The sequence below is a fragment of the Paenibacillus sp. JZ16 genome (genome assembly GCF_015326965.1).
In the GTDB taxonomy this organism is placed as follows: domain Bacteria; phylum Bacillota; class Bacilli; order Paenibacillales; family Paenibacillaceae; genus Paenibacillus_AQ.
In genome coordinates this window covers 1,845,487-1,903,157 of record NZ_CP017659.1, presented here as the reverse complement: position 1 = coordinate 1,903,157, position 57,671 = coordinate 1,845,487, and the positions used below count along the sequence as shown (strand labels likewise).

The window sequence follows — 57,671 nt, the reverse complement described above, 5'->3', positions numbered from 1 at the left end:
CAGGGCCAACGGGCTCGATTACAGCCTTTTATACGGTGTTGGTAGATGGTGATGATATGAACGAACCGATCGCGGATGCGGTTAGAGGCATACTTGATGGTCACATCGTTCTAAACCGGAATATCGCAAATAAAGGGCATTTTCCGGCCATTGATGTGCTGGCTAGCATAAGCCGGGTGATGAAAGATATATCTCCAGAAGAACAAATCGATGCTTCCGAGAACGTAAAGCGACTGATGGCGATATATAAGGACTCGGAGGATTTGATCAATATCGGGGCGTATCAACAGGGCTCGAATGCCGATATCGATGAATCGATCGAATATATCGGGCGAATATGGGATTTCACGAAGCAAAAAGTGAATGAAAAGACAACATTGAATGAGGTTCAGGAACGTTTGATTTCCGAGTTTTCAAGGAGATGACTTTGAAGAATGAAATTTCATTATGCATTCCAGAAAATCGTAGACCTGAAAAGCAACGAGAAAACGCAAGCCGAATGGATGCTGTCAAGCGCCATCGGGAAGCTGCAGGCGGAAGAGAAAAGTCTGAATGAGCTGTATGAGATGCGGGATCAAATGTATCACGCTCAGCAGGAGGCTGCATCACGGTGCGTGCCGGTCGCTGAGATCCGAAACATTCAGGTATACGCAGAGCACTTGGAAGAATGCATTGAGCGTAAGCGGGATGACATACGGATCGCTCATGTCAATGTAACCAAGAAACAGAAGGTATTGTCCGACAAAATGCTAGACGAAAAAGTGTGGCTGAAAGCAAGAGATAAATCCCAAGAAAAGTTCCGGCATGAAAGTCTCCTTCGGGAACAAAACGAGCTGGACGAAATGGCGACGGTACGTTTTGCGATCAAAGCCCGATAAGGTTTGCAAACACCGAAGGGTTATGACCGCGAAGGAGGAATGAGAGTGGCACGAAAAGACATGCCGCTTGATAAGGAAGAATCAGGCGGAGGATTTGAACGGATACTGTTGATTTTGGTACCTGCTATATTCACGATTGTACTGCTCGGGGCGCTTGCCGTATTTTTTAGAGCCGATGTGCGGGATGGACTAATCGATGTAGCCAATAAAATTCCGGTCGTCAAGAACTGGGTCCCGGATCCGGTGCTGACCCCGGAAGAACAGAAACTCAAAGAAGCGAAGCAGCAGGAAGAAAGCGCGGAAGCAACGATTGTTGAACTTAAGAAGCAGCTTGCCGAACGCGAAGAAACATTAAATGAAGTAACGGAGCAAAAAACAGCGCAGGAAAACAAGGTGAAAGAGCTGGAAACCCAAATTGATTCGATGCAGAGTACATCGACAAGCGGTGAGACCGAAGAGGAAGACGCGTATACCAAGCAAATTCGCGAACTGTCCAAGCTCTACGCCGACATGAGTCCAAGCAAAGCGGCACCGATCATGCAAAACCTTACGCTGGAAGAAATGGTGCTTATGCTTAGTCAGATGAAGAGCAGCAATCGGGTTGCCATTCTGCAAAAAATGGATCCCAAAACGGCCGCGGATGCAACCATGATGCTTAAAGATGCCGAGACTTCTGAAGATATGGCCATCGCGGCACTGCAATCCAGGCTCAAGAAGAATGATACAGAGGCGGCCCAGAAGAAGACATCCGACAATCTGGATAAAAACCAGTTGAATCAGACCTTTGCCGGAATGACACCCGCCAACGCTGCCGAACTGCTGATGCAAACGTATAAGATCAGCCCTGCTAAGACCATGACCATTCTAAATACTGTGGATGATGCAACGCGTTCACGGATTTTAAATGCGATGTCCTCGAAAGATGCGGAGCTGGCAGCAAAGATATTGAATCGCCTGATGGGCTCTAAATAAGCTCTGAAATGAATCTCCATCCCCAGGAAGGGAGGTGAAATAAGACGATGACAATAACGGTACAAAATATGTCTTCATCCGTAAGCAGTCCCTCGGGAAGCGGAAAGGCAAGCGCGGCGGGTCAGTCGACAGCGGGTGTTTCCTTTGATGCGACACTGGCTTACCAGATGAATAGCAGCGGGAACAGCGCTTCAACAACATCGACGGAAGTCGCTGCCAAGCTGGAATCCTTGCTAACGCAGTATTCTTCGGAAACCGATGCATCGATTGAAGGCTTGATGGAATTGCTTCAAGGTTTGCTGCAGGAGCTGGACACCATGGACCAGGCATTGATGGAGGATCCATCCCTATTGCAAGAGCTGCAGAACTGGCTCACGCAAGCGAATGTTATGCTGAGCGGAGCTGCTTCCCAGGCACAAGAGAACGCGGGTGGGAATGAGATGTCTCCATTGGCTTCCAGACCGGAGACCATTCGATTCGCGGTACAGGATACGATCAGTCAGCTGGCATCGATGCTTTCCAAATCTGGTCAGGTGGATCTAAATACCGAAGCTGCTGTAAAACAGCTTGTCCAATCATTCCATGGTTTGCTTGGTCAAGGAACTGGGACTGGCGAGACTAAAGCAAGCGGCAGCTTTGATCATATCCTTGCTCAAAAACAGCCGGATGCCGCTCAGCCTACTGTATCCACGAATACTTCAGGACAGTCGGCTTCATCTCAAACAACGGGACAGGCGAATGCCAAGTGGTCATCGCTGACGACGAGCACTCAAGTAGAGGGTACAGCATCTGAGTTCATGATGAATGAAGGAGTTTCGCTGTTGGAGCAAGGAACGGTCACGGCCGGACAACTAGCCCTGCGTTCAGGAACGCAAGTTGCAGTAAAACCTGCAGCTCCGCCGGTACCTGTTGAGAATTTCTCAAGCGAAATGACTTCTTTCATTATTAATAAGCTTGAAATCGTGAAACAAACCGGTTTTACGGAAGCGAGAATCTCCTTGAATCCGGAACATCTGGGTCAAGTAGATATCAAACTTACGATGCAGAATGGCCAATTAATCGCCCAGTTCATGACGCGGTCGACAGATGCTAAAGAGCTGATTGACCAGCAAATGGCACAGCTTCGCAGCGCATTGATTGCACAAGGACTGCAGATCGAGAAAATTGAAGTTACACAGAGCAGCCAGCCTTCCAATGCGAATCTTTATCAAGACGGCCGTCAGCCTGGATCAGGCCAGCAGCAGTCACAGCATCGCTCGAAGGAGAAGGACAGACCATCCGATGATGCCGTGCTGGCAGCAAATCTGACAGAAGAACTAAACGATTGGATTGCCGAGCACCAAGCCGACGATGAACGGGTACAAGCAGGAACATTTACCGCTAAAGCCTAACAGTGAGGAGGTGAGCTTGGATGGCAACAAATCCGGTGTCTACGAATAATATGTGGCCCAATTATGCTAAAGGGAATGTCAGCAGTAAAAGCGGGAATGGCCAGGAGCTTGGAAAGGATCAGTTCTTGAGCATCCTGATTACGCAATTAAGGCATCAGGATCCGCTTCAGCCAATGCAGGACCGGGAATTTATTGCCCAAATGGCCCAGTTTACTTCCCTGGAGCAGTTAATGAATATCAATACTCAATTAACGGCAATGAGTCAGTCTTTGGGTGCTGCTTCAAGTTTGATCGGTAAACAGATCAGCTGGATGTTCAAGCCCGAGGATGGTTCGGATTCCGTCATGAAGAGCGGTATCGTAGATTCCATCATTGTTCGTGAAGGCGTACATTATGCCAAAGTCGGCGACAGTGAAGTATCGCTTGACCAGATCGTGAAAATCGAGAACGCCGTAACCGAGAATGATCCAGAAGCGTTGATTTCTGGTCCTGCAGTACCTGATACAAATAATCGAGGTCCGATTGATCCTGACACAACGAATCCGGGTCCTTCCGTACCTGACGCGAGCAGTCCAGGTCCGACAGAACCTGAAATAACAAATCCCGATCCTTCCGTACCCGAAACAGGCAATCCCGAGCCGTCAGCTCCTGAGGCCGTAGATCCTGGACAAGGGGGAGAAGAGCCTGGGGGAGTAGCGCCATGAGTGACCGCATGATCATAGGGCATTTATACCCTGGAAAAATACATCCCGCGGCACTTCATAATGAGCGTAAAACGCAAGCTCAAGCTAACCCGCCAGCCGGGACGTTTCAGGAACTTTTAAATGAGAATCTGCTTAAAATTAGCAATCATGCGGCAAAGAGACTTCAGCAGCGCGGCATTGAATTAAAGGGTGATCAGCTTGCGCAGATCCAGAGCGCGGTGGATAAAGCTGCGGCGAAGGGGAGCAAGGAGTCACTCATTCTGATGAAGGATATGGCTCTCATCGTGAATATTCCGAATCGGACCGTAGTCACTGCAATGGATGGCAACGCGATGAAGGATAACGTATTTACGCAAATAGATAGTGCAGTAATTATTTCATAAATCTGGCTGGCCCGCGAGGAAGCCAGGCGGCCGCTGATCGACAGAAGCGGTCCATAACTGAAGGAGGAAAATCGATGTTAAGATCCATGTATTCCGGTATTTCCGGAATGAGAGGTTTCCAAACCAAGCTTGATGTCATTGGTAATAACATTGCCAACGTAAACACAGTTGGGTTTAAAGCGGGACGTGTGATGTTTAAAGACGTACTAAGTCAAACGATGTCCGGTGTTACCCCGGGAACCGACGATCCATCCGGTGGTGTAAACGCGAAGCAGGTCGGTCTTGGTGTATCGATCGGTTCCATCGATACGCTGCATACGCCAGGCAGTGCAATGATAACTAACTATCCGACGGATCTGAGAATAGATGGGGACGGATTCTTTATGGTGAAGCTTAGCGAGGATCAAGATGTGCCTTTCTTGACCCGAGCTGGAGACTTCCATATAGACGTAGCGCGTAACCTGGTAACTTCAGATGGGATGCTCGTTCTTGATGCAACTGGTGAACCTATCCAGCTGGAGGAAGATGTAACGGCATTTACGATTGCACAGAATGGCGCCATCATTCAGAAGATGAGTGACGGATCAACGGAAGAGGGAGCCATCATCGGCGTTGCGAAAATTCCGAATCCGGAAGGTCTGGAGAAAATCGGCGGCAATATGTATCGTGTGACTCTTAATGCGGTTCCTGATGGCGATCTGGATGCTGTCATGTTCGAAGCTAATAACGCCGAAGAAGGAACTGGCGCTATCATTTCAGGACAGCTCGAAATGTCCAACGTTGACTTGACAGGTGAATTTTCGGAAATGATCGTTGCTCAGCGCGGCTTCCAAGCCAACTCCCGGATCATCACGACTTCGGACGAAGTGCTTCAAGAAGTTGTCAATCTGAAACGATAAGGATGGATAGGGAGGGGCAATCCCCTCCCTGATTAAACAAGGAGGCTGTCCATGATATCGGTAACGAGGTTAAATGGTTCGCAGTTGTGGCTTAACGCGCTGTTGATAGAAATGGTTGAGGAGACTCCTGACACCTACATTACTTTGATCAATGGAAAACGCATGATTGTGCTTGAAAGTGCAAATGAAATCATCGCTTCCGTTAAGGCGTATCATCACGAGGTAGGCATTCATCAAGCTACCATTAAAGTGCAGCAATTGGAGGAACCTTCATGAAAAAGATGCTCCCCTGGTTAATTACGATCCTGTTATCCATTACGCTGATTGTTCTGGCGATCTTCCTATTGTCGGATAAATTGCTTGGCGATAACGGTAAAAGTCAGGCTTCAGCCAATGCAGCGGCTTTACCTAAGTTTTCTGCCGATGAGATCGTGGCGATGACATCGGAAATCGCCGGGATCAAGACGAATTTAGCCGAACCAAACTATATCGCCCAGATGTCCTTTGCTTTTCAGCTGAATGACAAAAAAGCAAAGGAAGAATTCGAAAAAATCAAGAATATCAAGATTAAACCGATTATTATCAAGACGTTGGCCGATACGAAGCCCGAATTACTGAATGATTCGAAGGGGCGCGAACAATTTAACGCTAAGCTGGTGAATCTGGTTAATAAGTCGTTAACGTCTGGACGTTTAATTCAAATTGAAATGACAGATGTTATCGTCACTGAAATCTAGACTGTTCGTCGGACGACCTGTAAGGGGGTGAGTAGATGGTTGATGTTTTATCGCAGAATGAGATCGACGCCTTATTGGCCGCTCTCTCTTCAGGGGAAATGGATGCTGAAGAACTGAAAAAAGAGGAAACGCAAAAGAAAATTCGTTCTTATGATTTTAAGAGGGCACTCCGGTTTTCCAAGGATCATATTCGGAGCTTAACCCGCATTCACGAGAACTTTGCACGATATTTGACCACATATTTCTCAGCGCAATTACGCACTTTTGTGCAAATTAACGTGGTGCAGGTTGAACAGCTTCCATATGATGAATTTATTCGCTCCATACCCAAAATGACAGTTCTCAATATATTCGAGGCGGAACCGCTTGTCGGGCGCATGGTGCTCGAGGTCCATCCAAACATTGCTTACGCGATGCTGGACCGTTTGCTGGGAGGAACAGGCATTGCTCCTACTTCCATCAGCTCGATGACCGAAATCGAGACGATCATCATGGAACGCATTTTCAGCCGGGCATTCGACAGTCTGCAGGAAGCATGGAAAACGGTGCTGGACATCTCACCGCGGCTTGAAGCATTGGAAACGAATCCGCAATTTATGCAGATTGTTTCTCCAAACGAAACCATTGCGCTAATTTCCCTTAGCACCAAAATCGGCGATACCACGGGGATGATTAATCTGTGTATCCCGCACGTGGTGCTGGAACCGATCATGTCCAAGCTATCGGCGCATCAATGGTTTATCTCGGAGAAAAAAGCGAGTGTTCCAGAGGAAGTAGATGCTCTTAAGCAGCGTGTAAGTAAGGCCAAGCTTCCGATTGTTGCCGAGCTGGGCGTTTCACAGCTCACCGTGTCCGAATTTTTAGGACTGAGCGTCGGCGACGTCATCTCATTAAACAAGCCGATGCATGATGGACTTTCCATTAAGGTTGGGGACAGATTAAAGTTTATTGGCAGTCCCGGAACGATAAAAGACCGGGTTGCTGTACAAATCGATGAAATTGTCATCGAAGGAGCTGAAGAATTTGACGAGTAAAGACTATTTATCCCAGGAAGAAATCGACGCTTTGTTAAAACAGTCGGAAATGGCATCACCAGCATCAATTCCTTCGGCGGCGACTGTCGATGATGTATTAACACCTTTAGAGCAGGACGCGCTCGGCGAGATTGGTAACATTACCTTTGGCAGTGCTGCAACCGCCCTGTCTACCTTGCTGGGCAAAAAAGTGGATATCACAACACCCAAAGTGTCGATCATTAAGCGAAGCGAGTTTGAGGAAGAATTTCCGAAGCCGCATGTAGCGGTACATGTTACTTATGTAGATGGTTTTGAAGGAATTAACTCTCTAGTCATTAAAACACGCGATGCTCAGGTCATTGCTGATCTGATGTTAGGCGGGGAAGGCAACCCCGTGGAAGAGGAACTGAACGAGATTCATATCAGTGCCGTTCAGGAAGCGATGAACCAGATGATGGGCTCTTCCGCAACGAGCATGTCGACGATTTTTAACCGGTTTGTCAATATATCGCCGCCAGGCATTGACATTCTGAACATGGCAAAAGGTGAAGGGGTTAACAACCTTCCGCCGGATGAAACACTGATTAAGATTTCATTCCGATTAATTATCGGTGACCTTATTGATTCAACCATTATGCAGCTGCTTCCCGTTCATTTTTCCAAGGATATGGTTCACATGCTTATCAACGGAACGGAAGAGCCTCAGCCTGCGAAGCAGGAAGCCGCGCCGGCGGTGGAAGCACCTGTCAGTACCCAGGAACCTGCTCAAGCACCGGCTAACCCTGTGAATGGCAATGATATGGGCCAAGGATACGACTACGGACAAGGCTACGGCCAGCCAATGCAGGGACAGGGAGGGCCGATCCCGCAATCCATGCCATATGGACAGCCGCAGATGCCTTACCAAGCGCAGCCGCAGCAATATGGCGGCATGCCGAATCGCAATGTGAATGTACAGCCCGTACAGTTTGCTAATCTGCAATCTGCGCCGTACACCCAGGTGGATGAAAACAATCTGAACTTACTGATGGACATTCCCCTTAAAGTCACCGTAGAATTAGGGAGGACTCAAAAGCAAATTAAGGATATCCTGGAAATGTCGCAAGGTTCGATCATCGAGCTGGACAAGCTTGCCGGTGAGCCTGTAGACATCCTTGTCAATCATAAGCTGATTGCCAAGGGCGAGGTCGTTGTCATCGATGAGAACTTTGGTGTACGCGTGACGGATATCGTGAGCCAATGGGACCGGATTCAAAAATTACAATAGCACAAACATTTTAGGGAGGATTTTTATCAATGGCTAACCGAATTCTGATTGTGGACGATGCTGCATTTATGAGAATGATGATCCGTGACATATTGGTCAAAAACGGATTCGAGGTTGTGGGAGAAGCACAGGACGGTGCGCAAGCAATCGAGAAATTTAAAGAACTTCGTCCAGATCTGATTACGATGGATATTACGATGCCGGAAATGGATGGTATCGCAGCGCTGAAAGAGATTAAAAAAGTCGATGCGAATGCAAAAGTGATTATGTGCTCTGCCATGGGCCAACAGGCGATGGTTATTGATGCGATCCAAGCTGGAGCCAAGGACTTTATCGTTAAACCGTTCCAATCGGACAGAGTCATTGAAGCCATCAATAAGACGCTTGGCGTATAAGGGTTCTTCTTATGATGATGGCAGCTTCTGATGGATTAGGCTCAAGTAGTACTACCGGGTATTATTTACAGTTATTTTATGTCTTTATCGTACTTGCCATCATCGTTGCGTTGATCGTGTTCCTGATTCGCTTTCTCAGCAGAAAGAATCAGAGCTGGATGCAGGGCCGCTCCATTCGTACTTTGGGTGCGGTTGGGATGGGCCCTAACAAATCCCTTCAGCTCGTCGAAATTGGGGGCAGCATCTATGTGATCGGAGTTGGCGAAGACGTCCGGTTGGTGGACAAAATTTCTGATCCAGCTGAAGTTGCGCTTATCCAAGCTGCATTTGAACAGGATTCTGGAATACATAATGGGGCACTGCCGCCTTTTATAACGAAACTGGCGGCAAAACTCCGTAAAGACAAACCACCGGAAGAAATGGAATTGGACGATACATCTTCTTTCCATGAAGTGTTCGAGTCCAAGCTGCGCAGCGTACCGAACCGGAAAGAAAAGGTCGAAGAATTGCTGCGGGAGGATCATAAAGATTCATGAATAAAAAGATCTCGTACGCTATCGCGATTTTCATATTGTTTGGATTTCTGTTTTCCCATACGGCATTTGCGGATCCGATTCCAAACATCGATATTCAAATCGGCAACGAGGGAGATACACCGGGGACAAGCTCCTTGTCCTTGATACTCCTGATCACCATTCTTAGCATTGCACCGGCGATACTGGTGCTGATGACTAGTTTTACAAGGATTGTTATCGTGCTTGGCTTTGTCCGTACTTCGCTCGGCACACAGCAAACACCGCCAAACCAAGTGTTGATCGGCCTGGCTCTGTTTCTTACCTTATTCGTAATGGCTCCGACGTTGTCTTCAATGAATGATGTAGCGCTGCAGCCCTATCTGAAAGGTGAGATCACCCAAGCAGAAGCGCTGGATAAGGCTCAAGATCCTATGAAAAAGTTCATGTTCGCGCACACACGGGAAAAGGATCTATTGTTGTTCATGAATTACACAGGCGCAGAGAAACCCGAATCTTATGAGGATATTCCATTAACGGTTTTGGTACCGGCATTTGCCATTAGTGAGCTGAAGACGGGCTTTCAAATGGGCTTTATGATTTTCATTCCGTTTCTGGTCATCGATATCGTGGTTGCCAGTGTGCTGATGGCGATGGGTATGATGATGCTGCCGCCGGTCATGATCTCGCTGCCATTCAAGATTTTGCTCTTTGTTCTGGTAGACGGCTGGTATTTGGTAGTGAAATCCATGCTGATGAGCTTTAACACGTAGCAATAAGCGGCAAGTAATTCGAATACAGGGGGACTTAGCCGTGAGCGCTGAATTTATTATCGGTCTGGCAGGACAAGCGGTTTATATTGTGCTCCAGGTGAGCGCACCGATGCTGGTTCTCGCACTGGTTGTCGGACTTATCATCAGTATTTTTCAAGCGACAACACAAATCCAGGAACAGACGCTGGCTTTCGTACCAAAAATTATTATCGTACTTATATCATTATTGCTGTTTGGTCCTTGGATATTAACGACGTTAGTGGATTTTACCCACGGAATTTTGGACAATCTCTACAAATATATCGGATAGGCTGAGTGTCCATGGAATGGTTGCAGCAAAGTTTACCTGTTTTTATGCTTATATTTTGTCGAATAACAGCTTTTTTTGTAATATCGCCAGTGTTTACTTCACGCGGTATACCCCCTTCTTACAAAATAGGCCTTTCGGCCATCATCGCCCTGATCGTATATTTTTCGTTCGGGCTCGGAGAAGTGGTTCCGCAAGATCTGTCTTACGTCATATTAATTGTCCAGGAAGTATTGGTTGGACTGCTGCTTGGTTTCACTGCTTATCTTATTATGACCGTCGTTCAAACGGCAGGCGCATTAATTGACATTCAGATCGGGTTCAGCATGGCAAATGTCATCGATCCTTTTACAGGGACTTCCAGCCCATTAATCGGTAACTTCAAGTATTATCTTGCCCTACTGGTATTTCTGAGCATGAATGGCCATCACTACCTGTTTGATGCGATTATGTACAGCTATGATTGGATTCCGATTACGGGGGATGTGTTTGGGAAGATTCATGACGGTAATGTGACGGATTTTCTCGTACGGACATTCTCGCACTCTTTTGTATTGGCACTTCAAATGGCCGCTCCGCTGGTAGCCGCTTTGTTCCTGACCGATGTCGGGCTTGGCTTTCTAGCAAGGACGGCGCCGCAGTTCAATGTATTTGTTATCGGTATAATCGTCAAAATCATCGTTGGACTCGTGCTGCTGATGCTGCTCATGCCAATGCTGGTGTCACTATTTGATCATCTGTTTGCCAAAATGTTTGAAGCACTCCGGCAGCTACTCGGCGTTCTTGGCGACGGGCCGACTTAAGGAGGATGGAGGTGAAGCGGATGTCATACCGGTATCCGGTCGACTTACAGCTGTTCGCTGGCGAAAAGACGGAGAAAGCCACACCGAAGAAACGCCAGGATACACGTAAGAAAGGCCAAGTTGCCAAAAGTATGGAGGTATCGGGTGCATCGGTTTTGCTGGCCGCATTCTTTTGCTTGTTAATTTTCGGCGGGTATATGAGAGACCGCACCGTTCGACTGTTTACTGACATTTATATTAATCGGCTCTCCATGGACGTAACGAAAGACAATGTGATGCAGTTATTCGGGGAGTACGGTGTTCAAATATTGCTTCTGCTGGCTCCGTTGTTTATCTCGGTGTTCGTTGTTGCGCTGATCGCCAATTACTTGCAGGTCGGGTTTATGCTGACGGGCGAGACTTTGAAAATGAAGTTCAGTAAAATCGATCCCATCAAAGGGTTCAAGAACATATTCTCGATGCGTTCCTTGGTCGAGTTTTTGAAATCGGTCATCAAACTGACCATCATCGGCTACCTCGTGTACACCACCTTGTGGGCTGCCAGGGAAGGATTATCGTCCTTGTCGACAATGGGACCCGACACCATTTTTCATTTCGTGGCGGATATCACCATGTCACTTGGTTTTAAGATTGCCATCGGGCTGATCATTCTGGCCGTTTTGGATTACATGTATCAGAAATATGATTATGAAAAAAACATTCGAATGTCCAAACAGGACATCAAAGACGAGTACAAGAAGATGGAGGGCGATCCGCTGATCAAAGGGAAGATCAGGGAACGCCAGCGTCGGATGGCACTGCAGAGGATGATGCAGGAAGTCCCGAATGCCGACGTTATCATCACGAACCCGACCCACTTTGCAGTGGCGATCAAGTATGACGGGTCCATGATGGAAGCTCCGCAGATCATTGCGAAGGGTCAGGATTTCATGGCCTTGCGGATTAAAGAAATAGCGAAGGAACACGGAATTATAACGATGGAAAATAAGCCGCTGGCACGCGCTTTGTACCAACGGTCGGAAATCGGGGATTCGATTCCGGGAGACCTGTTCCAGGCCGTAGCGGAAGTGCTGGCCTATGTATATAAACTAAAAGGTAAAGTGAAATAATTAGGGACCGGAGGCGTCATTGCAGTGAAAATAAAAGATCTATCTGTCCTTGCGGGTGTCATTGGCATCGTACTCATGATGATTCTTCCGATCCCGGCATGGCTGCTCGATGTACTCCTGATTATCAATGTCTCGCTGGCGCTTATTATTTTGCTGGTGGCCATGAATACGAAGGAAGCCTTGGACTTCTCCATCTTCCCTTCCTTATTGCTCATCACGACACTGTTTCGTGTAGCGCTTAACATTTCGACAACGAAGTTGATCCTGTCGGAAGCTAGTGCGGGCGAGGTTGTAGCCACGTTTGGTAAGTGGATAGCGAATGGCGAAATTGCGGTTGGATTCATCGTCTTTTTGATCCTCGTTGTCGTACAGTTCATCGTCATTACCAAAGGCTCGGAGCGGGTAGCAGAGGTTGCGGCAAGATTTACGCTCGATGCGATGCCTGGTAAACAGATGAGTATTGATGCGGATCTGAACGCAGGTTTGATCAATGAGCAGCAAGCCAGGGAGCGGAGAAGAAAAATCGAGCGAGAAGCCGACTTTTACGGGGCTATGGATGGTGCAAGTAAATTCGTTAAGGGTGACGCCATCGCTACGATTGTCATCATGCTGATCAACCTGATCGGCGGATTTATCATCGGGATCTCGATTCACGGAATGTCATTCGGAGACGCGATGAGCACATACTCCATCCTGACGATCGGGGACGGATTGGTCAGTCAGATTCCGGCGCTTTTGATTTCCACTGCAGCGGGGCTGATTGTTACAAGAGCTTCTTCGGAAGGGAACCTGGCGGAGGATCTGACAGGGCAGCTCTTCTCATACCCTCATCTATTGTACATTGTTTCAGGTACCGTTCTGTTGCTAGGGATTTTCACACCCATTCACCTGATTACGACCGCACCGATTGCACTCATCTTACTTATTGCGGCACGGAGGATGCAGAACAATCTGGATCGCAAGCAGGTCGAGGTGGAGCAGATGGAGGAGGAACAGCAAATCGAAGAGGTTCGAAGTCCGGAAAGTGTGATCAACCTGCTTCAGGTTGACCCGATCGAATTCGAATTCGGGTATGGGTTGATTCCGCTCGCAGATGCGCAGCAGGGCGGAGATTTATTGGACCGGATCATTATGATTCGGAGACAATGCGCACTTGAGCTGGGACTTGTCGTACCGGTTATCCGAATTCGCGACAATATTCAACTAAAACCGAATGAATATGTCATAAAAATAAAAGGGAATGCTGTCGGCGGCGGTGAATTATTATTAAATCACTACCTCGCCATGAGCCCTGGGTACGAGGATGATTCCGTAACGGGCATCGAAACGACCGAACCGGCCTTCGGGCTCCCTGCGCTTTGGATAGATGAAGCCATGAAAGAGCGGGCGGATCTTGCCGGATATACCGTAGTCGATCCACCGTCCGTTGTGGCTACCCATTTGACCGAGTTGATTAAGAGACATGCCCATGAGCTGATTGGACGCCAGGAGACCAAGGCATTGGTTGATAACATCAGAGAAAGCTATCCGGTCCTTGTGGACGAGCTCATTCCTTCCGTGTTGACCATTGGAGAGGTGCAGAAGGTATTAGCTAAGCTTCTCCGCGAAAAAATCTCGATCCGGGACATGGTCACGATTCTCGAGACCCTTGCGGACTATGGACATTACTCGAAAGATCCCGATGTCCTTACCGAATATGTAAGACAAGCTCTCTCGCGGCAGATTACCCAGCAATATGCTCAAGAGGGAGAGGCTATGCGGGTCATCACGGTTGGACCGCAGCTTGAGAAGAAGATCGCCGAAAGCGTCCAGCAGAGCGACCAAGGAAGTTATCTTGCCATGGACCCGGCATCGACACAGAGCGTGTTTCAGAAGCTCAGTGAACAGGTTAACCGGATCATTCAGATGGGGCAGCAGCCTGTTCTGCTTACCTCACCGGCCATAAGAATGTATTTAAGGCAGGTCATTGAACGAAGCATGCAGGATATTCCGGTGTTGTCTTATAGTGAGCTGGAGCCGAACGTCGAAATTCAAAGTGTCGGAGTGGTGAACTTATGAGAGTGAAGAGGTATATCGTCGACACGATGCCTGAGGCGATGCAGCACATTCGTACGGATTTAGGTGCGGATGCCGTCATACTGAGTACGAAGGAAACCAAGGTGGGCGGATTCCTGGGTATGTTTACCCGCAAGAAGATCGAGGTAATCGCGGCAGTAGAGCAAGCGGAGAAATCCAAAGGCTCTGCTCCGATGAAGTCCAAAGTTACGCCTGCAGTACCTTCTGGTGCTGTACCCAAGGCCTATCAACGAACGGCTGAAATTTCGAAGCCCGGTTCACAAGCCTCCATGAATTCCGTGAATAACACGGATTCAGCCTCCGGCGTACAGCAGGAGGATGACTATAGTCGTTTTGCAGAGATTCTTAGCCAGGTTGCTGCTTCCGAGGAGGCCGTTAACAGGGACAAGGATGAAGTGGGTCATGGGCAACAGCCTGCAGCACCTGAACAAGCCGCGATGCGAAGCGATCAAGCGGAAACGGCTGCATCCGTTGGATCTGTGAAGTCTGATAAGTCATCTCGTGGAGGACAGGAGGAGCCATTAAGTTCCCGTTTGGGAATTAGTGAATCCGAACAAAGAGTCCTTGAAGAGCTTAAGGAAATGAAGGAATGGATCGCGCGATTGTCCAGGCAAAATCTCGAAGCGCAGCAGCTACCCGAGCCGCTGCATTTCATTCGGGATCAGCTGCTTAAGCAGGATCTTTCGGCCAAGCTGACGGAAGAGTGGCTCACTGCCGCAGAAGAAGCCTGGCAAGCCAGTCAAATGCAGATGAGCGAGGCCGAACTGCAGAACGTGATTTACAAGCAAGCCGAGGCGTTCCTTGAGGGGCGTATTGGCGGCGGTGTTCAGCCCGAGACCCGGATTGTATATATTGCCGGACCGACAGGGGTCGGCAAGACAACCACGATTGCGAAGATCGCAGCGGAGCAGCTGTTCCGTAACCAACGCAAGGTAGGTTTTATCACTTCCGATACGTATCGGATATCTGCCGTTGAACAGCTGCGCACCTATGCCTCCATTCTCAATGTGCCGATGGAAGTCGTGCAATCGCCCGGTGATATGCAGCGAGCCCTTCAGAAGCTGCAGGATTGTGATTTGGTGTTGATGGATACTGCAGGTCGGAACTATCGGAATGAGCTGCTCGTTTCCGAGCTTCAAAGCCTGTTCTCCCATTCCGATCAAAGCGAAACCTATCTTGTGCTCAGCCTGACCTCCAAGAGCAGCGATATGATCGAAATCGCGGATCATTTCAGCAAATACGAACTCGATAAGGTCATCTTCACGAAGATGGATGAGACCGGCAGCTACGGCTCCTTGTTTAATCTGATTGATGCCCATAACCTTCGCTTGTCCTATATGACCAATGGTCAAAATGTGCCGGATGATCTGCTGATGGCCGATAGCGAGCGGTTATGCCATCTGCTGCTGGGAGAGATTCGCACATGACGGATCAAGCTCAATCGCTCCGCCAGCTGGTTTCTTCTCAGCAATCAGGGAACAGCGTTAAACCAACATCCCCAAGAATCGCCAAGATTATTACGGTCAGCAGCGGTAAAGGCGGGGTTGGGAAATCCAATTTCACACTGAATTTTGCGCTGACTTTACAGTCGATGGGCAAAAAGGTATTGGTGTTTGATGCCGACATCGGGATGGCAAACATTGACGTTCTTATGGGCGTGAGCTCCCGGTACAGCTTGTATCATCTCATTCGCCGGGAGAAGAGCATCGAAGAAGTAATTCAATACGGACCAGACAAGCTTCCTTACATTGCCGGAGGTTCCGGTTTGGCTGACATGATGTCCCTGTCTGAAGAGGAAATGAATTATTTTATTTCACAGATCGAAATTATTTCCTCGGAAATGGACTATATCATTTTTGACACGGGAGCTGGCTTGTCCAAGGAAAACATGAGGTTTATTACTTCCGCTGATGAATGCCTAGTCGTCACGACGCCGGAACCGACGTCCATCACAGATGCCTATGCGTTAATCAAGGTGGTGCACGGCACGGAATGTCAGGTTCCGTTCAGCCTGATTGTCAATCGTGCGGGAGATGAAGAGGAGGCACGTGAAGCAGCGGGCAAAATTATTTTGACGGCCCAGCGTTTCCTGGATATCGAAATCAAGCTGCTGGGTTCGATTGCCGATGATACGCATGTTGTCCAGGCGGTTAAGCGGCAGGTCCCATTTACAGCAGCTTATCCGCGATGTAACGCCTCTAGTGATATCAGACGGATCGCGCTTCGCTACATGACCGTCCCTGCTGCCACAGAGCCTGAAGCTCCGAAGGGAATCAAAGGATTTATGCATCGGTGGCTCAAACGTACGAAATGATTCTTTGTTTGGATTAATGGAAACTGAGGTGGACATCTATGAAGCCTTTTCGTGTGCTTGTCGTTGACGATTCAGCATTTATGAGGAAAATCTTTTCCGATTTCATCGAGCGTGACCCATCTTTTCAAGTTGTCGGAACAGCTGATAACGGTCTTGATGCCGTTCGGAAAGTAAAGGAATTGAATCCGGATGTCATTACATTGGATGTAGAAATGCCGGAAATGAACGGCCTTGATGCTCTGAAGCTGATTATGGAATCGGGTCCCCGTCCGGTCATTATGTTGTCCGGCATTAATGAGCAAGGCATGAAAGAGACCATTCTTGCCCTTGAGGCAGGAGCATTTGATTTTATACGAAAGCCTTCCATTTCGAATGCGCTTGATATTGAGCAGGTGCGTTCAGAACTAATGAAGCAACTGAATGCGGCGATGCAGGCTAAACAGCGGAGGGCATTGTGGGAAGAAGAAGAGCAGAGACGACGGAGTGCGGACATAACGGTTCCTCTTTCGCCAAAGCCTTCTGACAAAACGCTGATCAAGAAGCCGCAGGTGATTGAGAAAAGAACAACGGTCCGCCAGACAGACCAACGGAGCAATCTAAAGGAATCGCCCCGTATCCCGCCATCTCGAACTGTGGAAAAGAAGGTGTCTACTGCTGCGGAAGGAGCAGAGCACGCTGGACCAAAGCGAAAACAAGCAGATCGTAAGCCGGTTACAGACTTTGTTCCAGTCGCGCTTCCAGAGAACGAGAGTCGTCAGCTCCGTGAAGCAAAAATACGGCAATCAACGGAATTGACGGATTTGGTTGCGGTGGGCTGTTCGACCGGCGGGCCAAGAGCATTGAAAGCTCTTCTCGAGCCCATCCCCGGTGACTTCTGTGCCCCGATTGTCATCGTTCAACATATGCCGCCGAGTTTTACCAAATCGCTTGCACAGCGCCTGAATTCATTCAGTCAGCTGGAGGTCATGGAAGCTGAACAAGGGATGGTATTGGAACCGGGCAAAGCCTACATTGCTCCGGGAGGCAGCCATATGAGGGTTTGCCGATCGGACAGCGGTGCTTACCAAATCAGGATCAGTGAGGATGAGGCCCGCAACGGTCACCGTCCATCTGTAGATGTGCTGTTCGAATCCTTACTGCCATTGACCATGATTAAGCGCCATGCGGTACTGATGACCGGCATGGGAAGCGATGGAGCGAGAATGATGAAGAAGCTTTATGATACAGGAGTGACATCCACCTACGCGGAGAGCGAGCAAACCTGCGTCGTATACGGGATGCCGAGATCAGCTGTTGAGCTCGGATGTGTAAGCCACGTTCTGCCACTACATGATATCGCACCTAGAATGGTTCAAGCTGTAAATAACGGAAAGTGAACTTGAAGAGGAGGTGTCTCTCAATGGACATGAATCAATATTTGACAATGTTTATTGATGAGTCAAATGATCATCTGCAATCATTAAATGAAAACATGCTTCAATTAGAAAGCAACCCGGACGATATCGGGATCGTACAGATTATTTTCCGATCGGCTCATACATTGAAGGGTATGGCAGCAACGATGGGATACGAAGATCTGGCTTCGCTTACCCACCAGATGGAAAACGTGCTGGATCTTGTCCGGAACGAAAAGTTAAAGATGCAGGATTTTATCTTTGACACGCTCTTCAAAAGCTTGGACGCTCTTGAATCGATGGTGCAGGATATCACCAACGGCGGAGACGGGAAAGCGGATGTTTCCTCCATCGTGGCATCCTTGCAGGCGATTGTGCGTGGAGAAGGGGCAACACCTGCTGGGGAAGCTGCCGAAGGGGATAGCTCCGTTGCGGCCGTTCAGGGAATTGAATTGGATGAGTTTCAATTCTCCGTGCTTGATCAATCGATTTCGGAAGGACATAAGGTTTTATATATACAAGTGACATTGCGAGAGGATTGCCAACTCAAGGCGGTTCGTGCCTACATGGTATTCGAAACGCTGGAAAGATCCGGGGAAATCGTCAAGACATATCCGGACGTTCAAGAGATTGAACAAGGTGAATTCGATCGCGTATTTTCGTTGTATTACATAACGCAAAGAGAAACGCAAGATATTGAAAGCCAGATTCTGGGCGTTTCGGAGATCGAGACAACCACGGTTGTGGCGCTTGATCATGAAACTTTGCAGCAAATGGTACAGGAGAGCGCGGCTACAGCAGAAGCTGTCAAACCGCAAGTTTCAGAAGCATCCCAAGCAGCTGCAGCTTCACCGGAAGCCAAAGGAACTTCAGCGCCTGTCAAAGAATCCAAGGCACCCGCCCGAAATGCTGGGGGAGGTAATCCTTCAAGAACGATCCGGGTTGATATTGAACGGCTCGATGTTCTAATGAATCTGTTCAGCGAGCTTCTGATTGACCGGGTACGCCTTGAGCAGCTGGCCAGCGAGTCCAAGAACCAGGAGCTGACAGACACGGTTGAGCACATGAGCCGCGTAAGCAGCGATTTGCAGAATATCGTCTTGAAACTGCGCATGGTGCCTGTGGACACAGTGTTCAACCGTTTTCCTAGGATGGTGCGGGACCTTGCCAAAACCTTGGACAAAAAAATTGATTTGATTATTACCGGAGCTGAAACGGAGCTGGATCGTACGGTTATTGATGAGATCGGTGACCCGCTTGTCCATTTGCTGCGAAACTCGGCAGACCATGGCGTCGAACCTGTTGCCGACCGTATCGCTGCCGGTAAACCGGAGACCGGTACCGTTCATCTGCGTGCGTTCCACAGCGGCAACAATGTCTTCATTGAGATTGAGGATGATGGACGCGGTATCTACCGTGACAAAATTCTGAAGAACGCGCTGGCAAAAGGCGTTGTGACGGAGACCGAAGCAGCGACTATGACCGATGACGAGGTCAATCAACTGCTATTCGCACCGGGATTCAGCACCGCTGAGAAAATTTCAGACGTATCCGGCCGAGGCGTTGGGCTCGACGTTGTTAAATCCAAAATCGTTGCGCTGGGCGGTAACGTCACCATCTACTCGACGCCGGGAAAAGGCACGAACTTCTCCGTTCAGCTTCCATTAACGCTGTCTATCATAGCAGCTATGCTGATTCGGATGGGATCCGAAAAATACGCGATTCCGCTTTCCTCCATTGTTGAAACGGGCATCATCAAGCGCGGGCAAATCAAACATGTTCACGGCAGCCGCATGATCCAGTTCCGTGAATCGCTGATACCGGTCATCTCGCTTAGCCGTTTGTTTGAAGTTCCAGATTTTGATGAAGAGCTGGAAGAAGAAACGGAGATCGTTGTGATCCGCAAGGGGGATCGTTTGGCGGCACTCACCATCGATGATTTTATCGGTCAGAGTGAAATCGTCATTAAAAATCTCGGTAAATATCTGCCTGCCATTCAGGGAGTATCCGGAGCAACCATCCTGGGGGATGGACAAGTCGCTCTTATCATCGACGCAAATGCATTTATCAAATAAATCGTTGCTATGAAGCACGGCAGGCCACACATTTTGAAGGAGGACTTATTCATGGGAGAAGAAATCAAGGTTATTGTCTTTAAACTTGGCGAGGAAGAATACGGCATCGAGGTAGACAAGGTTCAAACCATTGAGCGAATGATGCCCATTACGCGTGTTCCGAAGACTTATGCTTTCGTAAAAGGTGTTATTAATCTTCGAGGCGTCGTCATTCCTGTAATCAATCTGCGCGGCCGTTTTGGATTGGACGAGGTGGAAGCAACCGATCAAACACGGGTTATCATCGTAGCTGTCAATGACATGCAGGTAGGCTTTATCGTGGATTCCGCAAGTGATGTCATCGATCTGAATACGGACAGCATTGACTCTCCGCCTGAGGTGGTCGGCGGAATTAAAGCGAAATATCTTCGTGGGGTCGCGAAGATAGGAGAGGAGCGCCTTCTCGTCATGCTGAATCTGTCCGAAGTGCTGAACAAGAGTGAGATTATTCAGCTGGAAGGCCTTGAGGAGTAGACAGTGGAGCTGTTTAAGCATGGCAAGGAAATCAAAATGGATGTTTTGAAGGAAGTAGGAAACATCGGAGCGGGCAATGCGGCAACCGCCCTCTCCCGCTTGCTTAACAAACCTATTGATATGGCTGTACCCAAAGTTCAACTCCTGCCTTTTGAGCAGATTGCCGAAAGTGTAGGAGGAAGCGAACAGCTCGTTCTTGCCGTATTTTTACGGGTGGAAGGCAGTGCGCCGGGCAATCTCTTCTTTATTATGAGTCCGGAAGCCGGGAAGAATTTGCTGCATAATTTAGCGGGCTTTGAAGTGTCGGATGAGGAGCAATTCTCCGAGATGGAGCAGTCCGCATTATGCGAGATCGGAAACATATTGTCAGGCTCGTACCTATCGTCGCTTGCTGATCTGACCAATCTGTCCATGACACCTACGGTACCGGCACTCGCGATGGATATGGCAGGTGCCATCTTAAGTTATGGATTGCTCCAGTTCGGAGAAATGGGAGACGATGCCCTCTTAATCAACACGACGTTCCTAGAAGGGCAAAACGAGGTGGAAGGCCAGTTCTTCCTGATACCTGATCCACAATCATTTGCTCAGATTTTTGAAGCTTTAGGAGTGCCTTTAGAGCATGATTGAAGAACAAAGCATAGTGAAAGTAGCCATGGCGGATCTGAACGTCGCAGGTCCAAACGGTATTTTGCGTACAACGGGGCTCGGCTCGTGCGTCGGACTGACGTTGTATGATCCGGTGACGAAGATTGGTGGAATGGCGCATGTAATGCTTCCATCTTCAGCGATTGCCAGAGAAGGGCAGCTAAACCTGGCCAAATACGCCGATACGGCTCTTCCGATCCTGTTGAATCAGATGAGGAATTTGGGTGCGGCTCCGGCACGTATGGTAGCCAAAATGGCCGGGGGAGCTCAAATGTTTGCTTTTGCCGGCTCGGGTGACACCATGCGCATTGGTCCTCGTAATGTAGAGTCTTGCAAGGCTGGGCTCGAGCAGATGGGGATAACGCTAATTGCCGAGGATACCGGGGGAAATTATGGAAGAACCGTTGAGTTGGACTGTGCAACGGGTAAGTTTACAATACGAAGCGTACAAAAGGGCATAAAGGAATTGTAGCTAATGGGAAAACTCCGTTTTTATCTGATGACTGGAATTGCCGGTTTTGTGTTCACGTTTATATTCTCCATACGTAACAATCTGTGGATGACTAGCATGTATCGGGCTCTCCTTGCATGTGCGATTTGGTTTCTTCTGGCGTTCCTGCTGAATTGGATGTTTGCTGCCATTACGGGTCCGCGAGCCGCTGTTCAAGGGGACGTCGACACGCAGCGGGAGCAAGACCGAGGGACTGTTCTTGATTTATCCACGCCTGATGAGGATCGGGAATTGATGGATTTAATCCATTCCGAATCCAGCAGCAAAGAGAATGGAGACTTTGTACCGCTAAATCCTCCTAAGCTGGTTTCAACGAAAGAACCCGAAGAACTGGCCAAGGCCGTTCGTCACCTTACGGAAAAATAAGGAGGGTGAAGGCAATTGGACGAACGTAAAGCTTCTGTGCTAAACCATGCGGATTTGTGGAGCGCATGGAAGGAAGATGGAGACCATGAAGCGAAGAAGAAACTAATCGAATATCATTTGCACATCGTTGACTATGTTTCAAGCCGCTTGGCTATCGGTCTTCCGAAGAACGTTTCTAAGGGAGATTTGGCCAGCAATGGGGTAATGGGTCTGATTGATGCCATCGAAAAGTTTGATTACAAACGAGGGCTGCAGTTCGAAACCTATGCTTCTTGGCGCGTGCGTGGGGCTATTCTGGACTCGCTGCGCCAAGGAGACTGGGTGCCGCGTTCCGTCCGCGAGAAAGCGAAGAAGATTGAAACTGCATATCAGCAGTTGGAACAGAAGTATTTACGCAGCGTCAGTGATTCCGAGATGAGTGATTACCTTGACGTGACTGAGAAGGAGTTCCGGCACATGCTGCAGGAAGTAGCGGTCATGACATTGACATCTCTGGAGGATCCGATCCGCGAGGAGGAGTCTGAGACCCGAATGTCGCTCCTGGTTGATGAGAAAGCGAAAAATCCGGATCACAAGGTCCATGAATTTTATCTGCGAGAAGCCCTGATGAAGGGTATCGGTAAATTAACCCCGAAAGAGCGGACCGTAGTTTCCTTATTATATTATGAGGATTTATCACTCAGCGAAATTGCTGAGGTGATGTCGCTATCACCTTCACGAATATCTCAGCTTCATTCCAAAGCGATATTGAGACTTCGGGGCGCGCTCGATAAAGATCGGGATTTGCTGATGCAAAACGATTGACGCTTGCCATTTATGAAGGGGGTTCCTGGATTGTCTGTAGATTATGCATTGGATCAGTACTTTAGCGTTACGCTATCGGATGACAAGGTCGTCGCCTATATACAGTTCACCAAGTGGGAGAAGGATTTCTCTTGCTCTGTAGAAGCTCTTGAACAATTTCTGAGAAGTCACCAGGTACGATATGGACTTCAACATGATACGTTGCGGCGAATCGCAGATCATGCGGAGGAATATCAATATAGTAGAACGCCGATTGCCATGGGAACGGAACCTATGCACGGACAGAACGGCAGAATCGAATTTACCGTTAATTTTGGGAATGAGACGAACCTGAAGCCGCTGGAGATCGAAGATGGCAAAGTGGATTATAAAGAAGTGATTCGTTTAAATAATGTAAAGAAAGGCCAGCTGCTGGCAACCCGAATCCCGCCAACAACAGGAGTCCCCGGAACTGCGGTGACCGGAGAGGAGATTCCGAGCAAACCGGGTAAGGAAGCTCATTTCAAGGTGGGGAAGAACGTCGTTGTTAACGCCGAGAAAACTGCAATGTACGCTGCCCTTGACGGACTCCTCACCAAAACCGAAAAAGGAAAAATCAATGTGTTTCCGGTATATGAGATTAACGGGGATGTTGATTACAGCATTGGCAATATCGATTTTGTCGGTACGGTGGTCATTCGCGGCAATGTGCTAACCGGATTCAGAATCAAGGCAGCAGGGGATATTCGAGTTACCGGCTTTGTGGAAGGAGCCGAGCTGGAGGCTGAAGGTTCGATCGATATATCCGGCGGAATCATCGGTTACAACAAGGGCTATGTAAAGGCGGGCCAGGATGTCAAAAGCTCGTTCATCCAGGATGGAAACGTCATTGCCGGCGCTAGCGTATTCGTCTCGCAGAGCATCATGCATTCCAATATCCGCGCGGTTCAGAATATCGAATGCAACGGGATGAAAGGGCTCGTGGTGGGCGGTATTCTGCAGGCCGGGGAAAAGGTTGTTGCGCGAACGATCGGAAACAGCATGTCGACGGCTACCGTAGTTGAAGTAGGCGTGCTGCCTGAGCTGCGGAATGAACTGGCGGATCTCAGAGCCCAATTGAAGCAATCTATAGAAAGTATGGATAAAACCGATAAAGCGCTTTATCTTCTGAATCAGTTAGCTTCCTCGGGTCAATTGTCGCCAGACAAGCTAGCGCTGCGGATTAAGCTGAATGCGACCAAGAAATCCAACATGGCAGAACAATCCGATATCAAGGACCGTATGCTGGAAATCGAGAAGATGCTGGAGGATACCGGCAAAGCAAGAGTGAATGTGGTAAAGACGATCTACGGCGGAGCCAAAATTGTCATAGGGCGGTATACCCGCTTTGTTAAGGATCCCACGCAGCGGGTTTCTTTTTACTATCATGAAGGGGATATCACCATGGTGCCGCTCTTGTAGGTCAAAACATACGTTTTAAATGCTTGTGGACATGATCCTATACCATGAGGTGATTCCATTGAGTTTGAAATCGGTTGAGATGCAAATTGCGGTCCCCAGAACCAATGAAGCGGGCAAGATGCATAATGAAACCCAGCAGCGCCCGATGAATGATCAGACGCTGCTTGCGGGTGAATTAACGAAGAACAGCCGTGCGGAAGCCCAGCGAAGCACGGAAGTGAGTGAGACGGCGGAGACAGCCGTGCGCGATGACGGTAGCCGTCAATCCTCTGGGCAGCAACAAGGCCGGGGAGCGGCAGAATCAAGCGAGACGGTGGAGCTGCCGGCAGAGCATCCTTATAAAGGCAAAAATTTCGATGTTTCGCTCTAGATAATTTATAGGCATAAAGGAGTTAATGGATTTGAAACCATGGATATATATCGTGCTGCTTGGCATTGCCGCCGTGCTGTACGCTTTTATGCTGCCGAAACGCCGTGAAGAGACCGTGTCCAGCGAGCGGGTTGTAAAAGAAGTGGAGAACACGCTTGAAGGATACATGGCGGAAATCCAAAATGAGAACGAACAGCTGGTGGAACTGGTTCGTCAGATGAAAAAAGAACTGGATGCCAAGCAGCAAGCGCATCAAGAGCAGGTCAGTGATTTGCGGCACCGCATGCTGGCCATGGAGGAGAAGATGACCGATTCGCAAACGCGTCTTCGACTGGCGGAAGAAAAGCTGGCGCAAGCCGCTGCGGCCGTTTCTTTGTCTGCAGGAGCAGCTGCAGCGACGTCCGAAGCTGAACCTGCACCTGCTGTCCATTCCATCAAATCCAGATACGCGGAGCTGTTTGATCTATATGAACAAGGAAAGTCCATCGATATGATTGCCAAGACCACGGGTCTTCAGCGAGGCGAAGTTCAACTTATTATTCAGTTGGCCAAACAGGAGGAATCCGTGTGATCAAGAACCGTACATTTATGATGGGCCTGGGGAGCGGTCTCGTAATCGGTGCAGTGCTGCTTCAGCTGATGTGGATTGGTCAAGGCACAACTGCATCACAGACGCAGGAATTAACGAAGGAGCAGCTTGTGGCTGCAGCGGAAGCTTTGGATATGCAGGTCGTCGAAGGTTCAGACGAGCTGTTGACGGCGGAGCAGTGGGAAGAGAAGAAGCTTGGCGAGGGCGGCGAGTCCGAAGGAGCCGATCCTGCACAGAAGACGGGAACGGAAAAGCCGGAAGCACCGGAGCAGCCGAAGAAGCCTAAGCCGGGCGAGGAGAAGAAACAGGAATCCCCTCGGGTAACGAATCCGGCGAAGCCGAAAACACCGGCCAAAGCGGAAGCGCAGATTAAAGTAAACATTCCATCCGGAAACAATCTCAGCGATGTAGCAAACAGCCTTATGAATGCCGGCGTCATTGACAATAAACAGGCATTCATCACTCAAGCTACCGAGAATAAAATCAACACCAAGATCCTGAGCGGTACATACTCGTTTACGGCAGGCGAGAGCTACAATTCGATCTTCACGAAAATCACGACAAAACCCTCCAACTAGCACTCCGGTTGAGAGAGGTTTTTTTCTTTATAGGAGCTCTTCAAGCTCCTGATTGGCCGGACCTGATGAAGTACACAAAAGACATTGCAACCTGCCCATGGTTATGTTATAGTAATTGACGGTGTTAAAACACACGCCAGAGTGATTTCGTTGAGGGTGCTTCCAGGATTGGGAGTCTTAATGAAAAATGATCTCGGCGGAGGGACACACAAAAACCAAACTTAGGAGGTGCGTGAAGATGGCAGTAATTTCCATGAAACAGCTTTTGGAAGCTGGCGTTCACTTCGGTCACCAGACTCGTCGCTGGAACCCGAAAATGGATAAATTTATCTTCACTGAAAGAAACGGTATCTACATTATCGACCTGCAAAAAACGGTCAAGAAAGTTGAAGAAGCATTCAACTTCGTAAAAAGCGTAGCTGGAGAGAACGGTACAATCCTGTTCGTCGGCACGAAAAAACAAGCTCAAGATTCCGTGAAGGAAGAAGCAGAGCGTTGCGGTATGTACTACATCAACCAACGTTGGCTCGGCGGAACTTTGACTAACTTCGAAACGATCCAAAAGCGTATCAACCGCTTGAAGCAGCTCGAAACTTGGGAAGAGGACGGCACGTTCCAAGTATTGCCTAAGAAAGAGGTTATCCTTCTCCGCAAAGAGAAAGATCGTCTTGAAAAATTCTTGGGCGGTATCAAGAACATGAAGGGTCTTCCAAGCGCATTGTTCGTTATCGATCCTCGCAAAGAGCGCATCGCAGTAGCGGAAGCTCGCAAATTGGGTATCCCAATCGTTGGTATCGTTGATACGAACTGTGATCCGGATGAAATCGACTATGTAATTCCAGGTAACGATGACGCGATCCGCGCTGTCAAATTGTTGACTGGTAAAATGGCCGATGCCGTTGTTGAAGCTCACCAAGGTGAAGAAACAACTGCTTAATCGGGATTAAACGTATAAACTATGAATTAAATGAAAAGGGTGGTTGGTAGGTGTATAACCTCTCACTGCCCTTTTTTTAAGATGTTAGAACGGATGACGTGCGAATAACGTGTGAAATCCGGAGCCTGGCATCCCAGGGGAAGAACAACTACTTAATGCGATCTGGAATCTTGGAGAGAACAAAAGAATGATCGTTTTCTCGAGGTCCAAACGCAAAACTTCATCATACCAATTTGGAGGGAATTCTAATGGCAGTAACAGCTAGTGCGGTAAAAGAACTTCGCGAAAGAACAGGCGCGGGCATGCTGGATTGCAAAAAAGCGCTGGATGAAACAAATGGTGATATCGACAAAGCGATCGCAGTGCTTCGCGAAAAAGGTTTGTCTGCAGCAGCTAACAAAGCTGGGCGTATTGCAACTGAAGGCGTTGTAGAGTCTTATATTCACGGTGGCGGACGGATCGGCGTTCTCGTTGAAATCAACTGTGAAACCGACTTCGTAGGTAAAACAGATCAATTTAAAGAGTTTGCTCGCGATATCGCTATGCATATTGCGGCTGCTAACCCTAAATATGTTCGTCGTGAAGAAGTGCCGACTGAAGATCTTGAGAAAGAAAAAGAGATTTTGAAAAACCAAGCCCTGAACGAAGGCAAGCCTGAAAAAATCGTTGAGAAAATGGTTGAAGGCCGCATCAACAAATACTATGAAGAATATTGCTTGCTTGAGCAATCCTTCATCAAAGATCCTGACAAAACGATCAACACGCTGCTTAACGAAAAAATCAGCACGATCGGTGAGAACATCTCCATCCGTCGTTTTGCCCGTTTTGAACTTGGCGAAGGCTTGGAGAAAAAACAAGACAACTTCGTTGAGGAAGTTATGTCCCAGGTGAATAAATAAGCCGAATGGGCTAATATAAGTTATAGAAAAGAGTGGAACACACCTGTGTTCCTTCTTTTTTAAGAGATATAAAGGCATAAGAGAGATAAGATTGTTATAAATTCGGAGTAAGGCACCCTTATCTCACAAGAAAGAATGGACTTTAGTCTGGATTAGACGACCAGAAGTTTCTACTTGAGACGGATGTTTTTACCCGATTTTTATAAACCGTCAAGCAGTGCCGGTGTGTCTGTCTGTCGTTTTTCAAACGGGCGTCGTATACTTAGGCGCCGTCTTAAAGTGGAGGGTTATCATTTGGAACAGCCAGTATATAAACGAGTGATATTGAAAGTCAGTGGGGAATCCCTTTCAGGGCAGAATGGATATGGTATTGATGCTGAGACGATCTCATCGATCGCTGAGCAGGTTCGCGAGGTGGTTGAGCTTGGTGTGGAGGTTGCCATCGTGTGCGGCGGCGGAAACATCTGGCGCGGTATCGCCGGCAGCGCGAACGGAATCGACCGTGCGACAGCAGATTATATGGGAATGCTGGCTACGGTGATGAACTCTTTGGCTCTTCAGGATGCTTTGGAGCAGATCGATGTGCCGACTCGGGTGCAAACCTCTATCTCAATGCAGCAAATTGCGGAGCCGTATATTCGCCGCAGAGCCATTCGGCATTTGGAAAAAGGTCGTGTCGTTATTTTTGCGGCAGGTACGGGTAACCCATACTTCTCCACCGATACGACTGCAGCGCTTCGCGCAGCGGAAATCGAAGCAGAAGTGATTCTCATGGCGAAGAACAAGGTGGACGGAGTGTACTCCGCTGATCCATTTAAGGATGAAACTGCCGAGAAGTACGAGCAGCTTACGTATCTAGACGTATTGAACAAAAACCTTGGGTAATGGACTCTACAGCTTCATCGTTATGTATGGACAACAACATCCCGCTCATCGTCTTCGCTATTACGGAGCAAGGTAATATCAAGCGCGTCGTTCTGGGCGAGAAAATCGGAACGATCGTCAAAGGGAGTGTAGATTAATGCCGCAATCGGTGAAAAAGAATGCAGAAGAACGCATGGAAAAAGCGATCTTGTCTTTGAAGCGTGACCTGGCAACGCTGCGCGCAGGACGGGCAGCGCCAGCGCTGCTCGACCGGATCACGGTTGAATACTACGGAGCACCAACCCCGCTGAATCAGCTGGCTAACATCAGCACGCCGGATTCAAGAACGCTCATGATCCAGCCTTGGGACAAGTCGTCCTTGGCCGATATCGAGAAAGCGATCATGAAATCGGATATCGGATTGACGCCGGCGAATGATGGTAATCAAATTCGTCTCGTCGTACCTGCACTGACGGAAGAACGCAGAACCGAACTGGTGAAAATGACGAAGAAATTCGGCGAGGAAGCGAAAGTGGCCATCCGCAACATTCGCCGTGATGCCAACGACGACATCAAAAAATTGGAGAAAACAGATATTTCCGAGGACGAGTCCCGGAGACATCAGGAAGATATCCAAAAAGCGACGGATAAATTTATCGCAGAAGTCGACAAAGTCCTCGTTGCTAAAGAAAAAGAGATCATGGAAGTATAAGAGACTTGTGGCCCCTCCTGTCAATGGTGGGGTTTGTCTCTTTTTTTGCAGAAAGATGCCTGGAGGAAATGGAATGATCAAACGGGTTCGATCGTGGTTGAATCAGGAGGACAGTCAGCAGACGCATCAGCTCTCTCCGGACAACATCCCACATCATGTCGCCATCATCATGGATGGTAATGGACGCTGGGCAAAACGGCGCGGTATGCCGCGAATCGTTGGACATCAGAATGGCATGAAGGCTGTCAAAAGAGCGGCCATTGCCGCCGATGATTTGGGAATCAAAATATTGACGATGTACGCTTTTTCGACAGAAAATTGGACGCGTCCGAAGGATGAGGTCGATTTTCTGATGAAGCTTCCGCAAGAGTTCCTGGCTATTGAGCTGGAAGAGCTGATCGAAAAAAATGTCCAGGTCCGCATGATGGGACATCCGGAAGACCTTCCGTCCCATACCGTGTCTGCGATGGAAGAAGCAGTTGCGAAGACAGCCGGCAATGACGGACTTGTGCTTAACTTTGCGCTCAATTACGGTAGCCGGAAAGAGATCACCGAAAGTGTCAAGGCGCTCGGACGAGAAGTGCGCGACGGGATTCTTCGTCCTGAGGATATTACAGAGGAACTGATTGGCCAACGGCTCCTCACAGGCGAATTGCCGGATCCGGATTTACTGATCCGCACAAGCGGCGAGCTGCGGCTAAGTAATTTTATGCTGTGGCAGCTCGCGTATAGTGAGCTATGGTTTACGGATGCCTATTGGCCGGAATTTACCAAAGACCATTTGGTGGAGGCCGTAGCCGATTATCAACAAAGAACAAGGCGCTACGGTGGACTTTCGTAGCCGATGGAGGATGGAACGTTTTGAAACAGCGATTGATTACCGGAATTATAGCGGGAGCGGTCTTTTTAGGATTATGTTTCATAGGCGGTCTGTGGTACCATCTTCTGATTCTGGCGATGGCGCTAATCGGTTATTATGAGTTTGTGCGCATGACCAATACGGCACCGTTCGGGGAACGGCGTGGATTGGATATGCGGGGGTGCTGTTGCTTGTATTTCCATGGGGTCCGCTTGATTTGAATATTCAGATCCCGTGGGAACATGTACTTTGGCTCCTGCTGCTTTTATTTTTACTGGCGACCGTGACGACGAAGAATGTAATTGATATCAAACGGGTTTCCTTATTGTTTATGGCATCAGCGTATATCGGAATCGGATTTTCCTTTATCGCCGAATCACGACATGCTCCTGACGGCCATGGCGTATTCTGGACTTTTCTGCTTCTGGCCTCGATCTGGGCAAGTGATGCGGGAGCGTATTTTGTCGGACGCGCCATGGGGCGCCATAAACTGTGGCCTTCCATAAGTCCGAACAAAACGGTTGAGGGTGCGCTCGGCGGTGTGGTCATCGCCGTGTTCACATCTCTGCTCTTTTCATTCTTCTCAGATGGATTCCTGACGGCTGGACAAGCGATTCTGATCGGACTTTCATGCGCTGTTATCGGTCAACTCGGGGATTTGGTGCAATCCGCCTATAAACGGGTGTATGACATCAAGGATTCGGGCAAACTGCTGCCGGGTCATGGAGGGATACTGGATCGATGTGACAGTTGGATCGTCGTATTTCCGTTTGTACATATATTGAGTCTCCTGCCTTACTGATGAAAGGAAAGATGTTGCATGAAGAAGATCAGCGTACTCGGCTCCACTGGCTCCATAGGTACCCAGACTTTGGATGTTGTAAGGAAACACCGGGAACATTTTCAGATTGAGGGCCTCGCTGCAGGGAGTAATAAGGACCTGCTGCTTCAGCAGGTCAAGGAGTTTTCTCCTCGCAAAGTGTCCGTTGCTACAAGAGAGCTTGCTGACAGCATAAGGCATGATCTTCCTGCCGGAACCGAAGTGTTCCATGGTCATGAAGGCTTGATCGAGATTGCGGCAGCGACAGATGCGGAAATGGTGGTTACAGCGGTCGTTGGAAGTTTGGGTCTGTCCTCTACACTTGCAGCGATTGATGGGGGGAAGACCATTGGGCTCGCCAATAAGGAGACGTTGGTAACGGCAGGTCATCTGGTTACGGCCCGGGCGGCTACCAAAGGGGTAAAACTCTTGCCGATCGATAGCGAGCATTCCGCCATATTCCAATGCCTGAATGGAGAGCGGCATGAAGATATTGAACGGATCACGCTGACGGCTTCCGGAGGCTCATTCCGGGATTACACCCGGGAACAGCTGGTCAACGTTACGGTGGAGGATGCGCTTAAACATCCGAACTGGTCCATGGGTGCCAAGATCACGATTGATTCGGCCACCATGGTCAATAAAGGGCTTGAGGTGATCGAGGCCCATTGGTTGTATGGTATTCCTTACGACAACATTTCTGTACTGCTTCACCCGGAAAGCATCATTCACTCTTTTGTGGAATTCCGTGATTCGAGTATCATTGCCCAGCTCGGCAACCCGGATATGCGCGTTCCGATTCAATATGCGCTGACCTATCCGGAACGGTGGACTTCCCCTGCACCAAGGCTATCTTTGGCGGAAGCGGGCAAGCTGCATTTCCGGGAGATGGACCTTGAACGTTTTCCTTGTTTAAGGCTTGCTTATGAATGTGGTAAAATGGGTGGGACAGCGCCAACGGTATTCAATGCAGCTAATGAAATTGCGGTCGCCCGGTTTCTCCGCGGCGAAATCTCTTTTCTGCGAATTGAAGAGATCATTGAGGAAGTGCTGCAAAGCCATCATGTTGCGCCGGAACCGGCACTGGAAACGATTGAAGAGAGCGATCGGATCTCACGTGAATTAGCTTCCCGACTATAGGATTTGAAGTGTTTTTGAAATCTCCCTTGAAAAAAAGCGGACAGCTTGTGATTCTCTTGTGGACGACAGGAGAATAATGATAATCTATAGGGACATACTGCGTTCTCAGAGGAAAAGGGGGATGTAAAGAATTGGAAATGGTTCGGGTCGTTTTTTTAACGGTGCTCATGTTTTTTGTGATCGTTACCGTGCACGAATGGGGTCACTATTATTTTGCCCGGCGTGCCGGAATCTTGGTACGCGAGTTCGCGATTGGATTTGGTCCAAAGCTGTTCTCATATAAACGCCATGAAACGCAGTTTACGCTACGTCTTCTTCCATTCGGCGGATATGCCCGCATGGCCGGGGAAGATCCGGAACTTGTCGAGATTCAGCCCGGTCAGACGATTGCGGTTCGATTGAATGCAGAGAATCAAGTGAAAAAGATTTATCTGGATCAACTCGACAACCGTAAAAATGTCATTCGCGGCGAAGTCCAGTTTATGGATATGGTGGATCGTTTGTCGGTTAGGCTTGATGTGGATGGTGAGTTCCAGCAATTTGAAATCCATCCGCAAGCCTTGACGGTAGCCAAAGGTGTCGAGACGCAGATCGCACCGAGAGACCGTCAATTCGGCAGCAAAACCGTTGGCCAAAGAGCGCTTGCGATTTTTGCCGGTCCTGTCATGAACTTCATACTGGCCTTCGTGCTGTTTGCCCTTCACATTCAAATGGCCGGCATACCGGTTGAGAATCCAACCTATGTGCAGATTGGCGAGATTACCAAAGGCATGCCTGCAGATGAAGCCGATCTGAAAGAGGGAGACATCATCGAGAGCATTAACGGAACCGCCATTGGTGCCGATTATCAGAAGATGATCGAATTGATTGCGGCGTCCAAGGACAAGCCGATGGAATGGACTGTGCGCCGGGGTGAGGAATCATTTGATCTGACCTTAACTCCGCGGACGATGGAGGGACAGGAAGGCGGCAAGGTCGGGATTGTTCCTGAGCTTCCTACCCGATCCGCAGGGATTGGGGAGACAATTACCGGGTCCGGAACCGCAATGGTAGATACAACGAATATTATCTTCCAGGGCTTCAGACAGTTGATTCAGAAGTTCTCCATGGATGATCTTGGCGGTCCTGTACGGACGTTCGAAGTGACGGGGCAAATCGCCAAGCAGGGTATCGAACAGCTGACCTATTGGGCGGCCATTCTAAGCTTGTATCTGGGCATATTCAATCTGCTGCCGATTCCGGCACTCGATGGAAGCCGGCTTGTATTCTTAGGGATCGAAGCTTTAAGGGGCAAGCCAGTTGACCCGAACAGAGAAGGCATGGTTCATTTTGTCGGGTTTGCGATGCTGTTCCTGTTAATGATAGCCGTAACCTATAACGATATTTTGCGTTTGATCAACGGATAAAAACCTAGGGTACGGCTCGGTGCGCCAGCCGCAACGAAAAAGCCGTACCTTTTCTATTGTTAGCAGATGTTCATGTCTAACGATATCTAGCAAATGGAGTTGCTATAAATACAGGGCGGGCTATACAGCCGCAGCTCGTTCACACATATCGCCAATAGCGCCAGTCAAGCCGTTAAACAGGGTTTAGACCATGCGTTTTATTAATGGGAGGCACACGATTTATATGTCTAAGGAATCGAAGGATAAACAATTCGTGACGGAGATTACGCCGCAAGCGGAAGATTTCTCGCGCTGGTATATCGATGTCATCAAAAAAGCGGACCTGATGGATTACTCTCCAGTCAGAGGCTGCATCGTCTTCAAACCGGACGGTTATGAAATTTGGGAGCATATCCAGGAAGAGTTGGATCGACGCTTTAAGGCTACGGGCCATCGGAATGCGTATTTCCCGCTGTTCATTCCCGAGAGCTTTTTCCAAAAGGAGAAGGAGCATGTCGAAGGATTTAATCCCGAGCTGCCATGGGTCACGGAAGCAGCTGGAGAGAAGCTGGAGGAACGTCTGGCGATCCGTCCGACTTCCGAAACGATGTTCGGGCACATGTATTCCAAATGGATTCAATCCTATCGTGATCTCCCTGTGCTGATTAACCAGTGGGCTAACGTGGTCCGCTGGGAAAAACGCACGCTGCCGTTCCTTCGCACGAGTGAGTTTCTATGGCAAGAAGGCCATACCGCGCACGAAACGGAAGTTGAGGCTAGAGGGGAAACCATGCAAATGCTGGATATCTATCAGCAATTCGTAGAGGACTACCTCGCGATTCCGGTAATCAAAGGGCAGAAGACACCTTCGGAGAAATTCGCTGGCGCCGTGGATACGTTCTCGATCGAAGCGATGATGAAAGACGGACGAGCTGTACAGGCTGGTACTTCGCATTATATGGGGACCAACTTCTCGCAAGCTTTTGACATCCAATATTTGAATCGTGAAAATACGCTGGAATATGCTCACACGACATCCTGGGGCGTCAGCACACGTCTCATTGGTTCGTTGATTATGGTCCATGGGGATGACCGCGGATTGGTGCTTCCTCCTAAAGTCGCGCCAACGCAAGTGATCATGATTCCAATTGGTCCGCCGAAGACGAGAGACGCGGTTGTGGGCCGTACGGACGAACTGTTCCGTGAACTGAAATCCGCAGGCATCCGCGTACGCGTTGACGACAATCCGGATGTGCGTCCAGGCTGGAAATTCAATGAGTATGAAATGCGCGGAGTACCGGTGCGTCTGGAGATCGGACCGCGTGACATGGAGAATGGTGTGTGCGTGCTTGTCTCCCGTATTACAGGCGAGAAGAAAATCGTAGAGCAAGCGAATCTGACCCAGGAAGTACAGAATATGCTGGAGCAGGTGCACCAGGAAATGTTCGAGCGCGCGAAGCAGTTCCGTGAGGATCATTTCTATTCGGTGGAGACACTGGATGAAATGAAGGACAGCATGGAGGAAAAACGCGGGTTTACCTTGGCTGGATGGTGCGGTTCGGAAGCTTGCGAAGATACCGTCAAGCAAGAAACCGGTGCTACGAGCAGAAACATTCCGTTCGAACCGGCCGAGAAGAAAACCAAGTGTCTCGTATGTGGTGAAGATGCGAAACATACCGTGCTGTTCGCGAGAGCGTACTAGTAAATCGATAATATGAATGTCCGGCAAGTTTGGGTGAGGGAGGAATCCTTCGTCAAGAACCGGGATTCATCATCTGGAGTAAGCTTCCGGATGGCAGTATGGCGGACGCTCTTACTTATTGGGGCAGGACGAATGGGTGCTGCCGGCGGAAGCTTTATTCTATTTCTCACATCCGCTTTAACGCGGTTTGATTTCTGTGGACGTACGTCGATAGAAGTTTTTCTTATAGCTTTATGTAATGCAGGGGAGGGAACCATGGGCACAACAGAAGATAAAAGGAAGCGATTTGAACTGCTGATCAAGCAGGGAGAAGTTCCGGCCAATCTGGTGGAACCCTATTTTTTGGATGGTGTGATCGAGCAGGTAGAGACAAGCAAGGCCAGCAAGGACTGGAGAATAACCGTCCTGAAGGAGACCTTGGTTCCAGCTGAGGTCTATCGCACATTTTGTCTGAGAATTCAGGAGAAGATGGGGCATATCGCGAAGATCAAATTTGTGTTCCGATATGGAAGCAGCGTTCCCGAAGCAGATATCGTGCAAGAATACTGGGGTTTGTTTCTAGAATGGGCACATCGTGAGATCCCTTCGGTTAATGGATGGATGACAAGGGCTAAATACGAGGTGGAAGATGGGCAAGTCCTTCTCTCCATGTCGGATGGCATGTCGCTGGAGCTTGCCCGCAAGAAACAGATCGATTCCGCCATTACCCGCTTTTTCGGGCAATATTTCGATCTGACGCTGCGCGTGAAAATGCAGGTCGGCGATAATGGTCAGGCGGCTTACGAGGAGTTCGAGCAGAGGAAGCGGGAAGAAGAACGCGAGGTCATCGAGCAGATCATGAGCAGCATGGAAGCTGAGCTGGATGCCGAGGATGAGGAAGAGGGCGCGGTTCGGCTGCAGGTTGGGTATGATATCAAGGAACCGCCGGTTCCGCTTCAGGAGATCCAAGACGAAGAGAAGAAAATTACGATTCAGGGAACCATCTTCGGATTGGATCGTAAGGAACTTCGTAACGGAAGTACGTTATTCACATTCTATCTGACGGATTTCAGCGATTCTTTGCAAATGAAAATGTTTGGTAAGACCAAGGAGGACTTGAAGGTCCTGAGCCTGCTTGAGAACGGCAAATGGGTGAAGGCACGCGGGCGCGTGGAATATGACCGGTTTATGCAGGTGCCGGAGCTGGTGATGATTCCGTCCGATCTTAATGAAGTGCCGGCGCCGCCATCTCGTAAGGATAATGCAGCCGAGAAACGGGTAGAATTCCATCTGCATACAACGATGAGCACGATGGACGCAGTCACGCCGATCGACCGATACATCAAGACCGCGGCTGCCTGGGGCCATAAAGCGATTGCCGTTAGTGATCATGGCGGGGTGCAATGTTACCCTGAAGCAGCCAAGAACGCAAAGAAACACGGGATTAAAATGTTGTACGGCGTCGAGGCCAACGTTGTGAATGATGCCGTCAATATCGTGGAACAGGCACAGCCGATTGAACTGAGCAGCGCGACTTACGTGGTGTTCGATATTGAAACCACAGGTTTGTCCATCACCGCGAACAAGATTATCGAGCTGGCCGCAGTTAAGATGAACGAGGGCAAGGAAATTGGCCGATACGCCACTTTTGTCAACCCGCATGAGCGTATTCCATACCATATTCAGCAATTGACCAATATCAATGATGACATGGTTAAGGATGCTCCTGAACTGGAGCCGGTATTGAAAGAGTTTGTTGAATTCGTCGGGGATGCCGTGCTTGTGGCTCACAACGCTCGATTTGACATGGGATTCATTCAGGCAGCGCTCAAAAATGCCGGGATGGATACGCTCGACAATCCCTACCTGGATACGCTGGAGCTGGCACGTCTGGTACATCCGGGACTTAAGAATCATCGTCTTAACACGTTGGCTGACAAGTATAAGGTACTGCTCGAAAGCCATCACCGAGCGATTGACGATACGATTGCGCTGGCAGGAATCCTGAACGGGCTCCTTAGCGATGTGGACAAAACCAAAGGCGTTAAGATGCTGGACCGCCTCAATGATTATGTCGGTACGGATCTGTCCAATACCCGTCCTTTCCACTGCGGTATTTATGCTTTGAATATGACGGGCAAGAAAAACCTGTACAAGCTGATCTCCATGTCGCATACCGAATATTTCAAGCGAGTGCCGTGTATTCCTAAATCCAAGCTTCAAGAGATGCGAGATGGGTTACTGGTGCTTTCCGGCTGCGAAAAAGGGGAGTTCTTCGAAACGGTGCTGAACAAAACGGAGGAGGAAGCCGAAGAGATTGCGGACTTCTACGATGTTTTGGAGATTCAGCCGTTGACGATGTATATGCATTTGGTGGACAAAGGCTTGGTAGGCAGTCCCGAAGAGATCAAAACCGCAATTTCCAAAGTCGTGCGTATCGGCGAAAAACTGAACAAGCCGGTCATCGCCACAGGAAACGTGCACTATCTTGAACCGCGGGATAAGCTGTTCCGGGATATTACCATCCATGGGATTACCGGTTTCAGCCCGCTCAAGGATATGCGCAAGCCTGACGCGCATTTTCGGACTACGGATGAGATGCTCGAAGAATTCGAGTTTTTGGGACAGAGCAAATGTTATGAAGTTGTTGTAACGAACACTAGCGAGCTGGCCGACCGCTTTGAAGAATTGGAATTGTTCCCGGACAAGCTGTTTACGCCGATTCTGGATGGCGCGGATGAAGAAATCCGCAACACCTGCTACGACACGGCCAAGTCCATTTATGGCGAGAACTTGCCGGAAGTCGTAGTGGCCCGGTTGGAGAAAGAGCTTGAGCCGATCATTAAATACGGTTTCTCAGCGAACTATTTGATTTCCGAGAAACTGGTTAAGAAATCGAACCGGGACGGCTATTTGGTTGGTTCACGGGGTTCCGTAGGTTCATCCGTCGTTGCCACATTCCTCGGCATATCCGAGGTTAACCCGCTTCCCGCCCATTACATTTGCTTGAACAGCGACTGCAAACACAGCGAATGGTTCCTGGACGGCAGCGTGCCGAGTGGATTTGACTTGCCGGACAAAGCTTGTCCGGAATGCGGAAACATGATGAAAGGCGAGGGACAGGATATACCATTCGAAACCTTCCTGGGTTTTAAAGGGGATAAGGTTCCCGATATTGACTTGAACTTCTCCGGTGAATATCAGCCGCATGCCCATAATTTCACCAAAGAGATGTTTGGCGAGGAGAACGTATTCCGTGCCGGTACCATCGGCACCGTGGCAGAGAAGACGGCGTTTGGCTTTGCCAAAAAATATGAGGAACACAACAACAAGCGCTGGCGGGGCGCGGAATTGAACCGGCTGGCATCAGGCTGTACCGGCGTCAAGCGGAGCACAGGCCAGCATCCCGGCGGTATTGTCGTTGTGCCGGATTACATCGAAGTGGAAGAGATTACGCCGGTGCAATTCCCCGCGGACGATGTCAATGCAGAGTGGAAAACGACGCATTTTGATTATCACGCCTTTGAAGCGAATCTGCTCAAGCTGGATATTCTCGGACATGATGATCCGACGATGATGAGGATGCTCCAGGATTTGACCGGCGTGGATCCAACGACCATACCGATGAACGATCCGAAAGTAATGAGCATGTTTAACTCGACGGAAGCGCTTGGCGTCAGGCCGGAGCAAATACGCTCGCCGGTGGCCACCTTCGGCGTGCCGGAGATGGGTACCAAATTCGTACGTCAGATGCTGGTGGAATCGCAGCCGTCGAGTTTTGCCGACTTGTTGCAAATCTCGGGTCTGTCACACGGAACCGGCGTTTGGCTCGGCAACGCGCAAGAGCTTATCAAGAATGGTACATGCAACATCAAAACCGTTATTGGTTGCCGCGATGATATCATGTTGTTCCTGATTTATAAGGCTGGAATGGACGCGAGCCTCGCGTTTAAAATTACGGAAAGCGTACGTAAAGGCCGGGGATTGTCACAGGAATGGATTGACGAGATGAAGAAATGCAAAGTGCCGCAGTGGTACATTGATTCCTGTCTCAAAATCCAGTACATGTTCCCGAAAGCCCACGCCGCCGCGTATGTTATCTCAGCGGTGCGGACGGCTTACTTCAAGCTTTATTATCCGATCGAATATTATGCAACGTATTTCTCGGTGCGTGCCGAGGATTTCGATATCGAACTATGCTGTCAGGGTTATGAGGCGATTTATCGCCGGATTGAAGAGATTGAGCAGCTCGGCTTCGGAGCAAGCCCGAAAGAAAAGGGTATGCTGCCGATTTTGGAGATGGCGCTGGAAATGACAGCGAGGGGCTTCACGTTCAAGAACATCGATCTGTATGAATCGGATGCGCTCCGATTTAAGGTGGATGGAAACTCGCTCATACCGCCGTTCTCTGCGCTTGCGGGAATCGGCGATAACGCCGCCCGCAACATTGCTGCCGCGCGTGAATTTGGAGAATTCCTCTCCATCGAGGATTTCCAGCAAAAATCGAAGGCAAGCAAAACCGCCGTGGAGCTGTTAACCCAAATGGGATGCTTCCGCGGTCTGCCGGAGAGCAACCAGTTGTCATTGTTCTGATTCTTGTCATTCTTTCATGGCCGTGACGCCTTGACAGTCAAGGAGTCATACTTGTCACTATTACCAGACTATGTTATAATTTTTTTGGTAATCATGGAGATAAAACCGTTGTGTAAAGAGTGGGGCAACCCACTCTTTACTCTTTGGTATATAGGAAATCAACTTGGAGGTTATGTTCTTTGAGCACATCAAAGATTAAAACGACTGTGGAAGAAATGGTGCAGCCGTATTTGGACGAACACGGCTTTGAACTGGTAGATGTGGAATACGTGAAGGAAGGAAGCAACTGGTTCTTGCGCGTGTTTGTTGATAAAGACGGCGGCATTGACATTGACGATTGCGGTTTAATCAGTGAATACCTGAGCCAGAAGCTGGACGAGAACGATCCGATCCCGACAGCTTATTTTCTTGAAGTCTCTTCTCCTGGCGCGGAACGTCCCCTGAAGAAAAAAGAGGATGTTGCGAAGTCAGTCGGCAAGGACGTGTTTGTAACGGTATACGAGCCGATTAACGGGTTGAAAGAGTTTGAAGGCAAGCTGGAATCCTTTGATAACGAGGAGCTAGTCATTCAAACCGTCAAGAAACAGTACGTGATTCCATATGCAAAAGTAGCCAGTGCCAGATTGGCCATCATTTTTTAAACGGAAGTTTTGAAAGGGGGAACCGATTTTCAATGAGTATGGATTTTATTGAAGCGATGAATGAGTTGGAAAGAGAAAAGGGCATCAGTAAGGATGTGCTGTTTGAAGCCATTGAAGCGGCACTGATCTCGAGTTACAAGCGCAATTTCAACACGGCGCAAAATGTACGGGTAGACATGAATCGCAATACGGGTGTTATCAAGGTGTTCGCGCGGAAGCTGATTGTGGAAGAGGTGCTGGATCCGCGGACTGAAATTTCGCTGCATGCAGCCCGGGAAATCAATCCGCATTTTCAGATTGAAGATATAGCGGAAATCGAGGTTACGCCACGTGATTTTGGACGGATTGCAGCTCAAACGGCAAAGCAAGTTGTTACCCAGCGCATTAGAGAAGCCGAACGCGGCCTGATCTACAGCGCTTTTATTGACAAGGAAGATGATATCGTAACGGGTACGCTGCAGCGTCAAGATTTACGTAACATCTATATCGACCTTGGCAAGATCGAAGCGGCTCTGCCGCTTACCGAGCTTATGCCTAACGAGAAGTTCAAGCATGGCGACCGGATCAAAGCGTACATTACCAAGGTTGAGAATACCACCAAAGGGCCGCAGATTATGCTGTCCCGTACGCATCCGGGCCTCTTGAAGCGCCTGTTCGAGCTTGAAGTGCCGGAAATCTTTGACGGCGTTGTTGAAATTCGCTCGGTTGCGCGCGAAGCTGGATTCCGCTCCAAAATTGCGGTATTTTCCCGTAACGATGAAGTCGATCCGGTTGGCTCTTGCGTAGGACCTAAAGGTATGCGCGTACAGACGATTGTCAATGAGCTTCGCGGCGAAAAGATTGACATCGTGCGTTATTCCGAACAGGTTGAAGAATACGTGGCCAATGCGCTGAGCCCATCCAAAGTACTTGAAGTTCAAGTGTTTGAAGATGAGAAGATGGCGCGTGTAATTGTTCCGGATTATCAACTCTCGCTTGCGATTGGGATCAAAGGCCAGAATGCTCGTCTCGCGGCGAAGCTGACAGGCTGGAAGATTGATATTAAGAGCGAAAGTCAGGCGGAGCAGGAATTTGGCAGACCGAAGTCCCAATCAGGTGAAATGCACCAGGATTCTGTCTCTGTCGATTAATTCCAAATGACAGGGGGTTGTCGTCTTGAAACAGAGAAAGATACCGCTGCGTAAATGTGTAGCGTGTCAGGAAATGATGCCGAAGAAAGAGCTTATCCGGATTGTTAGGACTCCCGAGGATGCTGTCCTGATCGATCTCACCGGCAAAAAGTCGGGACGGGGAGCGTATTTATGCGGCAAAGTTTCCTGCTTCAAGCTGGCGCACAAAAATAAAGCACTGGATCGCGCGTTGAAACAACATGTGAAGCCAGAGATCTATGAACAGTTGGCACAGGATTTCATCAAGGTGGAAGATGAATTCCTGGCTGCAAAAGAGAGTGCTGCCGATGATGAATAGGGCGCTTTCTCAGCTCGGCCTGGCCATGAGGGCAGGTAAGGTGGTTACCGGGGATGAGATCGTGCTCAAAGCCATCCGGTCTTCTGAAGCAAAATTGGTTATTCTGGCGGGTGACGCCTCAGTGAATACAACAAAGAAGATCCGCGATAAATGCGGTTCTTACAATATCCCTCTGGTAATCGGATTTGACCGGGAAAGTCTGGGCACAAGTGTAGGTAAACCCGAGCGGGTTGTGCTGGCAGTTACGGATCAAGGATTCGCAGAAATGATCTCCAAGAAACTGGAGACAATGTCGGAGGTGGAGTATATTGAGTAAACAGGAAAACAAAGACAATAAACTTCGAGTATACGAATATGCTAAATCGTTGAACATGAGCAGTAAAGAAATCATCACGATCCTTAAACGTTTGAACGTTCCGGTCAATAACCATATGAGCGTAATGGAAAACGATACGGTGTCCAAGGTCGAGCAGTTCTTTAAAGATATCAAATCGAATGCAGCAGCCAAGCGGGATAGTGGCGACGCTTCCCGAACCGAGAATCGTAAACCGGCGGTTTCCGGAGCCAATGCGGCTGCAACTGTATCCAATGCAAGAACAGAAGGCACTTCCGCTAGCGGAAGTGCAGAAGGCAACCGTAATGGGCAGGACGGTATGCGTAATTCAGGACAGAGAGCAACAGGACAACAAGGTCAAAGCCAGCCCAAAAAACAACAGGAAAAGCAGGTAGGTATGAATAGTAGAACGAATCAAAACACTCAGAATGCTTCAGGTTCCCAGCGTCCCCAAGGAGGACAGGATACCCGAAGAAATCAGTCTGGCTCCGCACAAGGAAGTCAGCAGAACAATCGTAGCCAAGCATCCAGACCAGGCGGCAGCACGCAGACCGGATCACGTCCTCAGGGCGGAGGTCAAGGCGGCGCACGTCCGCAAGGCAGTAATCAAGGTGGATCGCGTCCGCAGGGCAGCAACAACCAAGGCGGAGCACGTCCACAGAGCAAGCCGGGTGGAACCGGAGGCGGATTCACAAGCTCTAACAACAACAACAGTAACAGCCAGAACCGCGGTTCCAGAAACAACAATAACAATCGTTCAGACTCCAAGCGTTTTGATGACAACAACCGTCAAGGTGGATTCCGTGGCAACAATCGCGGTGGAAAGAACAACCGTGGCCGGAATCAACATAATCAGCAGCCGCCTCGTGAGAAAATCGACAACACGCCGAAGAAAATTATCGTCCGTGGCAACATGACCGTCGGTGAAACGGCGAAGCTGCTTCACAAGGACGCTTCCGAAGTCATCAAGAAGCTGATTTTCCTCGGCGTGATGGCCACCATCAACCAGGAGCTGGATATCGATACGATTCTATTGCTCGCTGGCGAATTCGGTGTAGAAGTCGAAGTGAAAATTCCGGTTGAGGAAGATCGTTTTGAGACCGTTGAAGAAAACGATGCTCCGGAAGAACTGAAAGAGCGTCCACCGGTCGTTACCATCATGGGTCACGTCGACCACGGTAAAACGACGCTGCTTGATGCGATCCGTTCCACGAATGTATCGAGTGGAGAGGCTGGCGGTATTACGCAGCATATCGGTGCTTATCAAGTCGAGATCAATAACAAGAAGATTACGTTCCTGGATACACCAGGCCACGAAGCGTTTACGGCTATGCGTGCCCGTGGTGCGCAAGTAACGGATATGACGATCATCGTGGTTGCGGCTGACGACGGCGTGATGCCACAGACGGTCGAAGCGATTAACCATGCGAAAGCTGCAGGCTTGCCGATCATCGTTGCCGTGAACAAAATCGATAAACCTGATGCTAACCCGGATAAAGTCAAACAAGAATTGACGGAATACGAGTTAGTGCCTGAAGAGTGGGGCGGAGACACCATCTTCGTTAACGTTTCGGCGAAACAGCGGATGGGTCTGGAAGACTTGCTTGAAATGATTCTTCTGGTAGCAGAAGTGAATGAATATAAAGCAAACCCTGACAAACGCGCACGCGGTACTGTTATTGAGGCTGAGCTCGATAAAGGCAGAGGTCCGGTAGCACGCATTCTCGTTCAGCATGGTACATTGAAAGTGGGCGACGCCTTCGTAGCGGGCAACTGCTTTGGTCGTATTCGTGCAATGGTGAACGATAAAGGACGTCGATTAAAAGAAGCGGGTCCTTCAACGCCGGTTGAAATTACCGGTTTGACTGAAGTTCCAGGCGCCGGCGATCCGTTTATGGTGTTTGAAGATGAGCGTAAAGCGCGTAATATCGCTGATAAGCGTGCGATTACCCATCGTCAATCCGAGTTGAACACGAATACCCGCGTGACGCTGGATGATCTGTTCCAACACATTAAAGACGGTGAGATCAAAGATCTTAACGTGATTATCAAAGGTGACGTACAAGGTTCTGTTGAGGCACTGAAAGGTTCCTTGAACAAAATCGAGGTGGAAGGCGTTCGCGTCAAAATTATCCACAGCGGTGCCGGGGCAATCACGGAATCCGATATTATTTTGGCCGCTGCTTCCAACGCGATTGTTATCGGCTTTAACGTTCGTCCGGACGTTCAAGCGAAGCAAACCGCCGAGCAGGAAAAGGTTGATATTCGTCTGCACCGTGTAATATATAATGTAATCGAGGAAATTGAGCAAGCTATGAAGGGGATGCTCGATCCGGAGTACAAAGAAACCGTGATCGGTCATGCGGAAGTCCGCAACACCTTTAAAGTGAGCAAAGTGGGTACGATTGCAGGATGTATGGTGACATCCGGTAAAATTGCGCGTAACGCAGAAGTTCGCTTGATCCGTGACGGCATTGTCGTTCATGAAGGCAAGATCGATTCCCTCAAGCGCTTTAAAGATGACGCTAAAGAAGTGGCACAGGGTTATGAGTGCGGTATTACCTTGGCAAGCTATAGCGACGTCAAAGAAGGAGACGTAATCGAAGCCTTCATCATGGAGACAGTAGAGCGCTAACGAATGAGGTGATCAGACCATGGCAAAAATCAGAACTGGGCGCGTAGGCGAGCAGATTAAAAAAGAGCTCAGCCAACTGATCCAAACGGAGATGAAAGACCCAAGAATCGGTTTCATTACAGTGACCGGTGTTGATGTTACAAACGACCTGTCTCAAGCGAAGGTATACCTGAGCGTGCTCGGCGACGACGAGCAGAAGGCAGCTTCCTTAAAAGGGTTGGAGAAGGCAAGCGGCTTTCTCCGCTCCGAGCTGGGCAAGCGGATTCGACTCCGGCATGTGCCGGAGCTGATCTTCAAATTCGATGATTCCATTGCGTACGGCAGCCATATTGAGAAGCTGTTGACCGAAATCGTGGATCGCGAAGAGAAATAGAGTAGTTCGTTTTTATAAAGGAGAGGGCGAATGCAGACCTATGAACAAGAGCTGCAGCAGGTGAAGTCATTCCTGCTGGAGCACGATGATTATTTGGTTGTGTCGCATGTTCAGCCCGATGGAGATGCAGTCAGTTCCACCCTAGCGGTGGGCTGGCTTCTCTCATGTCTGGGCAAGAAATTCACGATGATCAATGAGGGGCCCATTCCAAAACGCATGAAAATGTTGTGGCATGCAGAAGACATTCTCAATCTGTCAGAACAGCATCCTGGAAGAACGTTCTCACACGTCATTTGTGTGGATTGTGCGGATTTTGCTAGAGTAGGCTATACGAAACAAGTATTTGCCGATCATGCAAGCATCGTTAATATTGACCATCATCCAACAAACGATCGTTATGGAGCCGTCAACCTGGTCGTGCCGGACGCGGCAGCAACCGCTGAAATCCTTTATGATTTGCTGAATTTGTTTGAAGTGAACTGGGATGCCGATATTGCAACAGCGATATATACGGGATTGTTAACCGATACCGGCGGTTTTCGCTATTCGAATACATCGCCCAAGGTGATGAGTATTGCTTCGGATCTGTTGTCCTATGGCGTCAACGGTCCCGAGATTGCGGAAACGTTACTGGAGGAAATGACGCTTCCACAGATGAAGGTGCTGGTTCAGGCGTTAAACACGTTAAGTCTGTCGGATGACGGCAAAATAGCCTGGGTATACGTAACGCCTGAGTTTATGGAATTATGCGGCGCCGTTAGCGAGGATCTGGAGGGAATTGTCAATTACCCCCGCAACATTCAGGGAGTTGAAGTCGGCATTCTGTTCAAATCGCTGAAGTCCGGAATGGTCAAGGCGAGTTTACGTTCAGCCGGAAAAGTGGATGTGGCGGCATTAGCTCAAATATTTGGCGGAGGCGGCCATGTGCGGGCAGCCGGTTGCAGCATTGAAGGCTCGCTTCATGACATTATTCCTAGAGTAATAGAGCAGGTGAGATTAAAGCTATGACACAATTAGAAGGCATCTTGGCCGTTCACAAGCCGGCAGGCTGGACATCCCACGATGTGGTCGCGAAAGTTCGGGGAATGGTTCGTTTGAAGCGAATCGGACATACGGGCACGCTGGACCCCGAAGTAACGGGTGTGCTTCCGTTATGCTTGGGGAGAGCCACACGAGTTGTGGAATACCTGCAGGAACTGCCTAAAGAATATCATGCGGTTCTCCGCCTCGGATATTCGACGGATACCGAAGATATTACCGGGAATGTAGTGGAGACGGCAGATGGTGTCCATGTGACAAGGGAGGAAGCGCTTGAAGCGCTGCAATCTTTTACAGGCCAGATCTCGCAGATTCCGCCCATGTTTTCCGCTGTCAAAATCAATGGTAAACGATTATACGAGCTTGCCAGAGAAGGGAAGACGGTGGAACGCAAGAGCCGGACGGTAACGATTCATGAAATCGAAATGACGGATTTTGATGCTGAAGGGGATTATACGGAAATTTCTTTCCGCGTATTATGCTCCAAAGGTACATACATCCGCACGCTTTGCGTGGATATCGGGAAGAAGCTCGGCGTGCCATCTGTCATGGTTAAGCTGGTACGCACAGTATCAGCGGGAATCACGGAGGAGCAGTGCTTAACCCTGGAGCAAATTGAGCAGTTCATGAAGGATGATACGCTGCACACCCGGCTTATTCCCGTGGATCAAGCGATTGATTTTCTGCCGAAGCATACGGTTTCTGAAGAGAAAACCGATGCTGCCCTGCAAGGACAGCGCTTGTCCTCAAGAGCGGTGGAGCCGCCGGTTGACAGCTCGGAGCCTATTCGTTTGTATGATATAAAGGAAAACTTTCTGGGAATCTATAAGCGGCAAGAGGAGACAGGGGCTATCGTTCCTGTGAAAGTATTTTCCTAAGCACGACTGGATTTAGTGAGTGGAGGTGAGTAAGCATGAGGGTTGTTTCTTTATCCTATCCTGTATCTTCTGATATTGTACGAGAAGCTGCTGAGCCGAAGGTAGCTGCAATCGGCCAGTTCGACGGTCTTCACCTGGGACATGCCAGCGTGCTTTCGACGGCTGTTAATATTGCGCGGGAGAATGGAGTGCCGGCTGCACTCATTACCTTTTATCCTCATCCGAAAGACGTCATTGGTAAAGGGAGCTATGAGGGATATCTGACACCTCAGCCTGACAAGCAGCAGCTGCTTGAGGCAATGGGGATCGATATTTTGTACGTTGTCGAGTTCAATAAGGAGTTCTCCCAGGTGAGTCCGGAAACGTTTGTTGAAGAAATGCTGTTTCCCTTGAATCTGCAAACGGCGGTTGTCGGATTTGATTTCCGATTCGGCCATAAGGGCGCCGGTGACGCGGTCAAGCTTCAGGAACTCGGCGAAGGCAGGATGTCTGTCGTTACGGTTCCGCCGTTCCTGGTCGATGGCGAGAAGGTGGGAAGTTCATCCATACGGATTGCCTTGAAAACAGGACAGCTGTCGGATGCAAACCGCTGGCTCGGACGGAATTACCATATCCGCGGCACGGTTATTCATGGGGAGAAGCGGGGAAGAAAGATCGGTTTTCCTACTGCCAACTTGGAATTAACCGATCCGTTCGTGGCACCTGCATTAGGCGTCTATGCCGTCCGTGCTCGCACGGATAAGCATCACGACTGGATTCCGGGCGTCATGAACATCGGCGTGAAGCCGACGTTCCACGAAGGGATTACAGAACCGATCTTCGAGGTCCATCTGTTCGATTTTGAAGGGGATCTGTATGACCAGATCATGACGGTGGATATTGTTCAATATATCCGCAAGGAGCATAAATTCGAATCGGTTCAGGAGCTTGTGGAATGGATTCAGCGAGATGCCGTCGAGGCCCGCAAAATATTGAAAGTCAGTGAATAAACGGTTTGGGACAAATTGTTCGCAAACGGATTTTCTTTTTCAGGTAAAGTATGCTATACTCTTAGAGGTCGCCTGAAGATAGGGCGATTTAACCTTGGCTTGGATGTTCGATCTCACCGTCGGTACCTGGGCCAATGGCGATTATAATGAGGGAGGTGAACAGGATGGCATTAACTCAAGAACGTAAACAACAACTGATTGACGAGCACAAAACTCATGAGTCCGATACAGGATCTCCAGAGGTGCAAATCGCTATCCTAACGGAAAACATTACGAACTTGACTGACCACTTGCGTACTCACAAGAAGGATCATCATTCCCGTCGTGGATTGTTGAAAATGGTCGGCCAACGCCGTAAGTTGCTTGCATACTTGAAAAACAAGGATGTTAAACGTTACAGTGCTTTGATCGAGAAGCTTGGATTGCGTCGCTAATCATCCATAAGATGTGCCGAAAACAGCCTGGTTGTCCACTGTCCTTCTTGGAACGACAGCGGCACAGCCGGGCTCTTTTCTAAGTATTGTACAATTTACCGTTTTCGAGCTTCCCCACAAAGTACTGCGTACGCTTCATAGCCTAAACTCCACTTTGTGGGGTTATCTTAATATAGATTCTTTATAGATTGTAGGCGTGGTCTGTTCGCTAAATTTCGCTTAATGGTATAACCAGGGGCAATCTATACGGAGAATGTTCTATACGGTTCGGGTTGTTCCTGTACATAGGTTTGCGATTTCGACCGTTTGGATGGCTCTGGTTAGGAAATGTGGACAGTGTTTTGCAAAAGACATGCTGATGGTAGAAGAAGATTTCAAAAAAAATTTATCCCCATGAGGAGGGATTACATGGAAACACGTGTTGAAATGCAGCTTGGCGGAAGACCCCTCGTGTTCGAAACAGGGCGCCTTGCGAAGCAGGCAAATGCGGCTGTGATGGTTCGTTACGGCGAAACGGCAGTCCTGTGTACAGTGACAGCTTCCAGTGAACCGAAGGATTTGGATTTCTTTCCATTGACGGTCAACTATGAGGAGCGTTTGTACGCCGTCGGTAAAATTCCGGGTGGATTCATCAAACGGGAAGGCAGACCAAGCGAGAAAGCGATTCTTGCCAGCCGTCTGACAGACCGTCCGATTCGTCCGTTGTTCCCTGAAGGCTTCCGTAATGATGTACAGGTTCTGAACCTCGTGATGAGCGTAGATCAGGATTGCGAGCCGGAAATCGCGGCAATGATCGGTACTTCCGCTGCCTTGAGCATCTCGGATGTGCCTTTTAACGGCCCGATCGGCGGCGTAGCGGTCGGTCGCGTTGACGGGAAATTCGTGGTGAACCCGAATATTGCCGAGCAGGAAGTAAGTGATATCTATCTGGTCGTCGCTGGCACCAAAGATGCGATCATGATGGTTGAAGCCGAAGCAAACGAGGTTCCTGAGGAAGTCATGCTGGAAGCAATCATGTTCGGGCATGAGGAAATCAAGAAAATCGTAGCCAAGATCGAAGAACTCGTAGCCGCTTGCGGTAAAGAGAAAATGGCGGTTAAACTTCATGCGGTCAATGAAACGGTGAATCGTGAAGTGCGCGATTTCGCCGAAGCTCGTCTTGTTGAAGCGGTTCGCATTGAGGAGAAACATGCTCGCCAGGATGCGATTGACGCTATCAATGATGAAGCGTACACCGTATTTGAAGAGAAGTATATCGAGACGCCTGAGTTGTTGAAGGATGTTAAAGAAGTGCTTCACGATATCGTGAAGGAAGAAGTTCGACGTTTGATCACGCATGACAAGGTTCGTCCGGATGGTCGTGGTCTGTCCGAGATCCGTCCTATCGATTGCGATACCAGCCTGCTGCCTAGAACGCATGGTTCCGGTCTGTTTACACGTGGACAAACCCAGGCTCTTAGCGTATGTACACTAGGTGCACTAGGTGATGTACAGATTCTCGATGGAATCGATCTGGAAGAGACCAAGCGTTTCATGCACCATTACAACTTCCCGCCGTTCAGCGTAGGGGAAGCTCGTCCGCTTCGCGCTCCAGGCCGTCGTGAAATTGGTCACGGCGCACTTGGTGAACGTGCATTGTCTAAGGTCATTCCGAATGAAGTGGAATTCCCGTACACGATTCGCCTCGTGTCTGAAGTTATTGAATCGAATGGTTCGACTTCCCAAGCGAGTATTTGTGCGAGCACGCTTGCTATGATGGATGCAGGGGTACCGATCAAAGCACCTGTAGCCGGCGTGGCGATGGGCTTGATTAAAGACGGAGATCATGTTTCCATCTTGACCGATATTCAAGGGATGGAAGACCATCTCGGCGACATGGACTTCAAGGTTGCAGGGACACCTGACGGGGTTACCGCCATTCAGATGGATATCAAGATCGACGGTATCGACCGCGCGATTTTGCAGGAAGCACTGCAGCAGGCCAAAGAAGGACGGATGCATATCCTTGGAAAAATGGCAGAAGCCATTCAAAAGCCAAGAGAAACGTTATCCCAATATGCGCCTAAGATTATTACGATGCAGATCAATCCGGACAAAATCCGTGATGTAATCGGTGCCGGCGGCAAGATCATCAACAAAATCATCGAAGAAACCGGCGTGAAAATCGATATCGAGCAAGACGGCCGCGTGTTTATTGCATCCTCCAACGATGAGATGAACAAAAAAGCTCTTTCGATTATCGAAGGCATAGTGCGTGAGGTAGCTGTTGGCGAAATCTATACAGGTACTGTAAAACGGATTGAGAAATTCGGTGCATTCGTTGAAATCCTGCCTAACAAAGACGGGCTTGTTCATATCTCCCAGCTCTCGACCGAGCGCGTAGCGAAGGTAGAGGACGTGGTTGCAATCGGTGACGTCATTACCGTGAAGGTTACCGAAATCGACCAGCAGGGACGGATTAACCTGTCTCGCAAAGCGGTTTTGACTGCGGAAACAAACAAGAGCGGATCGTAATCCGCGCTTTGTTTGTTTAACAGCATATAGATAGAAGGAAAAGAGGCAGAACCTATTATTCTGGCTCTTTTTTTTAATCATTCGGGCATCACTTTGCGGCACATATTTCCTCCTGAACCTACATAAAATGGGACAAAGCTTCTCAAGGGGAGGGTGGATATGCCCATGAATGGAAAAAAGATGGTCGTGCTGCTAACCGGTGCCGCAATGGTGTCGGCTGTTGCTGTGTTCAGCGGGGCCTGGGGATATGTTTCGGGACTGCAGAATAATAAACCGGAGGCACAGTTCGCAAGCGGTTCAGAGAGGGCGGTAGACCTGGATTTATTGAGTCAAATCGAAGCCGCTGCGGCGAAGTCACGAATTGAGCCGGTGGATGCCAGGGTGGACTCCGTGTGGAAAGCGATCCCCGGTTATAATGGACTCGAAATCGATATAGAGGCTACATACCAAGCTGCATCGTCAAAAAAGCGAAAAGCCGGAGAAGCCATCCCTTACGTGTACCGGCAAATTCCGGCCAAAGTAACGCTGAATGATCTTGGAGATCAACCAATCTATCGGGGCAACCCCAACAAGCCGATGGTATCGCTGATGATTAACGTGGCCTGGGGGAATGAATTTCTGGTGCCAATGCTGGACACGCTGGATGCGGAGAAGGTGAAGACAACCTTTTTCCTGGATGGGAGCTGGTTGAAGAAGAACCCTGAGCTTGCCGGCGAAATTCTGAAAAGAGGTCATGAGGTGGAGAATCATGCCTATACGCATCCGAACATGAGCCGTCTCAGCAGGGATCGGGCGGAGCTGGAAATTGCGAAGACGCAGGATCTGCTCAAAGAAAGTTTGGGCGTAGAGAACAAATGGTTTGCTCCGCCTTCCGGCGATTTTAATCAACAGACCGTATCCATTGCTAAAGCAAGGGGATTGAAGACGGTCCTATGGACGCTCGATACGGTTGATTGGAAGCATCCTGCGCCGGATGCAGTCGTTCAGAAGATATCCACGAAGGTGGAGCCGGGTTTCCTGATTTTGATGCACCCCACCGATTCCTCGTCCCAGGCGTTAAAGGGAATGATTGACGGAATACGTGCCAAAGGGCTGGAAATAGGAACCGTTAGCCAGACGCTTTCTCCTGAGCGAATCATGCCGAAAGGAAGTTGAGCCGCATGGTAAAGTTTGATAGAATGAATGGATGGCATGAGGCTGGTAATCAGCTTATGTAAGCCTGGATGGAACAGTTAGGGGGGCCCTCGTGAAAAAAATACAATTGTCTAACGGCCTAAGAGTGGTTATGGAGCAAATCCCGACAAGTCGTTCGGTTTCATTCGGTATTTGGGTGAAGACCGGATCCCGCAATGAATCGGAGGACATCAACGGGATTACGCATTTTATAGAGCACATGATGTTCAAAGGGACGGAGCGTTTTGACGCCCGTGCCATTGCTGAGGAATTTGATGCCATCGGCGGCAACGTCAATGCTTTTACGTCTAAGGAATATACGTGTTATTACGCCAAGGTGCTGGATGAGCATTTTCCGATTGCGGTTGACGTGCTGTCCGACATGTTTTTCAACTCGAAGCTGGATGCGGGCGAGTTAGCCAAGGAGAAGAACGTCATTCTGGAAGAGATCGCGATGTATGAGGATACGCCGGATGATCTGGTGCATGACCTGATGTCGTTATCGGCGTACGGCGATCACCCGCTGGCTTATCCGATTCTGGGTACGAAGGAACGGCTTGAATCAATGGATTCACAAGCGCTTAGAGCGTACATGGATAAACACTATACCATTGAGAATACGGTAATCGCTCTGGCAGGCAACATCAATGATGATGTGATTGAAATATTGGAACGTCATTTTGGCGGCTTTACCAATCACGGCAGCTCCGAGCCGCTGGCCGTGCCCGCCTTTTTGGACGGCGTTCAGTTCCGCAAGAAGAAAACAGAGCAGAATCATATCTGCATGTCGTTTCCCGGCTGCTCCATCGGAGACGAGCTACAGTATGCAATGGTCCTGTTGAATAACGCCATTGGCGGCGGCATGAGTTCACGCTTGTTTCAGGAAATCCGGGAGAAGCGCGGACTGGCATACTCGGTATATTCATATCATAGTTCACACGCAGATAACGGGATGTTCACCATTTATGCTGGTACAGCGCCCAAGCAGACAAAGGAAGTCCTTCAGCTGACGACGGAAATGCTGCATGATCTGGCACAGAACGGGATGACGGAGGAAGAGCTGCGCAAAGGGAAGGAACAACTGAAGGGCAGTCTCATTCTAAGCTTGGAGAGCACGAGCAGCCGCATGAACCGCTTGGGCAAGAACGAATTGATGCTGGGCCGCCATTTCAGTCTGGATGAAATCATTAAGCGGATTGAACAGGTGGACATGAAGGATGTCGACGCGGTTCTTGACCGTATGTTTGGGACTCCATATGCACTAGCGATGGTAGGAACTTCAGATAAAGCACTGAATGTACTTAGGAGGAATGAATTTGTTGCACTACGTTCAAATCAATAGATTGCCAGGTAATGAAGATGTCAAACTTCCCGTGAAAATGTCCGAGCTGGCGGCAGGCTTTGACCTGCACGCAGCAGTTGCGGAGCCGGTGGTTTTGAATCCAGGCGAGCGCCAATTAATCCCGACCGGTTTTGCGATTGCCATGCCGGCTGAGCTTGAAGCTCAAATCCGCCCGCGCAGCGGACTGGCTTACAAGCATGGTATTACCTGCCTGAATTCTCCAGGTACGATTGATGCCGATTATCGCGGGGAAGTGAAGGTGCTGCTGGTGAATTTGGGACAAGAGCCATTTGCGATTGAGCGCAATGAACGTATTGCCCAGATGGTGTTCAAAACCGTTCCGGCAGTAGAATTCATGGAAGTTGACGAGTTGTCCGACACCGTACGGGGTGCAGGTGGATTCGGTCATACCGGCAAGTAAACCCATTCATGATCCGTTATCGGTATCCATCATCGGTTTTTACAAAGCACACCGCTCCGGCCTAGCCGGGCGGTGTTTTTTTCGTCAGCGTTCACGCAAAATGGATCCAGATCCGGCTTCGCCCTTCATAGCGGTATTTATTGCGTTAAGGCGGTAGTTTAATTGAAATGCGCTCACCACCCTATAGGCGGCGGCATAAGATGGTTTATACGTTGGTTAGAAGAAAGGAGCGAGGCCTTCCATGCTGACTGGAGTCCGGACCGTCTTTGTTGGAGGAGACGCAAGGCAAATTGAGGTCATACGAAAATGCGCTGAGATGGATGCCTCCGTCATGATCGCCGGGTTTGAGAAATTGCAGGATTCTTTTCAGGGAGTGACTCGCGAGCCGCTCACGCCAGAGCTGTTATCGAATGCCGATGCTCTGATCCTGCCTGTCGTGGGATGTGATGACGAGGGACGTGTCAGCGCGCTGTTCTCAGAAGGGCCATTGCGATTGCAGGATGAACATATCGCAGCGATGCCCGGACATGGAGTGATCTATACAGGCATGGCGAAACCCTATTTACGCTCGCTATGTGACAAATATAAGATCAAGCTGGTAGAGATTTTGGAGAGGGACGATGTGGCCATCTATAATTCCATTCCGACAGCGGAAGGTGCGCTGATGATGGCGATCCAAAACACGGATTTTACGATTCATGGATCAACCAGCATGGTGCTTGGCATGGGACGGACGGGGTTCACCATGGCTCGCAGCCTGCAAGGGCTGGGTGCCAAAATCCGGATGGGCGTACGCAAATCGGAGCACTATGCCAGAGCGGAGGAAATGGGCTGGAAGCCCTTCCTGGTAAGGGATCTGGGTTCTTATGTGTCGGATATTGACTTGCTTTTTAACACGATTCCAACTATGATAGTCACAGCACAAATCATCTCGAAAATGCCTCGGGAGGCTGTCATCATCGACCTTGCCTCCGCACCTGGCGGATGCGATTTTCGCTATGCTGAAAAACGGGGTATCAAAGCCATGCTCGCACCCGGACTACCCGGAATCGTGGCTCCAAAAACAGCCGGCATTATTATGGCCAACACGCTGGTGGAGCTGATTTCTGAAGAAATCAAGATTCGGGGGGATGCGTAGATGAATTGGAAAGGAATAACAGTGGGTTATGCCCTGACAGGATCGCACTGCACGCTTGAAGAAGTGATGCCGCAGATCCAGCGGTTCAAAGATGGTGGAGCAAATGTGGTGCCGATTGTGTCCAGCACCATCATGACAACCGATACCCGATTCGGCACATCGGAGAATTGGCAGAAACAGTTGAAAGATATAACCGGGAATGATATTATTTCTACAATTGTGGAGGCGGAACCGCTAGGTCCATCCAAGCTCCTTGACGTTCTGGTTATCGCCCCATGCACGGGAAACACGACCAGCAAGCTGGCCAATGCGATGACTGACAGCCCTGTTTTAATGGCAGCCAAGGCGCAGATGAGAAATTGCAGACCGCTGGTTCTGGCGATTTCTACGAATGATGGCCTTGGGCTGAATGCGGCGAATATCGCTAAGCTGCTTGTAACGAAAAACATTTATTTTGTTCCTTACGGACAGGATAATCCACAGCAGAAGCCTAATTCGCTTGTCGCCAAAATGGATTTGATTCCGGAAGCGTGTTATGCGGCTCTGGAAGGGAAACAGCTGCAGCCGATGATCGTAGAATATTCGCATTAACCGCGATTCAGCCTTTTGAACAACAAGGCATCATAGAAGAGCGACAGCCGCGGTTTCATTCATGAAGGGGAGTTTAGACAGATGACCGAGCATCTTTATAATGTGGCCGTTGTTGGAGCAACCGGCGCAGTCGGGCAACAGATTCTCAAGCTGTTGGAGTCGCGTCATTTTCCGATTGCTGAGTTAAAGCTGTTGTCCTCTGCAAGATCTGCCGGTAAAGCATTGAACTTCAAAGGCCAAGCGATCCTTGTGGAAGAAGCAACCCCCGACAGTTTTGTAGGAATCGATATCGCGCTGTTCAGTGCGGGCGGCGATGTGAGCAAGGCACTTGCGCCACATGCGGTACGCCATGGAGCGGTATGCATCGATAACACCAACGCATTCCGCATGGATCCGGATAAAGTGCTGGTCGTGCCTGAGGTTAACCCTGAGAAGATTGATGAACATAACGGTATTATTGCGAATCCGAATTGCTCAACGATTCAGATGGTAGCAGCGCTGAAGCCGCTTCATGACGCATACGGCATATCCCGCATTATCGTTTCAACCTATCAAGCCGTTTCTGGCGCAGGGCATCAAGCCATTGATGAAATGCTGCGCCAGAGCAAAGAGATTCTTGACGGCCAAAAGGTGCAGCCTGATATTTTACCTGTTGGATCGCTGCCTGTGAAGCATCAAATCGCCTTTAACGCGATTCCGCAGATCGATAAATTTACGGAGAATGGTTATACCTTGGAAGAAATGAAGATGGTCCGTGAGACCAAAAAAATTATGGGCGACGAATCCATCGAAGTGACGGCTACCTGTGTTCGTATTCCAGTCGTTAGCGGGCATTCGGAATCCGTGTACGTTGAATTCAAGAATGACTATGATCTGGAAGAAGTTCATCGACTTCTGTCGAATGCACCCGGTGTTACGCTGGTTGACGATCCAGCTGCACAATCGTATCCGCTTGCTTCGGAAGCCGTGGGGAAACCGGATGTATTCGTAGGAAGGCTTCGCCGCGATCTGGGACATAAGCGTGGACTTAACATGTGGATCGTTTCAGATAATCTTCTGAAGGGTGCAGCATGGAATGCCGTGCAAATCGCAGAAATCATCGTCAACAAACGGAACGGCCAGGCTTAGTAGCCGGCCGTTTCAGTCGGTCGGCCCGAAATTCACGTCTCCTGGGCATATACAAACGGAGGAATATTTTATGCGCATCTTAGTTCAAAAATTCGGCGGCACCTCTTTATCCACACCGCAAGCAAGAACCCATGTTATTGGGCACATCCAGCGCGAACTGGCTAATCACTACCAATTGGTCGTAGTCGTATCGGCTATGGGACGCCGCGGGGAGCCTTACGCAACAGATACTCTTCTGGACTGGATCGATCATAATGGAAACGCGCTTCCAGACAGAGAGCGGGATTTGCTGCTCTGCTGCGGTGAGATTATCTCAGCTACAACGCTGTGCAGTCTGCTTCAGCATGAAGGGATAACCGCGACGGTGCTGACGGGTGCCCAAGCCGGGTTTCTTACAGACGATCACTTCGGAAATGCACGCATTAAGGACGTAAAACCTGAACGGGTTTTGAAAGAGCTGGAGTCTCATCAGGTCGTTATCGTGACCGGTTTCCAAGGACAGACCGATTCGGGTGACTTTACGACGCTGGGGAGGGGCGGAAGCGATACGTCGGCTACCGCGCTTGGAGCCGCGCTTCGCGCCGAAATGGTTGATATCTACACGGACGTCAACGGTATTCTTACGGCGGATCCCCGCATCGTGGAAGATGCGAAGCCGCTCAGCTATGTAAGTTATACGGAGATTTGCAATATGGCTCATCAAGGTGCCAAGGTGATTCACCCTAGAGCAGTTGAGATTGCCATGCAATCCCAAATTCCGGTCAGAGTGCGGTCGACCTTCTCGGATAATGAGGGAACACTGGTTACCCAGCCGGAAGGTTTCAGAGATATACAATCCGGAATCGTGGACCGCTTTGTGAC

General features: G+C 49.3%; 57 protein-coding genes and 2 pseudogenes (2 of these 59 only partly in view). All 59 read left to right on the top strand.

The window, feature by feature from the left end; all coding sequences use genetic code 11:
• On the top strand, positions 1-425 hold the 3' portion of the coding sequence (fliI, locus tag BJP58_RS08505) for a flagellar protein export ATPase FliI (protein WP_194543574.1). Its footprint begins 895 nt before the window's first position; 425 of the gene's 1,320 nt are visible here — the last part of the coding sequence; the start codon falls outside the window, past its left edge; its stop codon occupies positions 423-425.
• A gap of 9 nt (positions 426-434) precedes the next feature.
• On the top strand, positions 435-878 hold the full coding sequence (gene fliJ, locus BJP58_RS08500; protein WP_100538075.1) for a flagellar export protein FliJ: 444 nt from the start codon (positions 435-437) through the stop codon (positions 876-878).
• A gap of 39 nt (positions 879-917) precedes the next feature.
• Positions 918-1,850 carry a MotE family protein gene (locus tag BJP58_RS08495; RefSeq protein WP_194543573.1) on the top strand — a complete coding sequence of 311 codons (933 nt, stop codon included), beginning with the start codon at positions 918-920 and terminating at the stop codon, positions 1,848-1,850.
• Positions 1,851-1,897: 47 nt separating this feature from the next.
• The gene (locus BJP58_RS08490) at positions 1,898-3,241 is read left to right on the top strand and encodes a flagellar hook-length control protein FliK (protein WP_194543572.1); all 1,344 of its coding nucleotides are present in this window, start codon (positions 1,898-1,900) and stop codon (positions 3,239-3,241) included.
• A 20-nt stretch (positions 3,242-3,261) separates the two neighbouring features.
• Complete coding sequence (locus BJP58_RS08485; RefSeq protein WP_194543571.1) at positions 3,262-3,945, top strand: flagellar hook capping FlgD N-terminal domain-containing protein; 684 nt, start codon at positions 3,262-3,264, stop codon at positions 3,943-3,945.
• Positions 3,942-4,328: a TIGR02530 family flagellar biosynthesis protein gene (locus BJP58_RS08480; protein ID WP_194543570.1), complete on the top strand. Its 387-nt coding sequence runs from the start codon at positions 3,942-3,944 to the stop codon at positions 4,326-4,328. The genes BJP58_RS08485 and BJP58_RS08480 overlap by 4 nt, the downstream gene beginning before the upstream one ends.
• 74 nt (positions 4,329-4,402) lie before the next feature.
• A complete protein-coding gene (locus BJP58_RS08475) occupies positions 4,403-5,227 on the top strand; it encodes a flagellar hook-basal body complex protein (protein WP_071220086.1) in 825 nt (274 codons plus the stop codon).
• 51 nt (positions 5,228-5,278) lie between these two features.
• Positions 5,279-5,503, top strand: a complete 225-nt coding sequence (locus tag BJP58_RS08470) for a flagellar FlbD family protein (RefSeq protein WP_009594749.1) — start codon at positions 5,279-5,281, stop codon at positions 5,501-5,503.
• Positions 5,500-5,964 carry a flagellar basal body-associated FliL family protein gene (locus tag BJP58_RS08465; RefSeq protein WP_194543569.1) on the top strand — a complete coding sequence of 155 codons (465 nt, stop codon included), beginning with the start codon at positions 5,500-5,502 and terminating at the stop codon, positions 5,962-5,964. The genes BJP58_RS08470 and BJP58_RS08465 overlap by 4 nt, the downstream gene beginning before the upstream one ends.
• Positions 5,965-5,999: 35 nt before the next feature.
• The gene (gene fliM / locus BJP58_RS08460) at positions 6,000-6,998 is read left to right on the top strand and encodes a flagellar motor switch protein FliM (RefSeq protein ID WP_071220088.1); all 999 of its coding nucleotides are present in this window, start codon (positions 6,000-6,002) and stop codon (positions 6,996-6,998) included.
• Positions 6,988-8,247, top strand: a complete 1,260-nt coding sequence (fliY, locus tag BJP58_RS08455; RefSeq protein ID WP_194543568.1) for a flagellar motor switch phosphatase FliY — start codon at positions 6,988-6,990, stop codon at positions 8,245-8,247. Before fliM ends, fliY begins: the two co-directional genes overlap by 11 nt.
• 29 nt (positions 8,248-8,276) lie before the next feature.
• Positions 8,277-8,642: a response regulator gene (locus BJP58_RS08450; RefSeq protein ID WP_006211317.1), complete on the top strand. Its 366-nt coding sequence runs from the start codon at positions 8,277-8,279 to the stop codon at positions 8,640-8,642.
• 11 nt (positions 8,643-8,653) lie between these two features.
• Positions 8,654-9,178, top strand: coding sequence for a FliO/MopB family protein (locus BJP58_RS08445; protein WP_071220090.1), 525 nt, complete (start codon positions 8,654-8,656; stop codon positions 9,176-9,178).
• The gene (gene fliP / locus BJP58_RS08440; protein ID WP_076324981.1) at positions 9,175-9,927 is read left to right on the top strand and encodes a flagellar type III secretion system pore protein FliP; all 753 of its coding nucleotides are present in this window, start codon (positions 9,175-9,177) and stop codon (positions 9,925-9,927) included. Before BJP58_RS08445 ends, fliP begins: the two co-directional genes overlap by 4 nt.
• A gap of 40 nt (positions 9,928-9,967) precedes the next feature.
• Entirely contained in the window at positions 9,968-10,237 is a 270-nt protein-coding gene (fliQ, locus tag BJP58_RS08435; protein WP_071220092.1) for a flagellar biosynthesis protein FliQ, read from the top strand.
• Between the two features lie 11 nt (positions 10,238-10,248).
• Positions 10,249-11,037, top strand: a complete 789-nt coding sequence (gene fliR / locus BJP58_RS08430) for a flagellar biosynthetic protein FliR (protein WP_194543567.1) — start codon at positions 10,249-10,251, stop codon at positions 11,035-11,037.
• A gap of 20 nt (positions 11,038-11,057) precedes the next feature.
• The gene (gene flhB, locus BJP58_RS08425) at positions 11,058-12,146 is read left to right on the top strand and encodes a flagellar biosynthesis protein FlhB (RefSeq protein ID WP_194544873.1); all 1,089 of its coding nucleotides are present in this window, start codon (positions 11,058-11,060) and stop codon (positions 12,144-12,146) included.
• Between the two features lie 24 nt (positions 12,147-12,170).
• Complete coding sequence (gene flhA / locus BJP58_RS08420; RefSeq protein WP_194543566.1) at positions 12,171-14,204, top strand: flagellar biosynthesis protein FlhA; 2,034 nt, start codon at positions 12,171-12,173, stop codon at positions 14,202-14,204.
• Positions 14,201-15,649 carry a flagellar biosynthesis GTPase FlhF gene (gene flhF, locus BJP58_RS08415; RefSeq protein WP_194543565.1) on the top strand — a complete coding sequence of 483 codons (1,449 nt, stop codon included), beginning with the start codon at positions 14,201-14,203 and terminating at the stop codon, positions 15,647-15,649. Before flhA ends, flhF begins: the two co-directional genes overlap by 4 nt.
• Positions 15,646-16,536 (top strand): MinD/ParA family protein, encoded by an 891-nt coding sequence (locus BJP58_RS08410; protein WP_194543564.1) that lies wholly within the window; start codon positions 15,646-15,648, stop codon positions 16,534-16,536. The genes flhF and BJP58_RS08410 overlap by 4 nt, the downstream gene beginning before the upstream one ends.
• Positions 16,537-16,574: 38 nt before the next feature.
• Positions 16,575-17,912, top strand: a complete 1,338-nt coding sequence (locus BJP58_RS08405) for a protein-glutamate methylesterase/protein-glutamine glutaminase (protein WP_194543563.1) — start codon at positions 16,575-16,577, stop codon at positions 17,910-17,912.
• A gap of 23 nt (positions 17,913-17,935) precedes the next feature.
• Positions 17,936-20,005, top strand: coding sequence for a chemotaxis protein CheA (locus BJP58_RS08400; protein WP_194543562.1), 2,070 nt, complete (start codon positions 17,936-17,938; stop codon positions 20,003-20,005).
• Positions 20,006-20,056: 51 nt separating this feature from the next.
• The gene (locus tag BJP58_RS08395; RefSeq protein WP_194543561.1) at positions 20,057-20,518 is read left to right on the top strand and encodes a chemotaxis protein CheW; all 462 of its coding nucleotides are present in this window, start codon (positions 20,057-20,059) and stop codon (positions 20,516-20,518) included.
• Positions 20,519-20,554: 36 nt separating this feature from the next.
• Entirely contained in the window at positions 20,555-21,148 is a 594-nt protein-coding gene (locus tag BJP58_RS08390; RefSeq protein ID WP_253300548.1) for a chemotaxis protein CheC, read from the top strand.
• Positions 21,141-21,638 (top strand): chemotaxis protein CheD, encoded by a 498-nt coding sequence (locus BJP58_RS08385; protein WP_194543560.1) that lies wholly within the window; start codon positions 21,141-21,143, stop codon positions 21,636-21,638. The genes BJP58_RS08390 and BJP58_RS08385 overlap by 8 nt, the downstream gene beginning before the upstream one ends.
• 3 nt (positions 21,639-21,641) lie before the next feature.
• Positions 21,642-22,043 (top strand): hypothetical protein, encoded by a 402-nt coding sequence (locus BJP58_RS08380; protein ID WP_194543559.1) that lies wholly within the window; start codon positions 21,642-21,644, stop codon positions 22,041-22,043.
• Positions 22,044-22,058: 15 nt separating this feature from the next.
• Positions 22,059-22,847 carry a FliA/WhiG family RNA polymerase sigma factor gene (locus tag BJP58_RS08375; RefSeq protein ID WP_071220103.1) on the top strand — a complete coding sequence of 263 codons (789 nt, stop codon included), beginning with the start codon at positions 22,059-22,061 and terminating at the stop codon, positions 22,845-22,847.
• Between the two features lie 30 nt (positions 22,848-22,877).
• Positions 22,878-24,287, top strand: coding sequence for a flagellar assembly protein A (locus BJP58_RS08370; RefSeq protein ID WP_194543558.1), 1,410 nt, complete (start codon positions 22,878-22,880; stop codon positions 24,285-24,287).
• A 58-nt stretch (positions 24,288-24,345) separates the two neighbouring features.
• A complete protein-coding gene (locus BJP58_RS08365) occupies positions 24,346-24,657 on the top strand; it encodes a hypothetical protein (protein ID WP_194543557.1) in 312 nt (103 codons plus the stop codon).
• Positions 24,658-24,688: 31 nt separating this feature from the next.
• Positions 24,689-25,228, top strand: a complete 540-nt coding sequence (locus tag BJP58_RS08360) for a DUF6115 domain-containing protein (protein ID WP_374198192.1) — start codon at positions 24,689-24,691, stop codon at positions 25,226-25,228.
• On the top strand, positions 25,225-25,824 hold the full coding sequence (locus BJP58_RS08355; protein ID WP_194543555.1) for an MltG/YceG/YrrL family protein: 600 nt from the start codon (positions 25,225-25,227) through the stop codon (positions 25,822-25,824). Before BJP58_RS08360 ends, BJP58_RS08355 begins: the two co-directional genes overlap by 4 nt.
• A 238-nt stretch (positions 25,825-26,062) precedes the next feature.
• Positions 26,063-26,761 carry a 30S ribosomal protein S2 gene (gene rpsB, locus BJP58_RS08350; protein ID WP_071220108.1) on the top strand — a complete coding sequence of 233 codons (699 nt, stop codon included), beginning with the start codon at positions 26,063-26,065 and terminating at the stop codon, positions 26,759-26,761.
• 248 nt (positions 26,762-27,009) lie between these two features.
• Positions 27,010-27,660 (top strand): translation elongation factor Ts, encoded by a 651-nt coding sequence (tsf, locus tag BJP58_RS08345; RefSeq protein ID WP_127592501.1) that lies wholly within the window; start codon positions 27,010-27,012, stop codon positions 27,658-27,660.
• Between the two features lie 294 nt (positions 27,661-27,954).
• Positions 27,955-28,682: pseudogene (gene pyrH, locus BJP58_RS08340) on the top strand (UMP kinase).
• The gene (frr, locus tag BJP58_RS08335) at positions 28,682-29,236 is read left to right on the top strand and encodes a ribosome recycling factor (RefSeq protein WP_006211296.1); all 555 of its coding nucleotides are present in this window, start codon (positions 28,682-28,684) and stop codon (positions 29,234-29,236) included. The pseudogene pyrH and the gene frr overlap by 1 nt, the downstream one beginning before the upstream one ends.
• 73 nt (positions 29,237-29,309) lie before the next feature.
• A complete protein-coding gene (locus tag BJP58_RS08330) occupies positions 29,310-30,077 on the top strand; it encodes an undecaprenyl pyrophosphate synthase (protein WP_071220111.1) in 768 nt (255 codons plus the stop codon).
• A gap of 20 nt (positions 30,078-30,097) precedes the next feature.
• A pseudogene (locus BJP58_RS08325) lies at positions 30,098-30,897 on the top strand (phosphatidate cytidylyltransferase).
• Between the two features lie 18 nt (positions 30,898-30,915).
• Complete coding sequence (locus BJP58_RS08320; RefSeq protein WP_194543554.1) at positions 30,916-32,055, top strand: 1-deoxy-D-xylulose-5-phosphate reductoisomerase; 1,140 nt, start codon at positions 30,916-30,918, stop codon at positions 32,053-32,055.
• Between the two features lie 137 nt (positions 32,056-32,192).
• Entirely contained in the window at positions 32,193-33,461 is a 1,269-nt protein-coding gene (gene rseP, locus BJP58_RS08315; protein ID WP_426200010.1) for an RIP metalloprotease RseP, read from the top strand.
• A 223-nt stretch (positions 33,462-33,684) separates the two neighbouring features.
• Entirely contained in the window at positions 33,685-35,142 is a 1,458-nt protein-coding gene (gene proS / locus BJP58_RS08310) for a proline--tRNA ligase (RefSeq protein WP_071220115.1), read from the top strand.
• A gap of 255 nt (positions 35,143-35,397) precedes the next feature.
• The gene (locus BJP58_RS08305) at positions 35,398-39,714 is read left to right on the top strand and encodes a PolC-type DNA polymerase III (protein ID WP_194543552.1); all 4,317 of its coding nucleotides are present in this window, start codon (positions 35,398-35,400) and stop codon (positions 39,712-39,714) included.
• 179 nt (positions 39,715-39,893) lie between these two features.
• Positions 39,894-40,355, top strand: coding sequence for a ribosome maturation factor RimP (gene rimP / locus BJP58_RS08300; protein WP_194543551.1), 462 nt, complete (start codon positions 39,894-39,896; stop codon positions 40,353-40,355).
• Between the two features lie 32 nt (positions 40,356-40,387).
• A complete protein-coding gene (gene nusA, locus BJP58_RS08295) occupies positions 40,388-41,485 on the top strand; it encodes a transcription termination factor NusA (protein WP_194543550.1) in 1,098 nt (365 codons plus the stop codon).
• A 25-nt stretch (positions 41,486-41,510) separates the two neighbouring features.
• Positions 41,511-41,822, top strand: coding sequence for an RNase P modulator RnpM (gene rnpM / locus BJP58_RS08290; RefSeq protein ID WP_053492673.1), 312 nt, complete (start codon positions 41,511-41,513; stop codon positions 41,820-41,822).
• Positions 41,815-42,138, top strand: coding sequence for a YlxQ family RNA-binding protein (locus BJP58_RS08285; RefSeq protein ID WP_181469797.1), 324 nt, complete (start codon positions 41,815-41,817; stop codon positions 42,136-42,138). Before rnpM ends, BJP58_RS08285 begins: the two co-directional genes overlap by 8 nt.
• Positions 42,131-44,791, top strand: coding sequence for a translation initiation factor IF-2 (gene infB / locus BJP58_RS08280; protein ID WP_194543549.1), 2,661 nt, complete (start codon positions 42,131-42,133; stop codon positions 44,789-44,791). The genes BJP58_RS08285 and infB overlap by 8 nt, the downstream gene beginning before the upstream one ends.
• 19 nt (positions 44,792-44,810) lie before the next feature.
• Entirely contained in the window at positions 44,811-45,164 is a 354-nt protein-coding gene (gene rbfA / locus BJP58_RS08275; RefSeq protein ID WP_071220121.1) for a 30S ribosome-binding factor RbfA, read from the top strand.
• 30 nt (positions 45,165-45,194) lie between these two features.
• Positions 45,195-46,172: a DHH family phosphoesterase gene (locus BJP58_RS08270; RefSeq protein ID WP_194543548.1), complete on the top strand. Its 978-nt coding sequence runs from the start codon at positions 45,195-45,197 to the stop codon at positions 46,170-46,172.
• The gene (gene truB / locus BJP58_RS08265; RefSeq protein WP_194543547.1) at positions 46,169-47,080 is read left to right on the top strand and encodes a tRNA pseudouridine(55) synthase TruB; all 912 of its coding nucleotides are present in this window, start codon (positions 46,169-46,171) and stop codon (positions 47,078-47,080) included. The genes BJP58_RS08270 and truB overlap by 4 nt, the downstream gene beginning before the upstream one ends.
• A gap of 35 nt (positions 47,081-47,115) precedes the next feature.
• The gene (locus tag BJP58_RS08260) at positions 47,116-48,069 is read left to right on the top strand and encodes a bifunctional riboflavin kinase/FAD synthetase (protein WP_071220124.1); all 954 of its coding nucleotides are present in this window, start codon (positions 47,116-47,118) and stop codon (positions 48,067-48,069) included.
• A gap of 164 nt (positions 48,070-48,233) precedes the next feature.
• Positions 48,234-48,503 (top strand): 30S ribosomal protein S15, encoded by a 270-nt coding sequence (gene rpsO / locus BJP58_RS08255; protein ID WP_006211281.1) that lies wholly within the window; start codon positions 48,234-48,236, stop codon positions 48,501-48,503.
• Positions 48,504-48,911: 408 nt separating this feature from the next.
• Entirely contained in the window at positions 48,912-51,017 is a 2,106-nt protein-coding gene (pnp, locus tag BJP58_RS08250) for a polyribonucleotide nucleotidyltransferase (protein WP_194543546.1), read from the top strand.
• Between the two features lie 159 nt (positions 51,018-51,176).
• Positions 51,177-52,172, top strand: a complete 996-nt coding sequence (locus BJP58_RS08245) for a polysaccharide deacetylase family protein (protein WP_194543545.1) — start codon at positions 51,177-51,179, stop codon at positions 52,170-52,172.
• Positions 52,173-52,263: 91 nt separating this feature from the next.
• On the top strand, positions 52,264-53,532 hold the full coding sequence (locus BJP58_RS08240; protein ID WP_194543544.1) for a M16 family metallopeptidase: 1,269 nt from the start codon (positions 52,264-52,266) through the stop codon (positions 53,530-53,532).
• Positions 53,507-53,953, top strand: coding sequence for a dUTP diphosphatase (dut, locus tag BJP58_RS08235; RefSeq protein ID WP_181469793.1), 447 nt, complete (start codon positions 53,507-53,509; stop codon positions 53,951-53,953). Before BJP58_RS08240 ends, dut begins: the two co-directional genes overlap by 26 nt.
• A gap of 241 nt (positions 53,954-54,194) precedes the next feature.
• On the top strand, positions 54,195-55,091 hold the full coding sequence (dpsA, locus tag BJP58_RS08230; RefSeq protein WP_194543543.1) for a dipicolinate synthase subunit DpsA: 897 nt from the start codon (positions 54,195-54,197) through the stop codon (positions 55,089-55,091).
• On the top strand, positions 55,092-55,682 hold the full coding sequence (locus BJP58_RS08225) for a dipicolinate synthase subunit B (RefSeq protein WP_194543542.1): 591 nt from the start codon (positions 55,092-55,094) through the stop codon (positions 55,680-55,682).
• 81 nt (positions 55,683-55,763) lie between these two features.
• Positions 55,764-56,810: an aspartate-semialdehyde dehydrogenase gene (locus BJP58_RS08220; RefSeq protein WP_194543541.1), complete on the top strand. Its 1,047-nt coding sequence runs from the start codon at positions 55,764-55,766 to the stop codon at positions 56,808-56,810.
• Positions 56,811-56,880: 70 nt separating this feature from the next.
• Positions 56,881-57,671 carry the 5' portion of an aspartate kinase gene (gene dapG / locus BJP58_RS08215; RefSeq protein WP_194543540.1) on the top strand. It continues 424 nt past the right edge of the window, so the window shows 791 of its 1,215 coding nt (coding positions 1-791); the start codon lies at positions 56,881-56,883; the stop codon falls past the right edge of the window.

Coding starts and splice junctions, on each gene's coding strand:
- fliJ (WP_100538075.1), top strand. CDS start 435: ATGAAATTTCATTATGCATTCCAGAAAATCGTAGACCTGAAAAGCAAC.
- BJP58_RS08495 (WP_194543573.1), top strand. CDS start 918: ATGAGAGTGGCACGAAAAGACATGCCGCTTGATAAGGAAGAATCAGGC.
- BJP58_RS08490 (WP_194543572.1), top strand. CDS start 1,898: ATGACAATAACGGTACAAAATATGTCTTCATCCGTAAGCAGTCCCTCG.
- BJP58_RS08485 (WP_194543571.1), top strand. CDS start 3,262: ATGGCAACAAATCCGGTGTCTACGAATAATATGTGGCCCAATTATGCT.
- BJP58_RS08480 (WP_194543570.1), top strand. CDS start 3,942: ATGAGTGACCGCATGATCATAGGGCATTTATACCCTGGAAAAATACAT.
- BJP58_RS08475 (WP_071220086.1), top strand. CDS start 4,403: ATGTTAAGATCCATGTATTCCGGTATTTCCGGAATGAGAGGTTTCCAA.
- BJP58_RS08470 (WP_009594749.1), top strand. CDS start 5,279: ATGATATCGGTAACGAGGTTAAATGGTTCGCAGTTGTGGCTTAACGCG.
- BJP58_RS08465 (WP_194543569.1), top strand. CDS start 5,500: ATGAAAAAGATGCTCCCCTGGTTAATTACGATCCTGTTATCCATTACG.
- fliM (WP_071220088.1), top strand. CDS start 6,000: ATGGTTGATGTTTTATCGCAGAATGAGATCGACGCCTTATTGGCCGCT.
- BJP58_RS08450 (WP_006211317.1), top strand. CDS start 8,277: ATGGCTAACCGAATTCTGATTGTGGACGATGCTGCATTTATGAGAATG.
- BJP58_RS08445 (WP_071220090.1), top strand. CDS start 8,654: ATGATGATGGCAGCTTCTGATGGATTAGGCTCAAGTAGTACTACCGGG.
- fliP (WP_076324981.1), top strand. CDS start 9,175: ATGAATAAAAAGATCTCGTACGCTATCGCGATTTTCATATTGTTTGGA.
- fliR (WP_194543567.1), top strand. CDS start 10,249: ATGGAATGGTTGCAGCAAAGTTTACCTGTTTTTATGCTTATATTTTGT.
- flhB (WP_194544873.1), top strand. CDS start 11,058: ATGTCATACCGGTATCCGGTCGACTTACAGCTGTTCGCTGGCGAAAAG.
- flhF (WP_194543565.1), top strand. CDS start 14,201: ATGAGAGTGAAGAGGTATATCGTCGACACGATGCCTGAGGCGATGCAG.
- BJP58_RS08410 (WP_194543564.1), top strand. CDS start 15,646: ATGACGGATCAAGCTCAATCGCTCCGCCAGCTGGTTTCTTCTCAGCAA.
- BJP58_RS08405 (WP_194543563.1), top strand. CDS start 16,575: ATGAAGCCTTTTCGTGTGCTTGTCGTTGACGATTCAGCATTTATGAGG.
- BJP58_RS08400 (WP_194543562.1), top strand. CDS start 17,936: ATGGACATGAATCAATATTTGACAATGTTTATTGATGAGTCAAATGAT.
- BJP58_RS08395 (WP_194543561.1), top strand. CDS start 20,057: ATGGGAGAAGAAATCAAGGTTATTGTCTTTAAACTTGGCGAGGAAGAA.
- BJP58_RS08390 (WP_253300548.1), top strand. CDS start 20,555: ATGGATGTTTTGAAGGAAGTAGGAAACATCGGAGCGGGCAATGCGGCA.
- BJP58_RS08385 (WP_194543560.1), top strand. CDS start 21,141: ATGATTGAAGAACAAAGCATAGTGAAAGTAGCCATGGCGGATCTGAAC.
- BJP58_RS08380 (WP_194543559.1), top strand. CDS start 21,642: ATGGGAAAACTCCGTTTTTATCTGATGACTGGAATTGCCGGTTTTGTG.
- rpsB (WP_071220108.1), top strand. CDS start 26,063: ATGGCAGTAATTTCCATGAAACAGCTTTTGGAAGCTGGCGTTCACTTC.
- tsf (WP_127592501.1), top strand. CDS start 27,010: ATGGCAGTAACAGCTAGTGCGGTAAAAGAACTTCGCGAAAGAACAGGC.
- frr (WP_006211296.1), top strand. CDS start 28,682: ATGCCGCAATCGGTGAAAAAGAATGCAGAAGAACGCATGGAAAAAGCG.
- BJP58_RS08330 (WP_071220111.1), top strand. CDS start 29,310: ATGATCAAACGGGTTCGATCGTGGTTGAATCAGGAGGACAGTCAGCAG.
- BJP58_RS08320 (WP_194543554.1), top strand. CDS start 30,916: ATGAAGAAGATCAGCGTACTCGGCTCCACTGGCTCCATAGGTACCCAG.
- rseP (WP_426200010.1), top strand. CDS start 32,193: ATGGTTCGGGTCGTTTTTTTAACGGTGCTCATGTTTTTTGTGATCGTT.
- proS (WP_071220115.1), top strand. CDS start 33,685: ATGTCTAAGGAATCGAAGGATAAACAATTCGTGACGGAGATTACGCCG.
- BJP58_RS08305 (WP_194543552.1), top strand. CDS start 35,398: ATGGGCACAACAGAAGATAAAAGGAAGCGATTTGAACTGCTGATCAAG.
- nusA (WP_194543550.1), top strand. CDS start 40,388: ATGAGTATGGATTTTATTGAAGCGATGAATGAGTTGGAAAGAGAAAAG.
- BJP58_RS08285 (WP_181469797.1), top strand. CDS start 41,815: ATGAATAGGGCGCTTTCTCAGCTCGGCCTGGCCATGAGGGCAGGTAAG.
- rbfA (WP_071220121.1), top strand. CDS start 44,811: ATGGCAAAAATCAGAACTGGGCGCGTAGGCGAGCAGATTAAAAAAGAG.
- BJP58_RS08270 (WP_194543548.1), top strand. CDS start 45,195: ATGCAGACCTATGAACAAGAGCTGCAGCAGGTGAAGTCATTCCTGCTG.
- truB (WP_194543547.1), top strand. CDS start 46,169: ATGACACAATTAGAAGGCATCTTGGCCGTTCACAAGCCGGCAGGCTGG.
- BJP58_RS08260 (WP_071220124.1), top strand. CDS start 47,116: ATGAGGGTTGTTTCTTTATCCTATCCTGTATCTTCTGATATTGTACGA.
- rpsO (WP_006211281.1), top strand. CDS start 48,234: ATGGCATTAACTCAAGAACGTAAACAACAACTGATTGACGAGCACAAA.
- pnp (WP_194543546.1), top strand. CDS start 48,912: ATGGAAACACGTGTTGAAATGCAGCTTGGCGGAAGACCCCTCGTGTTC.
- BJP58_RS08245 (WP_194543545.1), top strand. CDS start 51,177: ATGCCCATGAATGGAAAAAAGATGGTCGTGCTGCTAACCGGTGCCGCA.
- dpsA (WP_194543543.1), top strand. CDS start 54,195: ATGCTGACTGGAGTCCGGACCGTCTTTGTTGGAGGAGACGCAAGGCAA.
- BJP58_RS08225 (WP_194543542.1), top strand. CDS start 55,092: ATGAATTGGAAAGGAATAACAGTGGGTTATGCCCTGACAGGATCGCAC.
- BJP58_RS08220 (WP_194543541.1), top strand. CDS start 55,764: ATGACCGAGCATCTTTATAATGTGGCCGTTGTTGGAGCAACCGGCGCA.